The sequence below is a fragment of the Mycobacterium sp. 1482292.6 genome (assembly GCF_001672995.1).
GTDB lineage: Bacteria > Actinomycetota > Actinomycetes > Mycobacteriales > Mycobacteriaceae > Mycobacterium > Mycobacterium europaeum_A.
Genome location: NZ_LZKV01000176.1, coordinates 1 through 50,756 on the forward strand (window position 1 = coordinate 1; position 50,756 = coordinate 50,756).

Here is a 50,756-nt window from a genome sequence, read left to right on the forward strand (position 1 = left end):
CACCACACCCCGAACAGCACCGCCGCCGTCTGCCAGTGCGCGGGCAACAGGATCGCCACCCGGCTGGCCGGCCCGGCCGACGTGGCCCTCTGCACGGCGCAGCGACTGGACGAGGCCGACGAGGCGGTGGCCGGGGGTGAGGTGGCGGTGCTGTCGCTGGACCCGTTCGGCCGCCCGGCACCCGACCTGCCAATCGGGGTGACGGACTACGCCACCGCGGTGCGGGTGCACGGCGATCAGATCGTTCCCGAACCGCGACCCGGTCCGGCGCTGGGCGGGCGATCGGTCGACGAGGTGCTGGCCGATTGCCAAAGCTCGGCCGCGGCAAGGGGTTTGACGCCCGGCGACCGCGTGCTGTCCGGCGCGTCGTGGTCCGGTCCCGCCGAGCTGGTGGATCACCTGCTGGCCATCCTGGCCGTCGGCGGCTCGCTGGTGCAGGTGGCCAACGCCGACCCGGCCGCACAACAGCGCCGCATCGAGACCGAAAAGGTCACCCGGGTGCTGTAGCGGCCCGGCACCGCCCGCCAGGGCGCGGCCGATACATATTGATATCGCTATATTTCGATGTTAACGTCGTGCAAGCATGGGCTAAACGCTGAGGCGAAACAGGAGGGTTGCGGCAATGGCGGTGTACGGGCTCTTGGCGAAGGCGGCAGGCACGGTGGTCACCGGGTTGGTCGGCGTGACGGCCTACGAGGTGGTGCGCAAGGCCGTGGCCAAGGCACCGCTGCACGAGACCGCGGTCAAGGGCGCCGAACTCGGGCTGCGCGGCACCCGCAAGGCCGAGGAGGCCGCCGAGTCGGCACGGCTGCGGCTCGCCGACGTGATGGCCGAGGCCCGCGAACGCATCGGCGAGGAGGCCCCCACCCCGTCGGTCGCCGCCCCCCACGACCACGAGCACTGATTCCCTCGACATGGACCTCGCCCTAGTCCCCGACATCGCAGACGAGGCGCGAACCGAAGACCCTGCGCTGCATGTCATTTCGGATGCGGCCGGGCGCATGCGGGTGGCCGTCGGCTGGGTCCGCGCCGACACCCGGCGCGCCGTGGCGGTCGAAGAGGCCGTCGCCAAGTGCGCGGGCGTGCGGGTGGTGCACGCCTACCCGCGCACCGGATCGGTCGTCGTCTGGTATTCGCCCCGGCGCTGCGACCGGTCCTCTGTGCTGGCCGCCATCGGCGAGGCGGCGCACGTCGCCGCCGAGCTGATCCCGGCCCGCGCGCCGCATTCGGAGGAGATCCGCAACGCCGACGTGCTGCGCATGGTGATCGGCGGCGCCGCGCTGGCCCTGCTCGGGGTGCGCCGCTACATCTTTGCGCGCCCGCCACTGCTGGGCCCCAGCGGCCGGCTGTTCGCCACCGGCGTCACCGTCTTCACCGGCTACCCCTTCCTGCGGGGCGCGCTGCGCTCGTTGCGCTCCGGGCGGGCCGGAACCGACGCGCTGGTCTCGGCGGCGACCGTGGCCAGCCTTGTGCTGCGCGAGAACGTCGTCGCGCTGACCGTGCTGTGGCTGCTCAATATCGGTGAGTACCTTCAGGATCTGACGCTGCGGCGGACCCGCCGCGCCATCTCCGAACTGCTGCGCGGCAGCCAGGACACGGCGTGGATCCGGCTCGACGACGGCGGCAACGAGGTCCAGGTGCCCATCGACACCGTGCAGATCGGCGACGAGGTGGTGGTGCACGACCACGTGGCCATCCCGGTCGACGGCGAGGTGGTCGACGGCGAGGCGATCGTCAACCAGTCGGCGATCACCGGGGAGAACCTGCCGGTCAGCGTCGTGGTGGGCGCGCACGTGCACGCGGGCTCGGTGGTGGTCCGCGGACGCCTGGTGGTGCGCGCCAGCGCGGTCGGCAATCAGACCACCATCGGCCGCATCATCACCCGGGTCGAGGAGGCCCAGCACGACCGCGCGCCGATCCAGACCGTCGGCGAAAACTTCTCGCGCCGTTTCGTTCCCACCTCGTTCATCGTCTCGGCCATCACGCTGGTCGTCACCGGCGATGTGCGCCGGGCGATGACCATGCTGCTGATCGCCTGCCCGTGCGCGGTGGGGCTGGCCACCCCGACCGCGATCAGCGCGGCGATCGGCAACGGGGCGCGCCGCGGCATCCTGATCAAGGGCGGCTCGCACCTCGAGCAGGCCGGCCGGGTGGACGCGATCGTGTTCGACAAGACCGGCACGCTCACGGTCGGGCGCCCGGTGGTGACCAATATCATTGCGCTGCATAAGGATTGGCAACCCGAGCAGGTGCTGGCGTATGCGGCCAGCTCGGAGATCCACTCCCGGCACCCGCTGGCCGAGGCGGTGATCCGGTCCACCGAGGAACGCCACATCACCATCCCGCCGCACGAGGAGTGCGAGGTCCTGGTGGGGCTGGGCATGCGGACCTGGGCCGACGGCCGGACCCTGCTGCTGGGCAGCCCCGGGCTGCTGCGCGCCGAGAAGGTGCGGGTGTCCAAGAAGGCCTCGGAGTGGGTGGACCGGCTGCGCCGTCAGGCCGAAACCCCGCTGCTGCTGGCCGTCGACGGCAAGCTGGTGGGGCTGATCAGCCTGCGTGACGAGGTGCGTCCCGAGGCGTCCGAGGTGCTGAAGAAGCTGCGCGCCAACGGCATTCGCCGCATCGTCATGCTCACCGGAGATCACCCGGACATCGCCGAGGTGGTCGCGGGCGAGCTCGGGATCGACGAGTGGCGCGCCGAGGTGATGCCGGAGGACAAGCTCGCGGCGGTGCGCGACCTGCAGGACGAGGGCTACACCGTCGGCATGGTCGGCGACGGCATCAACGACGCGCCCGCGCTGGCCGCCGCCGACATCGGCATCGCGATGGGGCTGGCCGGAACCGACGTCGCCGTCGAGACCGCCGACGTGGCGCTGGCCAACGACGACCTGCACCGGCTGCTCGACGTGCGCGACCTGGGCGCCCGCGCGGTCGACGTCATCCGGGAGAACTACGGCATGTCCATCGCCGTCAACGCCGCCGGGCTGATCATCGGCGCGGGCGGGGCGCTGTCCCCGGTGCTGGCCGCGATCCTGCACAACGCCTCGTCGGTGGCGGTGGTGGCCAACAGCTCCCGGCTGATCCGCTACCGGCTGGACGCGCCGCGCGCCGCGACGAACGGCGAGCGCGCCGGTTAGGGCATCAGCAGCCGCACTCCTGGCCGCGCCAGGCGCGCAGCCCCTGCCAGAGCGCGACACCGGCGATGGCCAGCCCGACGGCCGGGTCGATCCACCACCCGCCGGACCACAGCGCCGTCATCGCGAGGCCGATCAGCACCCCGGCGGCCTGGGCGGCGCACAGGTAGTTCTGGACGCCTTCGGCCTCGGTGGCCCCCGAGCCCAGCCGGGCGCCCAACCGGTGGTTGGCCCGTCCCAGCACCGGCATCAGCACCAGCGCGAGGGCGGTCAGCCCGATGCCGATCGCCGAGGTCTCGGCGTGCCGTTCGGCGGCCAGCTCGCGGATCGACTCGGCGGCGATGTACGGCGCGGTCAACCAGAACGACACCGCCACACCGCGTTGCGCGCGCCGCTCGGCCCGCTCGGAGCAGGCGCGCGCCCCGCTGAACCGCCACACCACCATGGCGCTGGCCAGCGCCTCCGACGCGCCGCCCAGTGCCCAGCCGGTCAGGGCGACGGAGGACACCGACAACCCCTGCCACAGCCCGACGACACCCTCGACCAGCACCACCGCCAGGCTGATCCAGGCCAACCGCCGCGCCCGCGCGGCGCCGCGCCGCCAGTCGACGTCACGCGCCGCGCTGCTCCCGCACTGCTGCTCGAGGACAACCGAAGTGGTCATGGCGCGAGGCTAGCGGCGGCGCGGCGGGCCCCGCCGCCGCAACGCCCGGCCGTGATCGATCTGTGTCGCACCTCGCGACTCGCGCCGCGGCGCCGGTAGTTATTGTGGCTAACCAGTAGAGCGGAAGGGATTTCCTCGATGGCGCGCACCGACGACGACACCTGGGACCTGGCGACCAGCGTGGGAGCGACCGCCACCATGGTGGCCGCCGGGCGGGCCCGGGCCACCCGCGACGGGCTGATCGACGACCGGTTCGCCGAGCCGCTGGTGCGCGCGGTCGGCGTCGACTTCATGACCCGCTGGGCCGCCGGCGAACTGGACTCCGCCGACGTCGACGAGCCCGGCGCCCCGTGGGGCATGCAACGCATGACCGACATGCTCGCCGCCCGCACCCGATACATCGACGCCTTCTTCGCCGAGGCGGGCGCCCAGAAGGATCCAGCCATCGACCAGGTGGTCATCCTGGCCTCCGGCCTGGACGCGCGCGCCTATCGGCTGGCGTGGGCGCCGGGCACCACGGTGTTCGAGATCGACCAACCGCAGGTCCTCGAGTTCAAGGCCGCCACCATCGCCGAACTCGGCGCCCAGCCGACCGCCGAGGTGCGCGCCGTCCCCATCGACCTGCGCCACGACTGGCCGGCGGCGCTGCGCCAGGCCGGCTTCGACACCGGGCGACCCGCCGCCTGGGCGGCCGAGGGGCTGGTCGGCTTCCTGCCGCCCGAGGCCCAGGATCGCTTGCTGGACAACGTCACCGCCCTGTCCGCCGACGGCAGCCAGCTGGTGGCCGAGGTGTTCGCGAACACCGGCATCAACGGCGACGCCCTGAATGCCGCCAGCGAGAAGTGGCGACGCAACGGCCTGGACATTGCCCTGGGCGAGCTGGGCTTCCCCGGCGAGCGCAATGACGTGGCGACCTACCTGCAGCAGCGGGGCTGGCAGCCGGTCCGCACCCCGCTCAACCAGCTGCTGGCCAACGCCGGGCTGCCGCTGCAGTCGACCGACCCCGATGCGCCTTTCGCCCAGAACTACTACTGCACCGCGGTGCTGAACAAGACGGGGTAGACGATGCCGAACAGCAAGCCCGCCAAGCCACTTGACGGATTCCGCGTGCTCGACTTCACCCAGAACATCGCCGGCCCGCTGGCCGGACAGGTGCTGGCCGATCTGGGCGCCGAGGTCATCAAGATCGAGGCGCCCGTCGGTGAGGCCGCCCGGCACATCACGGCGGTGTTGCCCGGGCGCCCGCCGCTGGCCACCCTGTTCCTCCCCCACAACCGCGGCAAGAAGTCGGTGATGGCCGACCTGCGCAGCGACGAGGCCAAGGAACAGATCCTGCGACTGGTCGACACCGCGGACGTTGTGCTGGAAGGCTTTCGGCCCGGGGTGATGGAACGCCTGGGCCTGGGCCCCGACGAGCTGCAATCGCGCAATCCCAAGCTCATCTACGCGCGCCTTTCGGCCTACGGCGGCAACGGCCCGCAGGGCAGCCGACCGGGCGTCGACCTGATGGTGGCCGCCGAGTCGGGCATGACCACCGGGATGCCCACGCCCACCGGCAAACCCCAGATCATCCCGTTCCAGCTCGTCGACGCCGCCAGCGGTCACGTGCTGGCCCAGGCGGTGCTGGCCGCGCTGCTCAACCGCGAGCGCCACGGCGTCGCCGACGTGGTGCGGGTCGCCATGTACGACGTCGCGGTCAGCCTGCAGGCCAGCCAGCTGACCATCCACCTGAACAAGCCGACCGAGGCCCCCACGCCAGATGCGCCAAAGACCAAGCGGCGCAAGGGCGTTGGATTCGCCACCCAGCCGTCGGACGCGTTCAAGGCCGCCGACGGCTACCTGGTGATCAGCGCGTACGTGCCCAAGCACTGGGACAAGCTGTGCGAGATCATCGGCCGCCCCGACATGCGCGACGACGAGCGGTTCATCGACCAGCGGGCGCGGGCGCTCAACTATCCCGAACTGACCGAGGAACTCGAGAAGGCGCTGGCCGCCAAGACCGCCGACGAATGGGTGCGGCTGCTGCAGGAGGGCGGCCTGATGGCCTGCCACGCCTACACCTGGAAGCAGGTGGTGAGCACCGCGCTGTTCGCCGAGAACGAGCTGGCCCTGCCGGTCGGCGAGGGCGAAGATCGGGTCACCGTAATCCGCACTCCCGCACGCTATTCCAGCTTCGAGGCCTTGTCAGCTGGGTGGGCCACCGACCCGCCCCCGGCCCTCGGCCAGCACACCGAGGAGTATCTGGGCGCAGCGCAGCCCACGCCGTAGGCGTTCACGGCGTCAGCTTGACCACCCGGTTGTTGCCGCGGTCGGCGACGTAGACGTTCTGGTCCTTGCCGACGGTCACCGCCAGCGGAGTGTTGAGCCCGTCGAACGGCATGACCGTCCCGGTGGTCGCGCCCGGAGCGTATTTCACCACGTCGCTCTTGTCGTGCTCGGTGACGTAGACGGTTCCGCTGTTGTCCACCGCGATGCCCCAGGGCACGGACAGGTCGTGGAATGGCAACTCCGACTGGGTGTTTGACGCCGCGTCGAGCTTGACCACCCTGTTGTTGTCGGTGTCCGCGACGTAGACGTTGCCCGCCGGGTCGACGGCCACCCCGTCCGGGTTGTTCAGCCCGTTGAACGGCAGCACGGTCTGGGTCGTGGACCCCGCTGCCATTTTCACCACCCTGCCGTTGCCGCGGTCGGCGACATACACGGCGCCCTGACTGTCGACCGCGACGCCCTCCGGGTAGTTCAGGCCGGTGAACGGCAGTTCCTTCTGACTGTTGGAGCCCGCGGCCATGCTGATCACCCGGTTGTTGAAATCGGCGACGTACACCGTTCCCGCGCCGTCGACGGCCAGGCCCTGTGGCTGGTAGAGCCCGTTGAACGGCAGCACCGTCGTGGCCTGCGAATCCGCCGCCAACTTCACCACCCGGCCGTACATGCCCTGGCTGGTGACGTAGACGTTGCCGGCGCTGTCCAGCGTCACGCCGCCCGGGGAGAGACGGAAGTCAATACCGTTGAAGGGCAACACACTTTGGCCGCCGGCCTGTTTGGAGGGTCCCGACGACCCGGTGGACAGGTAGCCGACGACCGCCACCACGAATGCGACCAGCGCGACCAAAGCGATGGCGCCGACGATGATCCACTGCCTGCGTTTGTTGTCGGTCGGCGCGGCTGGGCGCCCGAAGTCCGGGGCGGGGGGATACGCGCGACCGGATGCCGTTGGGGCGGCGCGGATCAGCGACGGTCGAGGGCCGGACCGTTCGCTTTTCGCACCGCCCGCCGCCGGGGGCAGCGGGCCGGCCACGGTATCGGCGCTCGGCGACGCAGCGTACGCGCCCATTGCCGCGATCTGGCCGTCGCGCAGGATCGTGCTGGCCTTGCGCTGCTCGGCGGTGGTCAGCGCGTCGTGGGCGGCGGAGGCGAATTCGCCCGCGGTGCGATAGCGGTCCTCGGGGCGTTTGGCCATGCCCTTGGCGATCACCTGATCCAGGGCGGGCGGAAACGCGCCGGGGCGCAATTGGCTGGGCGGCGGGGCCGTCTTGGTCAGGTGCGCGGCGACCAGCCGTTCGACGGTGTCGGCCCGGTGGGGCGGCGAGCCGGTCAGGCACTCGCTCAAAACGCATGCGAGCGAATAGATGTCGACGCTATGGGTGACCTCGTCGTCGGTGAATCGTTCCGGGGCCATGTAGTAATACGTTCCGATAGCGGTCCCGACCTGGGTCAGCCCCGGATCGGTCGCGGCCCGTGCGATGCCGAAATCCGCCAGGTAGGCGAAGTCGCTGGGGGTGACCAGGATGTTGCCCGGTGTGACGTCGCGGTGCGTGACTCCGGTGGCGTGCGCGGCGTCCAGCGCGGCGGCGACCTGGCTGATGATGGCGATCGCCCGCGGCGGGGCCAACGGCCCGTCCCGATGCAACAGCGTGGCCAGATTGACGCCGTCGACGAGGCGCATGTCCACGTAAAAGCGTCCGTCGAACTCGCCGTAGTCGTGGATCGGCACCACATGCGGTTCGGTCAGCCGTCCCGCAATATCGGCCTCGCGCTGCAGCCGCGCACGGAACTCCGGGTTGCCGGAAAACTGCTGCGAGATCAGCTTCAGGGCCACCATGCGACCCTTGCGGGTGTCCTCGGCCTCGTAAACCTCGCCCATGCCGCCCTGGCGCAGTAGTCGCACCAGCCGGTAGGGCCCGAACCACGACCCGACCCGCGCGGCCGGCGCGCCATCGCTCACCGTCGAGCCTCCTTACCGTCAGGAAATCGCATTGACCGCGCTCGAGAGCTTCGCCGTGAACGAGCTGGGCAGCGGGATGGAACCGTACTGGTCCAAACCGTCCTGCCCCGGACCGATCGCCGCCTGCATGAACGCCTTCACCGCCGCGCCCGTGGCCGCGTCCGGGTACTTCGAGCAGACGATTTCATACGTCGCGAGCACGATCGGGTACGCGCCCTGCTGGGTCGGCTTGTAGAACGACGAGGTATCCAGCACCAGGTCGTTGCCCTGGCCACTGACGGTCGCCCCGGCGATCGTCTTCTCGACGGAGTCCTTGGTGATCGGCACCGCGTCCGGGCCCGCCGACGTGATGATCGACGCCATGGTCAGCTGCTTGCCCACCGCGAAGGACCACTCGTTGTAGGTGATCGACCCGTCGGTGTTCTGCAGCAGTGCGGAGGTGCCGTTGTTCCCGCTGGCGCCCTGCCCGACCCCGCCGGTGAACGCCTCGCTGGTGCCCTTGCCCCAGGCGCCGTTGGACGCGCCGTCGAGGTACTTCTGAAAGTTGGCGGTGGTGCCGGACTTGTCGCTGCGGAAGATGACCGCGATGGGCGTCGACGGCAGGTTCAGGCCCGGGTTGATGGCCTTCAGCGCCGGGTCGTCCCACTTGGTGATGGCGCCGTTGAAGATCTTCGCGACGGTGGGGCCATCCAGCTTCAGCCCGTTTACCCCGGAGAGGTGGTAGGTGACCGCGATCGGCCCGAACACGGTGGGCAGGTCCCAGGCCGGCGAGCCGCATCGCTGCGCCGCCCGGTCGTACTGACCGGTCGAGGGGTCCAGGGGGATATCGGAACCGGCGAGGTCGGTCTGGTTGTTGAGGAACTGGGTCAGGCCGGCGCCGGAGCCGTTCGCGTTGTAGTCCAGCGTGTAGCCGGGGCAGGCGCGGACGTAGGCGTAGACGAACTGTTCGATCGCGTTCTGCTGCGCGGTCGAGCCGCTGTCTTTGAGCACCTTCTTGCCGCCGCAGTCCACCGACGCCGGCTTGCCCCCGGAGCCCGACGAGTTCGAGTGGTCGCCACAGCCCGTCAGCGCCAGGGCGGTCACGGCCGCCAGGCTCAGCGCTGTGCCGTATCGAGCGAACCTCACGCAACTCCTTCGCACCTCGCGGCGGGGGACGCGGGGCATCGCCGCCGGCTACTGCCCAGGGGACAACAAAAGTTAACCAATCGTGAATATACAAACCCTTGACATCCAATAAGAGGTAACTGTGTGCCCGCTGTTCGCCGGGAGGCACGTAGCATCGAACGCTGATGAGAGGCCCAGAACCGTGTTCCTGCTGCTGATCGTGCTGGGCTGGTTGCTCGGCTGGTTATCGCGGCGCACGCCGCGCGATCAGCTCCCGTTGCCCGGGAGCCGCACCACCTGAACGAAGAACTCGTCGATCTGCCGGACGGCCTTCATGAACTGATCGAGGTCGACGGGTTTGGTGACGTAGGCGTTCGCGTGCAGCTTGTAGCTCTTGAGGATGTCCTCCTCCGCCGAGGAGGTGGTGAGCACCACGACCGGGATGCGGGCCAGGTCGGGATCCGACTTGATCTTCTCCAGCAGCTGACGGCCGTCGTACTTGGGCAGGTTCAAATCGAGCAGGATGAGGTCGGGGCGCGGGGCGTCGGCGTATTCACCCCGCCGGTAGAGGTAGTTGAGGCCTTCCTCCCCGTCGTGGGCGACGTGCAGCCGGTTCTTGAGCTTGTTGTGCTCGAACGCCTCTCGCGTGATCAGCTCGTCGCCCGGGTCGTCCTCGACGAGCAGGATGTCGATCGCTCTGCCTTCGGGTGTCGTCATTGATGCGCTCCTTCCAAAGCGACCGGGTCTTCTTCGTCGACGGGTTCGGGCATGGGCAGGGTGAATTCGAACCGGGTCCCGTCGGTGTAGGACGTGTCGATCCGGACGGTGCCGCCGTGGTGCTCGATGATCTTCTTGACCAGGGCCAGGCCAACTCCGGTGCCGGCGTACACATCCCGGCCGTGCAGCCGCTGGAAGATCACGAAGACCTTGTCGGAGAACTCCTCGGGGATGCCGATGCCGTTGTCCGCCACGCTCAGCAGCCACTGCCCGTCGTGCGTGCCGGTGCCGGGCACGCATTCGATGACGATGCGGGGGCGACGATCCTTGTGCCGGAACTTGATCGCGTTGCCGACCAGGTTCTGCCACAGCATCGTCAGCAGCATCGGATCCCCGACGATCTGCGGGAGCGGCTCCGGGCGCACGATTTCGGCGTCAGCCTCCTCGATCGCCACGGCCAGGTTGGCCAGGCCGGCATCCAGCGTCGCGTCGAGGGCCACCTCGGTTTCGGTGGTGCCCAGCCGGCCGACCCGGGAGAAGGTGAGCAGGTCGTTGATCAGCGCCTGCATGCGCTTGGCGCCATCGACCGCGAAGCCGATGTATTCGATGCCGCGCTCGTCCAGCTGGTCGCCGTAACGCTTTTCCAGCAGCTGACAGAACGACGCGACCTTGCGCAGCGGCTCCTGCAGGTCGTGGGAGGCGACGTAGGCGAACTGCTCGAGTTCGGTGTTGGATCGGCGCAATTCGGCGGCCTGCTCGTCCAGTTGCGCCTGGGCGCTTTGCGACACCGCGAGCTCCTCGACCATGCGCTTGCGCATGTTCTCCACGTCGATCGCCATGTTCCGGATGTCCCTGGGCCGCCGCGGGGGCGAGATCGTCTCGTCGAAGTTGCCCTCGGTGATCCGCCGGCAGGCCGCGGCCAGCGCCGCGATCGGCCGGGTGATCGCCGCGCGACTGAGCAACCCCAGCGCCGTGGCGGCGCCGATGATTATCAGCACCGTGGCGCCCAGCACCCAGTCGCGCCAGCCGTTGATCTCGTTGAGCTCGTCGATGGCAGCCGTCCTGGCCACCGCGAGGTGCGTGTTCTGCGTTTCGAAAAGTGCACGCAGATGATCGAATTTGACCTTGCCCATGTCGGCCGTGCGGGGGCTCACGTAGGTCGGGGTCCTGGGAGCCACGTTGGCGATCAGCGGCTCGGCATAGTTCGTCCGCCAGTCGGCGGCGGCGGCTTCCACCGCGTCCAGATCGGCCATCAGCTCCGCGCGCCCACCCACCAGACGCCGAACCTCGCTGGCCGCATCCTGTTCGGCGCGCTGCCCGTCGTAATACGGCGCGAGGAACTGCCGGTCGGCGGTGATCAGGTAGCCGCGCATGCCCGTCTCCTGGTCACGCACCGCCGACTGCAAACGCGCCGCTGCGACGCGCGCAGGCTGAATGTTCTGGGCCAACTCGCGCGACACCTCGTCGGTGCGGTGCAGTAACGCCGCGCCGACCAGCGCCCCGACCAGCACCGTGGCGCCCAAGATCCACAGCACGAGCGCCAGCCATCCCCGCACGGTGAGGTCGGTCAACCGATGCGGACGCGATGCCGTCACGGGGTCGTCCTCTCCAGCCGCAGCACGGCGATGTCATCGGTGAGGCCGCCGCGGGGCTGAGCGAGTTCCTGCGCCCCGTTGATCAGCGCGTCGACGAACTCGGGGCCGGGCCGGTTGGCGTGCCTGCGGGCCAGGGCGAGCAGGCCGTCCTCGCCGAGGCGTTGCGTGCCTTCGCCCGAATACCCCTCGTAGAGCCCGTCGGTCAGCAACAGCAGGCCCTCACCCGCGCGCAGCTCCAGCTCCTCCTGCGGCCAGTGCCCGGCCCCCAGGCCCAGCGCCGGGCCGCCCGGCGGCTCCAGCCACTGCACGGTCCCGCCGGCCTGCAGCAACATCCCGGGATGGCCGGCGCGGATGACGCTGACCCGCGGGCTGTCCGGCGAGATCTCCAGCGTGAGCACGGTCGCGAAAATGCCGGTGCCGGTGCGTTCCGAGTACAAGACCCGCTCGAGTTGGCGCATCAATTCGACGCCGTGCACACCGGCGAAGGTGAGCGCGCGAAAGGCGATGCGCAGGGCCGCGCCCAGCGCCGCCTCGTGCGGGCCGTGCCCGGCGACGTCGCCGATCAGCACGTGCACGACCCGGTCGGGCGTCTGGACGACGTCGTAGAAATCCCCACACAGCAAAGCGTCTTCGCGGCTCGGCCGGTATCGGGCGACGATGTCGACGCCCGGGTTGTCCAGCAGCAGCGGCGACGGCAGCAGCCCGCGTTCCAGCAGCGCGTTCTCCCGGGCCCGCAGCTGCGTCGCGTGCAGATCGGCGGCGATCAGCTCGGCACGCTTGCGCTCGATCGCGTAGAGCAGCGCGCGGCGCAGCATCTCCGGCTCGACCCGGCCCTTGACGAGGTAGTCCTGGGCGCCGGCGGCGACGGCCGACGCCCCGAAGTATTCGTCGTTCAGCCCGGTGAGCACCACGATCGGGACGGTCGCGTCGAGGCTGGCGATGCGGTTCAACGCGTCGATCCCGCTGGCGTCGGGCAGGTGCAGATCCAGCAGCACGCAGTCGGGCCGCGCGGACACCAGCTCGCGTTCGGCGTGCGCCATCGACTTCGCCCACACCACGCGGATGTCGGTGACCGCGTCGGTGATCAGGTCTTCCACCAGCACCGCGTCGGCACGGTCGTCCTCGACCAACAGCAACGACAACGACTGCCAACTCGCCGTCGGGGTGGCTGCAGCGCGCGTCGGTATCAATTCCCGGCCATCTGTGAACGGGCAGGGGAAGTCATGTTCTGCACAGCAGACCCCCTTGCCGCGACAAGACCCTTTGCTCCGTGACGTGGTCGGACGTGAGTCGGTGGCTGTTTACCGACCGTCGGTGTGGACTTCACGCACCGAGTGGAGATCCTAAGCGGTGCGGCTCGGCATTTCGCAAGAGCATCGCCGGAAGCCGATCAGCGCAGCAGCGCCCGTGACATCACGACGCGCTGAATCTGGTTGGTGCCCTCGTAGATCTGGGTGATCTTGGCGTCGCGCATCATCCGCTCGACGGGGAAGTCGACGGTGTAGCCGGCGCCGCCGAAGAGCTGCACCGCGTCGGTGGTGACCTCCATCGCGACGTCGGAGGCCAGGCACTTGGATGCGGCGGAGATGAAGCCCAGGTTGGATTCGCCACGCTCGGCGCGGGCGGCGGCGTGATACACCATCAGCCGCGCGGACTCGACCTTCATGGCCATGTCGGCGAGCATGAACTGCACGCCCTGGTTGTCGCTGACCGGACGGCCGAATTGCTTGCGGTCCTTGGTGTAGGCGATGGCGGCGTCCAGCGCGCCCTGGGCGATGCCGACCGCCTGGGCGCCGATGGTGGGCCGGGTGTGGTCCAGCGTCGCCAGCGCGGTCTTGAAGCCGGTACCGGGTTCGCCGATGATCCGGTCACCCGGGATGCGACAGTTCTCGAAGTACAGCTCGGTGGTCGGCGAGCCCTTGATGCCCAGTTTCTTCTCCTTGGGCCCGACCGAAAAGCCCTCGTCGTCCTTGTGCACCATGAACGACGAGATGCCGTTGGCGCCCTTGTCCGGGTCGGTCACGGCCATCACCGTGTACCAGCTCGACTTGCCGCCGTTGGTGATCCAGCACTTGGCGCCGTTGAGGATCCAGTCGTCGCCGTCGGCCTTGGCGCGGGTCCGCATCGAGGCCGCGTCGCTGCCGGCCTCGCGCTCGCTCAGCGCGTAGGACGCCATCGCGGTTCCGTCGGCGATCGACGGCAGCACCTGCTTCTTCAGCTCGTCCGAGCCGCGCAGGATCAGCCCCATCGTGCCCAGCTTGTTGACCGCCGGAATCAGCGAGGCCGAGGTGTCCACGCGGGCGACTTCCTCGATCACGATGCAGGCGGCCACCGAGTCCGCGCCCTGCCCGCCGTACTCCTCGGGCACGTGCACGGCGTTGAAACCAGAGGCGATCAGCGCCTCCAGCGCCTCCTCGGGAAACCGGGAGTTCTCGTCCACGTCGGCGGCGTGCGGGGCGATCTCCTTTTCCGCCAGCGCGCGGATCGCGGCCCGCAATTCGGTGTGCTCCTCGGGCAATTGGAACAAATCAAAGGTGGGGTTTCCGGCCCATCCAGCCATCTCGGCCTCCTAATACACTCTGCCGACATGCCCGGCTTCTCTGCGGGCGCGGCCCGCCTCGTCGCCAGGCTACTAGCCGGTAACTTTACCCTGACGCTGCTGCAGCGCCTCATCCTTGGCCCGCACGCTCTCGGCCAGCTGGTCCTGGAACTCCACGATCCGCGCCCGCAGCGCCGGGTCCGACGAACCGAGGATGCGCACGGCCAGCAGGCCCGCGTTGCGGGCTCCCCCGATGGAGACCGTGGCCACCGGGACACCGGCGGGCATCTGCACGATCGACAGCAGCGAGTCCAGGCCGTCCAGGCGCGCCAGCGGCACCGGCACGCCGATCACCGGCAGCGGCGTGGCCGACGCGACCATGCCGGGCAGGTGCGCGGCGCCCCCGGCGCCGGCAATGATCACCTCGATGCCGCGCCCGGCCGCGTCGCGCGCGTAGTCGAACATCACCTGCGGGGTGCGGTGCGCCGAGACCACCCGAACCTCGGCCGGCACGTCGAACTCGGCCAGCGCCGCCGCGGCGTCGGCCATCACCGACCAGTCGCTGTCGCTGCCCATGATCACGCCGACCCTGGCCCGATTAGTCATGTGGATCCCATCCGTCCGTCCACTGCGCGTGTGACAACCAGTGTGCCGCCAGCTCGGCGCGTTCCCGCAGCTTCGCGACGTAGTCCCGATCCGCCGGCTTGGAGCCGACGAAGTTGATGTGGCCGACCTTGCGGCCGGGTCGTTCCTGTTTGCCGTACAGGTGCACGCGGGCGTCGGGCATCCGCGCGAACAGGTGGTGCAGCCGCTCGTCGACGCTCATCCGCGGGATTTCGGGGGCGCCCAGCACGTTGGCCATCACCGTCACCGGGGCCAGGGCGTCGGTGTCGCCGAGCGGATAGTCCAGCACCGCACGCAGATGCTGCTCGAACTGGCTGGTGCGCGACCCGTCCATGGTCCAGTGCCCCGAGTTGTGCGGCCGCATCGCCAGCTCGTTGACCAGCAGCTCGCCCTCCACCGTCTCGAACAGCTCGACGGCGAGCACCCCGACCACGCCGAGCTCGCCCGCCAGCCGCAGCGCCAGCCGCTGAGCGGCGGCGGCCTGCTCGCCGGACAGCTCCGGCGCGGGCGCGATCACCTGCACGCAGATCCCGTCCCGCTGCACGGTCTCGACGACCGGCCACGCCGCACCCTGGCCGAACGGCGACCGGGCCACCAGGGCGGAGAGCTCGCGGCGCAGGTTCACCTGCTCCTCGGCCATCACCGGCACCCCATCGGCCAGGAACGCGGTCGCGATCTCGCGGGCGTGCAACGGGTCGCGCGCCATCCGCACCCCGCGCCCGTCGTAGCCGCCGCGGACCGCTTTGACGACCACCGGGCCGGCGATGCGCCGCGCGAAGGCGTCCAGTTCGTCGACGCTGCCGATCTCGGCGTAACGCGGCACCGGGACGCCGAGGGCCTCGAGGCGGCGGCGCATGACGAGCTTGTCCTGGGCGTGCATCAGGGCCTGCGGCGGCGGCGCCGACGTGCTGACCTTCGACCACGAACACGTGCCGAACGAACTGCTGGACAAGCTGGTCGCCGAGGGCATCAACGTGGCGCCGCCGCCGCAGGCCCTGATGCACGCCCAGGACAAGCTCGTCATGCGCCGCCGCCTCGAGGCCCTCGGCGTCCCGGTGCCGCGTTACGCCGAGATCGGCAGCGTCGACGAACTGGACGCCTTCGCGCGGCGCATCGCCGGCCCGGTGGTCGTCAAAGCGGTCCGCGGCGGCTACGACGGGCGCGGGGTGCGGATGGCGCGCGACCCGTTGCACGCCCGCGAGATCGCGACCGCGTTCCTGGCCGATGGGGTGCCGGTGATGGCCGAGGAGCAGGTGAACCTGCGCCGCGAGCTCTCCGCCCTGGTGGCCCGGTCGCCGTTCGGCCAGGGTGCGGCGTGGCCGGTCGTCGAGACCGTGCAGCGGGACGGGATCTGCGTGCAGGTGATCGCGCCCGCGCCGGAGCTGTCCGGCGAGCAGGCCGCCGCCGCTCAGCGGCTGGCGCTGCGGAGGGGGCGGCGCCCGGCGGGCGTGTACTCGGCACGGCCATCATGGTGTCACGGCGAAACTCCCGACGCTAAAGGCGTGTTGACCGGGGCCGACACCGAATTGTTACGTACAATTTTGCGTCGAATTTGTGTCCGTCCGTACACTGACGTGTTGTGTCCTTCGCCGAAGCCACGATTTCGCGTCTGCCTAGGGTTATGCAGCCCTATTTGCTACGCCACCACGAACTGATCAAATTCGCCATCGTCGGCGGAACCACATTTGTCATCGACTCGGCGATTTTCTACACGCTGAAGCTGACAATTCTGGAGCCCAAACCGGTGACCGCAAAGGTGATCGCCGGCATTGTCGCGGTGATCGCGTCCTACGTGCTGAACCGGGAATGGAGCTTCCGCAACCGCGGCGGCCGCGAGCGCCACCACGAGGCGCTGCTGTTCTTCGCGTTCAGCGGCGTGGGGGTGCTGCTGTCCATGGCGCCGCTGTGGTTCTCCAGCTACGTGTTGCAGCTACGCGAGCCCATGGTGTCGCTGGCGGTGGAAAACGTCGCCGACTTCATCTCGGCCTACATCATCGGCAACCTGCTGCAGATGGCGTTCCGGTTCTGGGCGTTCAGGCGCTGGGTGTTCCCCGACCAGTTCGCGCGCGACCCGGAGAAGGCGCTGGAATCCGCGCTGACCGCCGGCGGCATCGCCGAGATCTTCGAGGACGAGATCGAAAAGGACAACGTCACGCTGCTGCGCGCCTGGCGCAACCGGGCAGGCCGGCTCGGTCAGCTGGGCGATTCCTCGGAACCCAGGGTGTCGAAGACTTCGTGATACAGCAGCGCGTGTACCTCGCGCAGCCGCGGAATGTCGTAGAACTCCAACGGATCTTGTGACGCCGATTCGATGATCAGCGTCCCAGTGCGGAACATCCGCTCGGTGATGCGGTCGCGGAATTCCACGCTGTTGATCCGCGCCAGCGGGATGTCGATCCCGGTGCGGGTGGCCACCCCGTGCCGAAACATCACCCGCCGGTTGGTCACCACGAAGTGGGTGGTCAGCCAACTCAGAAACGGCCACAGCGTCAGCCAGCCCACGATCAGCAGCCAGACGCCCCAGATGACGCCGTAGATGATGTTCTTGGCGAGCTGCTCGAAGTGCGTCGAGTTGAGGTACCCCGAGCCGAACGCGGCCAGTCCGGTCACCCCGATGAGCACCAGCACCGGCCAGATCAGCCGCTTCCAGTGCGGGTGGCGGTGCACGATGACGTGTTCGCCGGCGGCCAGAACGTTATCCGGGTAGCCCATGCCCGCAGACATTAGCTGCGCGCCGCGCCGATCCGCGCGCCACTAGCGCAAATGATGGCGACCCGCCGCGCCCGGCTGCGCCGCGCTTGCGATCGCCATTAGCGCAAATGCACCACGTCACCGGCCGCGACGACGACGGTCTGCCCGCCGCTTTCCAGGCACAGCCGGCCCTGGTCGTCGATGGCGGTGGCGGTCCCGTCGACCTGTTTGCCGCCGGGCAGGTGCGCGCGCACCCGGTTGCCGAGGGTCAGGCTGCGCGCCCGGTAATCGGCGGCCAGGGCCCAGTCGGCCCCCCGCGCGGCGCGCCAGCCCACGATCCGCCGCCCCAGTTCGCGCAGCAGGGCCGACACCAGCCCGGTGCGGTCCGGCGCGGCGACCCCCAGGTCCAGCAGCGACCTGAGCATGGGGGCGCCGGGCCCGTCGATCTCCTCGGCGGACTGAGTCACGTTGAGCCCCAAGCCGATTACCACGACGGGCTTGGCCACCTCGGCCAGAATTCCGGCCAGCTTGCCTGGCGAATCCGGCGGGCCGGCCAGCACGTCGTTGGGCCACTTGAGACCGGCCTGCGCCCCGGTGCCCGCCAGCAGCGGCGTCACGGTGTCGACCACCGCCACCCCGGTGGCCAGCGGCAGCCAGCCCCATCCGGTGGTCGGGACGTCGACCACGCTGACCCCGACCGACATGGTGATCTGGGCCCGCGGCGTGGCCGACCAACCGCGGCCGTGCCGGCCGCGCCCGGCGGTCTGGTGCTCGGCGATCAGCACGGCGCCGGCGACGTCGTCGCCCGCCGCGGCGCGCGCCAGCAGGTCGGCGTTGGTGGAGCCGGTCTGCTCGACGACCTCGAGCTTGCGCCAGCCCAGCCCGGTGCCGATCAACTCGGCGCGCAACGCGCCCTCGTCCAGCGGTGCTCGAAGGCGATCTCGTTCCGTCACCGCACCCAGCCTAGAACTCAGGGCCGACGGTCGCGCATGTCCAGCACGGCCAAATGGCTGAACAGCATGCTGGTTCCGATCGGGTTGCCGCCGCCGGGATACGCCGTGCCGCTGGGCGCGGCCATGGTGTTACCCGCCGCGTAGAGGCCGGGGATCGGCGTGCCGGCCGTGTCGAGCACCCGCGCCGCGGTGTCGGTGCGCAGACCGCCCTTGGTGCCCAAATCGGAGATGCCGAAGGCGGCGGCGTGATACGGCGGGGAGTCGATGGGCACCAGCGGCGACGCGCCCGCCGAGAAGGCGCGGTCGAAGGCCTCGTCGCCGCGGCCGAAGTCCTCGTCGACACCGGCGGCGGCAAAACCGTTGAACCGCGCGACCGTCGCCGCCAACCGCTCGCCCGGCACGCCGATCTTCGCGGCGAGCTCGGTGAGGGTGTCCGCGGTGTGCCACAGGCCCGCCGCGACGTAGCGCTCGGTCTCGACGATGGAGACGTTGGCCGCCTTGACCGGCGGCACTTCGCCCTCCTTATCGTCATAGATCATCCAGTAGGGCAACGTGATCGACCCGTCGGCCAGTTGGGCGATGATCTCGCGGCCGGCCCGGTCGTAGGCCCGGGACTCGTTGACGAATCGCTCGCCGTCCTGGTTGACGAAGATGCCGCCGGTGAACCACAGCGCGAAGGCGGACCGGCCGTCGGGATGGGTCATGCCCGGCGACCACCAGGCCTGGTCGAGCAGGTCGGTGTCGGCCCCCGCCGCGATGCCGGCCTGCAGCGCCTGGCCGCGGCTTCCCGGGCCGCCCATGGTGTCTCGCGACGTTCCCGGCACCCCGTACCGGCGGCGCAGCTCCTCGTTGGCCTCGAAGCCCCCGGCGGCCAGCAGCACCCCCCGGCGGGCCCGGACCGCGCGGCGCTGCCCGGCGGTCTCGACGACGGCGCCCGTGACGCGGTCGTCGGTCACCACCAGCTCCACCAGCGCGGCGTCGCGGCGCAGCGACGCCGTCGGGTACTGGCCGATGGCCTTGAGGAACCGCGCGATCAGGGCGCGGCCCCCGACGTAGTAGTCCGACGGGGGTTCGGCGCCGAGCCGGTCGGTGTCCAGCGGCCCGCGGATCGCCTCGCGGAACTCGGGGGCGGCGGCCACCGCCAGCGGCTTGGCAGCGATGTGGCGCTGGCCGTCCAGGCGCGCCTTCGGCGCCTTGCCGTAATAGTCGGGCCAGGGCAGCGGCACGAACTTCAGGTTCGGGTCGGCTTCCAGGTATTCGATCAGCCGGGCGCCGCCGCGCACATACGTTTCCTGCAGCTCGCGCGGCGTACGGTCACCGACCACCGCGCGGTAATAGGTGAGCGCGTCCTCGATGGTGTCGTCGGTTCCCGCGCGCAGCAGCACGGGATTGCACGGGAACCACACGCCGCCCCCACCCGAATATGCGGTGGTGCCACCGAATTTCGACGTCGCCTCGACCAGCAGCACGTCGAGGCCCTCGCGCGCCGCGGTGTAGGCACCGGTCACGCCGCCTCCGCCGGAACCCGCGACCAGCACGTCACATTCGGCCGCCCAGTCGACCATCGCTACTCCTGCGCCGCCGTCAATACGGTTTGGATCGCCGGCGCCAGCCGCGCGATCAACGTGTCGCTGTCCGCTTCCGTGAGGATCCGCACTCCCACGATTCGTCGTCCGACGACGATACCGACCAACATCGACGCCGCCAGACCGGCGCGCAGCGCCGCGTCGTCGGGATCGCCCGGTCGCGAGCGGATGCCGTCGAGCAGCCGGGCCTGGATGAACTCGCGCAGCTGCTCGTTGGCCCCGGTTTTTGCCGCACCTTCCGCCACGGCTCCACGCAACATCGCCAGCAACGGTTCCGAGTCCCGCGGGTCGCCCTCCCACACATCGAAAAAGGCGCGCACCACTCGCTCGCCGAGGTGCTCGTCGGGACCTTCGAACGCGGATCCCAAGCGCGCCAATGCTTCCGGCGTGATCGACATGACCGCGCCGAACAGCTCGTCCTTCGACCGGAAGAACTGCATCACCAGCGACGCGTCGACCTCGGCGTCGGCGGCGACCCGCCTGATCGTCGTGGCGGCATAGCCGTCGGCGGCGAACCTGGCGCGAGCCGCGTCCAGGATGGCCTGCCGGGTGGTGTTCGCCCCCGGCCGGCGCCCGCGGCGCCCGGCGGCGACGGGCTTGGTGGTCATGGCGTCGGGTGAACCGGCAACTGCAGATACGAGGCGCGCGATCCCCCGGTGTGGACGACGTGCTGCCCGCTGTTGCGCGGCGCGTATTCGCGCAGTCCCGGCATCCAGGTGCCGAACAGGTTCCGCGCGCTGATGATCAGCCGCAGCTGCTCGCCGGGGTAGAACACGAGACCGATTGGCAGCAGCTCGATTTCGACCTCGACCACCTCGCCGGGCGTCAGCTTCTGCACTCGGTCGAAGCTATGCACGGGAACCTCATCGGTCGACGCAGCCTCGTCGCGATGGCGCATCGACACCCGCAAGCGGCCGTCGGAGCCCTTATACCGCAGGATCGACGCGCCCCGTTCGGTGAGGTCGTGGACTCGCGCGCTCTGATTGGGCACGGTGAACTGCTGCAGCGGCGTGCCGTAGCGGTCCAGCTTCTGGACGAAGACGAACAGGTCCATGTCGTCGGCGTCGGTCGCCTCCACCCACAGCCGCGCCTTCGGGTAGCCGACCAGCGTGGTCCGCCCGTCGAAGCGGACCAGAAACGAGACGAAATTCGGGTCGGCCTGCGCGGCGGAACCAGCCGGGTAGGCCGCGGTCGACGCCGCGGCAGGGATCTCGGTGCGCAGCGTTCGCGACGCGCCGTCCAGGTAGTACTTCGTGTAGGTGACCCCCGGCGGGGGGAACTGCTGCGCGGGCACACCGACCTGGTCGCCCCCCTCGAGGTCGAGCAGCGCGTAACGCACGCGCGGAGTCTGCTCCCAGCCGTTGTCGGCGCCCTTCAGAAAGTGGTCGAAGAACCGCCGCAGATCCTCCCTGTTCGTTTCGTCGTAGTAGTCCGGCCATTCCTGGCTGTTGTGGATGCGCAGCCACTTCTGGGACGAACCGAGGCGACGCCAGGCGCGGAACGTCCCCGCCGTGTGCAACGAGTTGGAGTAACTGGCCACGACGTACGCCGGCACGGTGACCCGCTCGACGCGCGGGATCTTGTTGCGCCACAGGTCGCTGAGCAGCGGGTAGCGCTCGGCCTCGGCGAGGATGTCCTCCTTGCGGCCCTTACCCCAGTAGCTGTTGTCCCGGAGCTGCCGGGCGAACCCGGTGTCGGGCATGCCGCCGCGCATCACCAGGTCGCGGTAGACGTCGCTGACGCCTTCCCAGGGGTTGATCGCCGCCAAGTGCGGCGGCTGCTCGGCGGCGGCGAACCACTGGGCGACCGCGAGGTAGGAGGTGCCGCTCATCGCGACCTTGCCGGTGCACCAGTCCTGGACGGCCAGCCACTCGATCAGGTCGTAGCAGTCCCGGCCCTCCTGGCGATCCCACAGGGCGCTGTCGCCGTCGCAGTCGGAGACCCCGCGAACATCCGGATTGCAGATCGCGTAGCCCTGCGCACACCAGTAAGCCGGGTCGGGGCCTTCGAACTTGTGCAACCCCGACACGATGTCGTTGGCCAGGCCGACCAGCCCGAACACCCCCATCGCCGCCGGGGCGCTGCCCTCCCCCTTGCCGTACGGGCTCCACGCCACGATCACCGGCACCTTCTCGTCGCCCGGCGGTCGCAGGATGTCGACGTACGTGGTGACGCCGTCGCGCATGGTGACCGCCACGTCCTTGTCCAGCACGATGTCGACCGGCAACTCCCGGAATGCCGGCGCGAGCCGAAAGCCGGCCGGCAGGGTGCGGGTGCCGGGATCGAACCCGCTCAGCACGCCGTACCTATCACCCGGTTGCAGCGGATGAGACGGCATGAACAGCATCTCGTCCCGGGAGTCGTCGGAAGCCACTCCTGCACCCTATGGCCCGGCGGACTAAAACTCAACGGCTGTTTATATTCGCGAATCGCCGTCGACTACTTAAGGGCTGCTTAAGGGAGACCGACAGGGCTGCCGATAACATCGCTGCCATGACGAGCGTTACCGACCACACTGCGGAACCCGCTGCCGAACACACCATCGACATCCACACCACCGCGGGCAAGCTCGCCGAGCTGCACAAGCGCCGCGAAGAGTCGCTGCACCCGGTGGGCGAAGAGGCCGTCGAGAAGGTGCACGCCAAGGGCAAGCTGACCGCCCGCGAGCGCATTCTCGCCCTGCTCGACGAGGACTCGTTCGTGGAGCTCGACGCGCTGGCGCGGCACCGCAGCAAGAACTTCGGCCTGGAGAACAACCGGCCGCTGGGCGACGGCGTGATCACCGGCTACGGCACCATCGACGGCCGCGACGTGTGCATCTTCAGCCAGGACGCCACGGTGTTCGGCGGCAGCCTCGGCGAGGTGTACGGCGAGAAGATCGTCAAGATCCAGGAGCTGGCGATCAAGACCGGCCGCCCGCTGATCGGCATCAACGACGGCGCCGGCGCGCGGATCCAGGAGGGCGTCGTCTCCCTGGGCCTGTACAGCAAGATCTTCCGCAACAACATCCTGGCGTCGGGCGTCATCCCGCAGATCTCGCTGATCATGGGCGCCGCCGCGGGTGGGCACGTCTATTCCCCCGCGCTGACCGACTTCGTCGTGATGGTCGACCAGACCAGCCAGATGTTCATCACCGGCCCCGACGTCATCAAGACCGTCACCGGCGAGGACGTCACCATGGAGGAGCTGGGCGGTGCCCACACCCACATGGCCAAGTCGGGCACGCTGCACTACGTCGCCTCCGGCGAGCAGGACGCCTTCGACTGGGTCCGCGATCTGCTGGGCTACCTGCCGCCCAACAACGCCACCGACGCGCCCCGCTACGCCGAGCCGCACCCGCCGGGCGCCATCGAGGACAACCTCACCGAGGAGGACCTCGAGCTGGACACGCTGATCCCGGACTCCCCCAACCAGCCCTACGACATGCACGAGGTGATCACCCGGATCCTCGACGACGACGAGTTCCTGGAGGTCCAGGGCGGCTACGCGCAGAACATCATCGTCGGATTCGGCCGCGTCGAAGGCCGGCCGGTCGGGATCGTGGCCAACCAGCCGACGCAGTTCGCCGGGTGCCTGGACATCAACGCCTCGGAGAAGGCCGCCCGGTTCGTGCGGACCTGCGACTGCTTCAACATCCCGATCATCATGCTGGTGGACGTCCCGGGCTTCCTGCCGGGCACCGGCCAGGAGTACAACGGCATCATCCGCCGCGGCGCCAAGCTGCTGTTCGCCTACGGCGAGGCCACGGTCCCCAAGATCACCGTCATCACCCGCAAGGCCTACGGCGGCGCCTACTGCGTGATGGGCTCCAAGGACATGGGCTGCGACGTCAACCTGGCCTGGCCGTCGGCGCAGATCGCCGTGATGGGCGCCTCGGGTGCGGTCGGGTTCGTCTACCGCAAGCAGCTTTCCGAGGCGGCCAAGGAGGGCAAGGACGTCGACGCGCTGCGCCTGCAGCTGCAGCAGGAGTACGAGGACACCCTGGTCAACCCGTACGTCGCCGCCGAGCGGGGATACGTCGACGCGGTGATCCCGCCGTCGCACACCCGCGGCTACATCGGCACCGCGCTGCGCCTGCTGGAACGCAAGATCTCCCACCTGCCCCCCAAGAAGCACGGGAACATACCGCTGTGAGCGAGACGACCGACAACGTGCAGACCGACGTGCCGGCCGACGCGGAAGCCCACGCGGCACCCCACGAGCCGCACATCCAGATCCTGCGGGGTGAGCCCACCGCCGAGGAGGTGGCCGCCCTGGTCGCGGTCCTGGGTTGCGCCGGTGGCGCGCCGGAGCCCGAACAGCCCGAGCGGACCCGTTGGGGCCTGCCGGTCGACCGGCTGCGGTTCGCGATGACGAACTATCAGCGGCTCACGTTCCAGCAGATGACCCACATGAGGCATTGACCCGCCTGGTGCTGGCGTCGGCCTCGACCGGCCGGCTCAAGGTGCTGCGCCAGGCCGGCGTCGACCCGCTAGTCGTGGTCTCCGGCGTCGACGAGGATGCCGTCGCCGCCGCGCTGGGCCCGACCGCGTCGCCCGGTGACGTGGTGTGCGCCCTGGCCGAAGCCAAGGCCCAGCGGGTGGCCGGCGGGCTGGACGGTGATGTCGCGGCCGATTGCGTTGTGGTGGGCTGTGATTCGATGCTGTCGATCGACGACCGGCTGTGCGGCAAGCCCGGGACGGCCGAGGCCGCCGCGAGCCAGTGGCGCCTGATGGCCGGCCGCTCCGGTGAGCTGCACACCGGGCACTGCCTGCTGCGGCTGCGCGACGGCGCCATCACCCACCGCGAAGTCGAATCGCGTTGCACCACAGTTCATTTCGCCACCCCGTCGGAGGCGGACCTGCGGGCCTACGTCGCGGACGGGGAACCGCGTCACGTGGCGGGCGGGTTCACCCTGGACGGCCTGGGCGGCTGGTTCGTCGACGGCATCGACGGCGACCCCTCGAACGTGATCGGCGTCAGCCTGCCGCTACTGCGGTCGCTGCTGGAGCGGGTCGGGCTGTCGGTGTCCGCGCTGTGGACGGCAGCGCCGAGCCGCTAAATCCGCAGGCCCGCTCCGCCTTCGGCGCCGAAGTACATGTCGGGCCCGAACCCTAGGGTCAAGCCATGACCACGTGGAGCGAGTTCACCGCCCAAGCCCCGCGCATCGCCGGCATCTTCACCCGTCGCCATCGAGCCAGCGGCAACCTGTGCATGCTGGCCACCCTGCGCTCCGACGGCTTCCCCCGGATCAGCCCGATGGAGCCGCGGATCTTCGAGGACGAGTTGTGGCTGCCGGGAATGCCGGCCACCACCAAGTTCCTCGATCTGGCGCGCGACCCGAGGTTTTGTCTGCACACCGCGACCGTCGACACCGAGGTGACCGACGGGGACGCGAAATTGTGGGGGCTGGCCCGCGTCGTTCCCTACGGCGCGGTGCACCGGCGCTTTGCCGAGGCGCTGTTCTCCGAAACCGGACTGGACCTGCGCGACCAGCGATTCGACCTGCTCGGCGCCGATGTCACCGGGGCATCGGCGGTCGAGGTCCGAGACGGCCACCTGGATGTCACCATCTGGAATCCCGGCGTGCCCGAGCGGGTGGTCCGCAAGCACTGACCTGCTGGCCGTTTCGGAGCTGGCGGTAGGCTCGGCAGTGTGGCATTACCCCCCGATCCAAGCCCGACATTGTCGGCCTACGCCCACCCCGAGCGCCTGGTCACCGCCGACTGGCTGTCCGCCAACCAAGGCACCCCCGGCCTGGCGATCGTCGAATCCGACGAGGACGTGCTGCTCTACGACGTCGGCCATATCCCCGGCGCGGTGAAGATCGACTGGCACACCGACCTCAACGACCCACGGGTCCGCGACTACATCGACGGCGCGCGGTTCGCGGAGTTGATGGACCGCAAGGGCATCGCCCGCGACGACACCGTGGTGATCTACGGCGACAAGAGCAACTGGTGGGCCGCCTACGCGCTGTGGGTGTTCACGCTGTTCGGCCACCCGGACGTGCGGCTGCTCAACGGCGGCCGCGACCTGTGGCTGGCCGAACGCCGGGAGACCACGCTGGACGTCCCCACCAAGACCTCCAGCGGCTATCCCGTCGTGACCCGCAACGACGGGCCCATCCGCGCCTTCAAGGACGACGTGCTGGGCATTCTCGGCAGCCAGCCGCTGATCGACGTGCGCTCGCCGGACGAGTACACCGGCAAGCGCACGCACATGCCCGAGTACCCGGAGGAAGGCGTGCTGCGCGGCGGCCACATCCCCACCGCGCGGTCGATCCCGTGGGCCAAGGCCGTCGACGAGAGCGGCCGCTTCCGCAGCCGCCAGGAACTCGAGGAGCTGTACGGGTTCATCGAGCCGGACGACAAGACCGTCGTGTACTGCCGCATCGGCGAGCGGTCCAGCCACACCTGGTTCGTGCTGACCCATCTGCTGGGCAAGCCCGGGGTGCGCAACTACGACGGATCGTGGACCGAGTGGGGCAACACCGTGCGCACGCCGATCGTGGCGGGTGAAGAGCCGGGCACCGTCGAAGTCTGATGGCGGCGCCGCGATGACCATGCCCGCTCCCCTGGCCGAGGTGGTGTCCGACTTCGCCGAAGTCGAGGGCCAGGACAAGCTGGCGCTGCTGCTGGAATTCGCCAACGAGCTGCCGGCGCTGCCGCCCGACCTGCAAGAGGCGGCCATGGAGCCGGTGCCCGAGTGCCAGACGCCGCTGTTTTTGCATGTCGACGCCAGCGACCCCGACCGGGTGCGGCTGCACTTCAGCGCGCCCGCCGAATCGCCCACCACCCGTGGGTTCGCGTCGATTCTGGCCGCCGGTCTGGACGAGCAGCCCGCCGCCGCGATTTTGGCGGTGCCCGAGGATTTTTACGCCGACCTGGGCCTGGCCGCTCTGATCAGCCCGCTGCGTTTGCGCGGGTTGTCGGCGATGTTGGCCCGCATCAAGCGCAGGCTGCGCGAGTCGTCCTGAAAAAAGGTGGGCCGCCTCGTCGGGCCCAACGGCGCGGCGCTTAGACTTCCCGAGAACTCGTTGTAAGAAATTCTCTTAGAGAAGCCCGCAGAAATACGTCTGCGGTTATGCCAAACAGGAGGCGCTGTGGCTAGTCACGCCAGCTCGAGGATCTCCAAAGTGCTCGTCGCCAACCGCGGCGAAATCGCTGTCCGGGTGATCCGCGCGGCCCGCGATGCGGGCCTGTCCAGCGTGGCGGTGTACGCCGAGCCCGACGCCGACGCGCCGCACGTGCGTCTGGCCGACGAGGCGTTCGCGTTGGGTGGTCAGACGTCGGCCGAGTCCTACCTGGACATCGGCAAGCTCCTCGACGCGGCGGCCAAGTCGGGCGCCAACGCCGTCCACCCCGGCTACGGGTTCCTCTCGGAGAACGCCGATTTCGCCCAGGCGGTGCTGGACGCGAACCTGATCTGGATCGGGCCCAGCCCGCAGTCCATCCGCGACCTCGGTGACAAGGTCACCGCCCGCCACATCGCCGCCCGCGCGCAGGCGCCGCTGGTGCCCGGCACCCCCGACCCGGTCAAGGACGCCGATGAGGTGGTGGCCTTCGCCAAGGAGTACGGCGTGCCGATCGCCATCAAGGCGGCGTTCGGCGGCGGCGGCCGCGGCATGAAGGTGGCCCGCACCATCGAAGAGATCCCCGAGCTGTTCGAGTCGGCCACCCGCGAGGCCGTCGCCGCGTTCGGCCGCGGCGAGTGCTTCGTCGAGCGCTACCTGGACAAGCCGCGCCACGTGGAGGCCCAGGTGATCGCCGACCAGCACGGCAACGTCATCGTCGCCGGCACCCGCGACTGCTCGCTGCAGCGCCGGTTCCAGAAGCTGGTGGAGGAGGCCCCCGCGCCGTTCCTGACCGACGCGCAGCGCAAGGAGATCCACGAGTCGGCGAAGCGGATCTGCAAGGAGGCGCACTACTACGGCGCCGGCACCGTCGAGTACCTGGTCGGCCAGGACGGCCTGATCTCCTTCCTGGAGGTCAACACCCGCCTGCAGGTCGAGCACCCGGTCACCGAGGAGACCGCCGGCATCGACCTGGTGCTGCAGCAGTTCAAGATCGCCAACGGCGAGAAGCTGGACCTCACCGAGGACCCGACGCCGCGCGGGCACGCCATCGAGTTCCGGATCAACGGCGAGGACGCCGGACGCGGCTTCCTGCCCGCGCCCGGCCCGGTCACCCGCTACGACATCCCGACCGGACCCGGCGTGCGGCTGGACTCGGGCGTGGAGGCCGGTTCGGTCATCGGCGGCCAGTTCGACTCGATGCTGTCCAAGTTGATCGTGTACGGCGCCACCCGCGAGGAGGCGCTCGCCCGCTCGCGGCGCGCGCTGGACGAATTCCACGTCGAGGGTCTGGCCACGGTCATCCCGTTCCACCGGGCCGTGGTGTCCGACCCGGCGTTCATCGGTGACGGCGAAAGCTTCTCGGTGCACACCCGCTGGATCGAGACCGAGTGGAACAACACCATCGAACCGTTCACCGGCGGCGAGCCTCTCGACGAAGAGGACGCCCGGCCGCGCCAAAAGGTGGTCGTGGAGGTCGGCGGCCGCCGGCTCGAGGTGTCGCTGCCCGGCGACCTGGCGCTGTCGAACGGCGGCGCCGCCGATCCGGCCGGAGTCATCCGCAAGAAGCCCAAGCCGCGCAAGCGCGGGGCGCACGCGGGTGCGGCCGCCTCCGGCGACGCGGTGACCGCGCCCATGCAGGGCACCGTGGTCAAGGTCGCGGTCGAGGAGGGCCAGGAGGTCGCCGCGGGCGATCTGGTCGTGGTGCTCGAGGCGATGAAGATGGAGAACCCGGTCACCGCGCACAAGGACGGTGTCATCACCGGACTTGCGGTCGAGCCCGGCGCCGCCATCACCCAGGGCACCGTGCTCGCCGAGATCAAATAACGCTCCCTGAGAGATTTCCCAGACACGTTGTAGGCCTTGGCCACCGCGAGTAGGGTTGCGGGCAAGGTTGAGTTCACAGCCGCCCGGGATACGTTCGTGACGTGGGTAGGCGGAATTCCCTTCATCTGGCGAATTTCCTTCGCACGGCTTACGTATCGACATAACAAATCCCCGCAGGGGATATGGAGTCAACAATGTCTGTGGCCCAATCCTGGCAACAAAGCCGCACAGCACAATTCACCGCCCGCTGGGGCCCGACGGGCACCCTGATCACGGTCGACGGTGAGCTCGATGCGGCCAACGCCGACCAACTCGCCGCCTACGTGCGGCAGAGCACCAATCGTTCGCGGCGGGTGATCCTCGACCTACGCGGCCTGAAATTCATTGGCACGGCGGGCTTTTCCGCCCTGCACCGGATCAACGTCGCGTGCTCGGCCGCCCAGGTGTCCTGGGCCATGGCACCCAGCCCGGCGGTGGCGAGGTTGTTGCGGGTCTGCGACCCCGACGCCACGCTGCCGGTGACGACGCCGCGGGCCGAGCCGCTGCTGGAGCCGCTCCGCGTTGACGACGAAGACGAAGAGCCCCGGGCGCTACTGCAACTGGTCCCGGAGCCGCGTTAGCGACTTCGCCAGCAGGCGCGACACGTGCATCTGGGAGATGCCGACCCGCTCGGCGATCTGGGTCTGTGTCATCGACTCGAAGAACCGCAGCACCAACACCGTTCGCTCCCGCTCGGGCAGCGCCTCGAGCAGGGGTCGTAGCGATTCCTGGTCCTCGATGCGGTCCAGTCCGGTGTCGACGTCACCCAGGGTGTCCGCGATGGCGCGGGCTTCCTCTTCCTCGCTGCCGCCGCCGCTGTCGATCGACAACGTGTTGTAGGAGCTTCCGGCCACCAGGCCCTCGACCACCTCTTCGCGGTCCATTTCGAGCTCGGCGGCGAGTTCGGTCGCCGTCGGCGCCCGGCCCAGCCGCTGCGACAGGTCGGCGGTGGCGGTGCCCAGGCGCAGGTGCAGTTCCTTGAGCCGCCGCGGGACCTTGACCGACCAGCTGTTGTCGCGGAAGTGGCGGCGGACCTCGCCCATGATCGTCGGCACCGCGAAGGACACGAAGTCCGACCCGGCCTCGACGTCGAAGCGGACGACGGCGTTGACCAATCCGACGCGCGCCACCTGGACCAGGTCGTCGCGCGGTTCGCCGCGACCCTCGAAGCGGCGCGCGATGTGGTCGGCCAGCGGCAGGCAGCGCTCGACGATCTTGTCCCGTTGACGTTGGAATTCCATGGAGTCGGGCGTGATGTTGGCCAACTCACGGAACATGTCCGGAACATCGGCGTATTCGTTCGGACGTGAAACCGAACCGCCGGCAGCTCGCGCTGTCACCTGCTGGAGGCCGCCCGTCGCGCCGTCAGCGTGATGCCGAAAACACTGCCGGTTTCATTGGGTTCGCGACCGTCATGGAAAGTCTGGACGTCGTCGGCCAACGACGTCAGCACGTGCCAACTGAAGCTGCCGGGCGCCACCACGTCGTGGGTGTCACATGCCGCGGAGGCTTCCACCACCAATTGGTCGTCTTGCGGGTCGACCACGACGATCAGGGTCGCGTCGGGAGTGGCCGAACGAATCAACCGGGTGCACACTTCGTCGACCGCGAGCCGCAGGTCCGCCACCGCGTCGAAATCCAGGTCCTCGAAGGTGCCGATAGCACCGACCAGGGTGCGCAGCATCGCGAGGTTCTCCAGTCGCGCAGCAACGTGGAGCTCGACGGCGCGGTGGCCGCGCGGACGCTTGTTAGCGTGCAATCCAGCATCGTTCATATGGTCTCCCGGCAATGTTTGACTGACACTACTACTGCTTCGCAGCCCACCGTGGACCTCGCGCTCGAGCCGGTTAGTCATGATCGCCGCCGGGTATTCGGCCCGATGTGCGTGGGCCTGACACGACAGACACAGACGCGACGCGCCGGTACACGCGCGTCGCGGTGATCGCCGGGGTCACGCTGGTCGTCTTGCTCCTGGTCGCAGTGGGCATTTATGTCGGTGTGTTCGTGATGTTGTCCCCCATGATGGGGTGACCACGCAAACGCAACCGTTCCGGCACTCATCATGGTGCAGACCTGATACCCACAAGTCCGCGGCCGTAACCGCCGATTCGGCTTTCATGCGATATTTCACACAGCGCGGCGTCCGGGCAGGTCACCGGCGAAAAAGGCGGCCGAGTCGGTGCCGGATCGGCGGCCCTAGCTGGCCGGCCACTGCCGGTGCACCTCGGGATGTTCGGTGTACCAGCGATCGGCGATCCGGCGAATCCTGCGGTGCTCCACCGCCAGCCAGGCCAGCCCCAGCACCGTGGCGATGACCGCGACGACGCCCGCGGTCATGCCCTCGTGGTGATGTCCGCTGCCGAAGGCCGCCAGACTGCCGCAAGCCCCGATCACGCCCGCGACGACTAAGAGGTAGCCAGGCCAGTGCAAGACGTCGATCAGCGACTCGCCGGCGAGCGGTCGCGTGGTCCTCAGATGGTCGACGGGGTCATGGTAGGTGTCTCCCATAGCTGCTCCTCACCGCACCATCAACGTTAGATCGCGGGAGAACAAACCTAAAGAGCCAGTACCGGCCCTGCGATCGGAGCGACACCCATGGCGACCATCAGCGCCATCGCCGTCAGCAAGAACCAGCCCGCGCCGTGCCAACCCCACCAGGTCCCCTCGGCCTTCCACACCCGATAAGTGCGCACGAACGCCCAGACCCCGGCGACCAGGGCGATGAGCGGGCCGCCGAACGCCAACAGGGTGCGCTGGGGCGGACCGCATGCCACGGTGTCCACATTCACCCCCGGGCAAGTACTCACCCACACCGCCGCGATCAATAGGAAGCCGACGGCAGCGAGCGTGGCCAGCACGGTGAACCGGACGGCGGCCAGCACCTCGCCGTCCTCCTGTCCCAGGCGATCACCACCTGATCGCGCATCCGCTTTCTGCATCGTTGTCACCTCCCCTTCGGGGCCTCACGCTTATCTTTTATTCGTTCGCCGCGTCGCATTGGTTACCGCGCTAGCTTCTGGGCAGCAGTCGCGCGCTGGTAGCAGCGGAAGGCGCAGGGGTTCAAATACCCCGCGGCAAACCGGGGTAAACCGGCTCGGCGTGAGGTCAACTCGCTAATTCAGGGTCCGCAGCGCGGCGCGGATGGCGCGGATCGCGGCGTCGATCTCCGCGCGCGAGACGGTCAGCGCCGGACGGAACCGGACACCGTCGTCGCCCGAGGGCAGCACGATCACCGCGCGCCGCCACAACAGGCGGATCAATTCGTCGCGGTCGGCGGCGCTGGGCAGGCTGAACGCGCACATCAGGCCGCGCCCCCGGGGGTCGAGCACGACGCCGGGAAATTCCTCGGCGAGCTCGTCGAGGCGGTCGCGCAGGTGGGCGCCGTGCTCGGCGGCGTGGGTGAACAGGTCGTCGGCCTCGATCACCTCCAGGATGCGGCGGGCGCGCACCATGTCGGCCAGGTTGCCGCCCCATGTCGAGTTCAGCCGCGACGGGACCGCGAAGACGTTTTCGGCGACCTCGTGAACCCGGCGGCCCGCCATGATCCCGCACACCTGGGTCTTCTTCCCGAACGCCACCACGTCGGGCGGCACGCCCAATTGCTGGTAGGCCCACGGCGTTCCGGTCAGGCCGCAGCCGGTCTGCACCTCGTCGAAGATCAGCAGGGCGTCGTGGGAGTCGCACAGCTCGCGCATGGCCGCGAAGAACTCGGGCCGGAAGTGACGGTCGCCGCCCTCGCCCTGGATGGGCTCGGCCACGAAGCATGCGATGTCGTGCGGGTGTGCTTCGAAGGCCGCCCGGGCCTGGCGCAGCGACTCGGCTTCGAGCGCCGCCATGGCCGCCCCGTCCAGGCCGGGCCGGAGGAACGGGGCATCGATGCGCGGCCAGTCGAACTTGGGGAAGCGGGCGACCGTTGCCGGCTTGGTGTTGGTCAGCGACAGCGTGTATCCGCTGCGACCGTGGAAGGCGCCGCGCAGGTGCAGCACCCGGGTGCCCAGCCCGGGATCGATCCCGCGGGCTTCGTTGAGCCGGCTCTTCCAGTCGAACGCCACCTTGAGCGCGTTCTCCACCGCCAGCGCGCCGCCGTCGACGAAGAACAGGTGCGGCAGGGCCGGATCGCCCAGCACCCGGGCGAACGTCTGCACGAAGCCGGCCATCGCGACCGAGTACACGTCGGAGTTGCTCGGCTTGTTCAGCGCGGCCTGGGTCAGCTCGGCGCGAAACTGCTCGTCGCCGGCCAGCGCGGGGTGGTTCATGCCCAGCGCCGACGACGCGAAGAAGGTGAACATGTCCAGGTAGCGCCGCCCGTCGCGGGCGTCGTACAGGTAGGAGCCCGCGGAGCGGGCCAGGTCGAGCACGAAGTCGAAGCCATCCACCTGAATGCTGCGCGCCAGCACCTCGTGCACCCGTTCGGGCTCGGTGCGCCGGCCGGTGAAGCGGTCCAGGGTGGCGGTCATGGCGCTCATGGTAGCCGATTTTTACGGAATCATGAGGGATGCGCCGTATATTTTATGGTATTCGTTGCCTATCGGTGTAAAAAGTATTCAATATGATGGTGCTTCGCGTCCTGACGTTCGCGGTGGTCCGGATCCGCTGCAGCAGGTCTTCCAGCGCCCGGGCGGACTCGACACGCACCAGCAGGACGTAGCTCTCCTCGCCGGCCACCGAGTGACACGATTCGATCTCCTCGATGTGTTCGAGGCGGGCGGGCGCATCATCGGGTTGAGAGGGATCCAAGGGAGTGATGGCCACGAACGCCGACAGCAGGTGCCCGACCGCCTCCGGGTCGATGCGCGCCGAGTATCCCGCGATCACCCCCCGCGCCTCGAGCCTGCGCACCCGCGACTGCACCGCCGAGACCGACAACCGGGCGCTGGCGGCCAGCTCCGCCAGCGTCGCGCGGCCGTCGGCGACCAACTCGCGCACCAGAATCCGGTCGACCTCGTCGAGCGTCTCACTCATGGCCGGAGACTATCGCAGGACCGCGCCGCCGTGACCCGCCCGAAATGGCTGGCAGCCTGGCAGCTCCGGGAGCGGTTCGCCGCGGGCCTGTCGGCGATGTACGCCGCCGAGGTGCCGGCATACGGCACCCTGGTCGAGGTCAGCGAGCAGGTCAACGCCGATTACGCGGCGGGCCATGCCGATGCCGAACGCTTCGGCTCGCTGCGGCGGGTCACCGCCGAGCGGCACGGCGCCATCCGGGTGGGCGGTCCGGCCGAACTGGTCGCCGTCGCCGACCTTTTCGCCGCGTTCGGCATGCTGCCGGTCGGCTACTACGACCTGCGGCGCGCCGCGTCCCCGGTCCCGGTGGTGTCGACCGCCTTCCGGCCGGTCGACCCAGAAGAGCTGTCCCGCAACCCCTTCCGGGTGTTCACCTCGATGCTGGCCACCCGCGACGCGCGCTACTTCGACGGCGACCTGCGCCGCCGCGTCGACGCCTTCGTGACCCGGCGCCGGCTGTTCGACCCCGCGCTGCTGGCCCAAGCGCGGGTCATCGCCGCCGCGGGCGGCTGCGACGCCGACCAGGCGCCGGGGTTCGTCGCGGCGGCCGTGGCGGCGTTCGCGTTGTCCGACGAACCGATCGAGCGGTCCTGGTACGACGAACTCGCCCGGGTCTCGGGCGTGGCCGCCGACATCGCCGGCGTCGGCACCACCCACATCAACCACCTCACGCCGCGGGTGCTCGACATCGACGAGTTGTACCGGCGGATGACCCGGCGCGGCATCACCATGATCGACGCGATCCAGGGCCCGCCCCGCACCGACGGCCCCGCGGTGCTGTTGCGCCAGACCTCGTTTCGCGCCCTGGCCGAACCCCGCCGCTTCCGCGACGACGGCCGCATCAGCACCGGGACGCTGCGGGTGCGCTTCGGCGAAGTGGAGGCGCGCGGCGTCGCGCTGACGCCGAAGGGCCGGCGACGCTACGACGCCGCGATGGGCGCTGCCGACCCGGCTGCGGTGTGGGCGCAGTACTTCCCGGGCACCGACGCGGAGATGGCCGCCGACGGGCTGGCCTATTACCGCGGCGGCGACCCGTCGGCGCCGATCGTCTACGAGGACTTCCTGCCCGCGTCGGCGGCGGGCATCTTCCGGTCGAACCTGGATGCCGACGCGGGCTTTGAAAACGGTGCCGCCCCCGACGATTCCGGCTACGACGCCGCCTGGCTGGCCGGGGCCATCGGCCGCGAGATCTACGACCCGTATGCCCTCTACGAAGCGCTCTCCCAGGAGGCACTCTGATGAATCTGCCGACCGCTGACCAACTGCGCGCCCGGGCGCGTGAGGCCCTGCGCGCGATGGGCGCCGATGTCGCGCTCGGCGAGCCGGACGGCCACGGGATGCCGGCCAGCACCCCGATCACCGGCGAGGTGTTGTTCACCATCGCGCCCACCACACCCGAGCGGGCCGAGCGGACGATCAGCGAAGCGGCCCAGGCGTTCTCGGTGTGGCGCGGCACACCGGCCCCGGTACGCGGCGCGCTGGTGGCCCGCCTCGGCGAGCTGCTGACCGCGCACCGCGGCGAGCTGGCCACCCTGGTGACCCTCGAGGTCGGCAAGATCACCTCCGAGGCCGCCGGCGAGGTGCAGGAGATGATCGACATCTGCCAGTTCGCGGTCGGCCTGTCGCGCCAGCTCTACGGCCGCACCATCGCCTCGGAACGCCCCGGCCACCGGCTGCTGGAGACCTGGCACCCGCTCGGTGTCGTCGGCGTGATCACCGCGTTCAACTTCCCGGTCGCGGTTTGGGCCTGGAACGCCGCGCTGGCCCTGGTGTGCGGGGACCCGGTGGTGTGGAAGCCCTCGGAGCTGACGCCGTTGACGGCGCTGGCCACCCAGTCGTTGATCGCCCGGGCCGCGGCCGACGTCGGCGCCCCGCCTGCGGTGAGCTCGCTGGTGCTAGGCGACCGCGACCTCGGCGAGCTGCTGGTGGACGACCCGCGCGTCGCGCTGGTGTCGGCGACCGGTTCGGTCCGGATGGGCCGGGCCGTCGGTCCCCGCGTCGCCGCGCGGTTCGGCCGGGTGCTGCTGGAGTTGGGCGGCAACAACGCCGCCATCGTGACGCCGTCGGCCGACCTGGACCTTGCGGTGCGCGCGGTGGTGTTCGCGGCCGCCGGCACCGCGGGGCAGCGCTGCACCACCCTGCGCCGGCTGATCGTCCACCGCTCGGTGGCCGACGAGGTGGTCGCGCGCGTCGCGTCCGCCTTCGGGCAGCTGCGCATCGGTGACCCGTCGGCGCCGGACACGCTGGTCGGACCGCTGATTCACGAGACCGCCTACCGCGACATGGTGGGGGCGCTCGAACAGGCGCGCGCCGACGGCGGCGAGGTGATCGGCGGCGAGCGCACCCATCCCGAGGCCCCCGAACACCCGAGTTCCTACTACGTCGCGCCGGCGCTGGTGCGGATGCCCGCGCAGACCGCCATCGTGGCCACCGAAACGTTCGCGCCCATCCTCTACGTGCTGACCTACGACGAGCTCGACGACGCGATCGCCCTCAACAACGCGGTGCCGCAGGGCCTTTCGTCGGCCATTTTCACCACCGACCTACGCGAGGCCGAGCGCTTCCTGGCCGAATCCGACTGCGGAATCGCCAATGTCAACATCGGCACGTCCGGCGCGGAGATCGGCGGCGCGTTCGGCGGAGAGAAGGAAACCGGCGGCGGACGCGAATCCGGCACCGATTCGTGGCAGGCCTACATGCGCCAAAGTACCAATACCGTCAATTATTCCGGCGAGTTACCGCTGGCCCAGGGCGTGAAGTTCGGATGAATCCAAAGTGGCCGGGGTCTCATGTCGTATGAGTACTATCTGACACATGCCGACTGCCCGCAGGCGCTTATCCCCCGAGGATCGACGCGCTGAGCTGCTCGCTTTAGGGGCAGAGGTCTTTGGGAAGCGGCCCTACGACGAGGTCCGCATCGACGAGATCGCGGAACGCGCCGGGGTGTCGCGGGCCCTGATGTATCACTACTTCCCCGACAAACGGGCATTCTTCGCGGCGGTGGTCAAGGACGAGGCCGACCGCCTGTACGAGAACACCAACATGGACGACGCCACCGGCCTGACCATGTACGAAGAGGTCCGCACCGGCGTCATGGCCTACATGGCCTACCACGAGCAGAACCCCGAGGCGGCGTGGGCCGCCTACGTCGGCCTGGGCCGGTCCGACCCGGTTCTGCTGGGCGTCGACGATGAAGCCAAGAACCGTCAGCTCGAGCACATCATGAGCCGGATCAGCGACCTGGTGGCCAAGACCCCCGCGGGGAAGCTGGAACCCGACGTCGAGCGGGACCTGCGGGTGATCTGCCACGGCTGGCTGGCGTTCACCTTCGAGTTGTGCCGGCAGCGCATCATCGACCCCACCACGAATGCCGATCGCCTCGCCGACGCGTGCGCGCACTCGCTGTTCGACGCCATCGCCCGGGTCCCCGAGATCCCCGAGGAACTGTCCCACGCGATGGCGACCGCTCGGATCGAGCCGCGCTAGCCGACGCCTTGTCGGTGCCCGTTGGCACCATGGACGGGTGAGCACTCGCGCCGACTCCGGGCCGCCCGGCCGCCCCGACCCGTTGGGCCGGTTCAGCGCCATCACCCGCGAGTGGTTCACCAGCACCTTCGACGCACCCACCACCGCGCAGGCCGACGCGTGGAACGCGATCGCCGACGGCCACAACACACTGGTGATCGCCCCGACCGGATCGGGTAAGACGCTGGCGGCGTTCCTGTGGGCGCTGGACAGCCTCGCCGCCTCGGCCGAGCGTCCGCCCGGCACCCGGGTCCTCTACGTCTCCCCGCTCAAGGCGCTGGCCGTCGACGTCGAGCGCAACCTGCGCACCCCCCTGGCCGGGCTCACCCGCATCGCCGAAAGCCGGGGCCTGCCCGCCCCCGACATCAGCGTCGGGGTCCGTTCCGGCGACACCCCGCCCGCCACCCGCCGCCAGCTGATCAACCGCCCGCCCGACGTGCTGATCACCACGCCCGAGTCGCTGTTCTTGATGCTCACCTCGGCCGCCCGCGAGACGCTGGCCGGCGTCCAGACCGTGATCGTCGACGAGATCCACGCCATCGCCGCCGGCAAGCGCGGCGCGCACCTGGCGGTGTCGCTGGAGCGCCTCCAGGATTTGACACAAGCGCTGCGCGAGGACAAGCCCGCCCAGCGCATCGGGTTGTCGGCCACGGTCCGCCCGCCCGAGGAGCTCGCCCGGTTCCTGTCCGGGCAGGCGCCGACAACCGTAGTGGCCCCGCCGTCGGCCAAGACGGTCGAGCTCAGCGTGCAGGTGCCGGTGCCGGACATGGCCAACCTGGCGAACAACACCATCTGGCCCGACGTGGAGAACCGCCTGGTCGACCTGATCGAATCGCACAATTCGACCATCGTGTTCGCCAACTCGCGGCGACTGGCCGAGCGGCTTACCGCCCGCCTCAACGAGATTCACGCCGAGCGCAGCGGCGTCGAACTCGCCACGGACGCCAACCCGAAGGTGGCCGGGGGCGCCCCGGCGCACATCATGGGCAGCGGCCAGACCTACGGCGCCGACCCGATACTGGCGCGCGCCCACCACGGCTCGGTCAGCAAGGAACAACGCGCCCTGGTCGAGGAGGACCTCAAGCGCGGGCTGCTCAAGGCTGTGGTGGCCACCTCCAGCCTGGAGCTGGGCATCGACATGGGCGCGGTCGATCTGGTGATCCAGGTGGAGGCGCCCCCGTCGGTGGCCAGCGGCCTGCAGCGCATCGGCCGGGCCGGCCACCAGGTCGGCGAGGTCTCGCAGGGGGTGCTGTTCCCCAAGCACCGGACCGACCTGATCGGCTGTGCGGTCAGCGTGCAGCGCATGCTGACCGGCCAGATCGAGACCATGCGGGTGCCCGCCAATCCGCTGGACATCCTGGCGCAGCAGACCGTCGCGGCGGCGGCGCTGGAACCGCTGGACGCCGATCGGTGGTTCGACACCGTCCGGCGGGCCGCCCCGTTCGCGACGCTGCCGCGCAGCGTCTACGAGGCCACCCTTGACCTGTTGAGCGGCAAGTACCCGTCCACCGAATTCGCCGAGCTGCGACCGCGATTGGTCTACGACCGCGACACCGGCACGCTGACCGCCCGGCCCGGCGCACAGCGGCTGGCCGTGACGTCGGGCGGCGCCATCCCCGATCGCGGGCTGTTCACGGTGTACCTGGCCTCCGAAGCCGAAAAGCCTTCGCGGGTGGGCGAACTCGAAGAGGAAATGGTCTACGAGTCGCGTCCCGGCGACGTCATCTCCCTGGGCGCCACCAGCTGGCGGATCACCGAGATCACCCACGACCGGGTGCTGGTGATCCCCGCCCCCGGCCAGCCCGCCCGGCTGCCGTTCTGGCGCGGCGACGGCCTGGGCCGCCCGGCCGAGCTGGGCGCCGCGCTCGGCGCCTTCACCGGCGAGCTGGCCGGCCTCAAGCGCGCGGCCTTCGACACCCGCTGCGCCGAGCTGGGTTTCGACGCGTATGCCACCGACAACCTGTGGGGCCTGCTCGAGGAGCAGCGCGGCGCCGCCGGGGTGGTGCCGACCGACACCACGCTGCTGGTCGAGCGGTTCCGCGACGAGCTGGGCGACTGGCGGGTGATCCTGCACTCGCCGTACGGGCTGCCGGTGAACGGGCCGCTGGCGCTGGCGGTGGCCCGCCGGCTGCGCGAGCGCTACGGCATCGACGAGAAGCCCACCGCGTCGGACGACGGCGTCGTGGTGCGGCTGCCCGACACCATTTCGGATTTCGCGTCGGAGGCCGGGACCGAAACCCCGCCCGGCGCCGACCTTTTCGTCTTCGACGCCGAGGAGATCGACCCGATCGTCACCGCCGAGGTGGGCGGCTCGGCGCTGTTCGCGTCGCGGTTCCGCGAGTGCGCGGCGCGCGCCCTGCTGTTGCCGCGCCGGCATCCCGGGCGCCGCTCGCCGCTGTGGCAACAGCGCCAGCGCGCCGCCCAGTTACTGGAGGTGGCCCGCAAATACCCCGACTTCCCGGTGGTGCTGGAGACCATCCGCGAATGCCTGCAGGACGTCTACGACGTTCCCGCCCTGACCCGGCTGATGACCGGCATCGCGCAGCGGCGGGTGCGGGTGCTCGAGGTCGAGACGCAACGGCCGTCGCCGTTCGCGGCGTCGCTGCTGTTCGGCTATGTCGGCGCGTTCATGTACGAGGGCGACAGCCCGCTGGCCGAGCGCCGGGCGGCCGCGCTGTCACTGGACAGCACGCTGCTGGCCGAGCTGTTGGGCCGGGTGGAGCTGCGTGACCTGCTCGACCCCGAGATCATCGCCGCCACCGGCCGCCAGCTCCAGCACCTCGCGCCGGACCGGGCCGCCCGCGACGCCGAGGCGGTGGCGGACCTGCTGCGGCTGCTGGGCCCGCTGACCGAGGACGAGGTGGCCGCCCGCGCCGGCGGCGCCGACGTGGGAGGTTGGCTGGAGGGGCTACGCGCGGCCCGGCGCGCGCTGACGGTGTCGTTCGCCGGCCGCAGCTGGTGGGTGGCCATCGAGGACATCGGCCGACTGCGCGACGGCATCGGCATCGCGGTCCCCCTCGGCGTGCCGGCCGCCTTCACCGAGGAGGTGGCCGACCCGCTGGGTGAACTGCTGGGCCGCTACGCGCGCACCCACACCCCGTTCACCACGGCCGAGGCCGCCACCCGGTTCGGGCTGGGGCTGCGGGTGACCGCCGACATCCTGGGCCGGCTGGCCGGTGACGGCCGGCTGGTGCGCGGTGACTTCGTCGCCGCGGCCGAGGCGGACGGGGCGCCCGTGGCCGGCGGCGAACAATGGTGCGACGCCGAGGTGCTGCGCATCCTACGGCGGCGGTCCCTGGCGGCGCTGCGTGCCCAGGTCGAGCCGGTCAGCACCGCCGCCTACGGCCGGTTCCTGCCGGCCTGGCATCGCGTGGGCTCCGCCGAATCATCGCGCTCGCCAAGCCATTCCGGGTTGGACGGCCTGATGTCGGTGATCGATCAGCTGGCCGGTGTGCGGATGCCCGCCTCGGCGGTCGAGCCGCTGGTGCTGGCGCCCCGGGTCCGCGACTACTCCCCCGCGCTGCTCGACGAGCTGCTCGCCACCGGCGAGGTCACCTGGTCGGGGGCCGGGTCGATTTCGACCGGCGACGGCTGGATCGCGTTGCACCCCAGCGAATCCGCGCCGCTGACCCTGGCCGGGCCGGCGGACATCGAGCTGGGCGACGCCCACCGCGCCGTCCTGGACACGCTGGCCCCGGGCGGCGCCTATTTCTTCCGCCAGCTCACCCAGAGCGGGTTCGGCGAGTCCGAGCTCAAAGCCGCGTTGTGGGAACTGATCTGGGCCGGCTGGATCACCGGCGACACGTTCGCCCCGGTGCGCGCCCTGCTCGGTGGCACCGGAAGCCGCAAGCGCTCGGCACCCGCGCACCGGTCGCACCGGCCGCCGCGGCTGAGCCGCTACAGCGTCGCGCATCCCCACTCCCGGCCCGCCGACCCGACCGTGGCCGGCCGGTGGTCGATCCTGCCGGCCCCGGAGCCGGACTCCACGCTGCGCGCCCACTACCAGGCCGAGCTCCTGCTGGGCCGCCACGGCGTGCTGACCCGCGGCGCGGTGGCCGCCGAGGGCGTGCCCGGCGGGTTCGCCACGCTGTACAAGGTGCTGAGCACCTTCGAGGACGCGGGCCGCTGCCAGCGCGGCTACTTCATCGAGTCGCTGGGCGGGGCGCAGTTCGCGGTCGCGTCGACCGTCGACCGGCTGCGCGCCTACTCCGACGGGGTCGACCCGGAACGGCCCGAGTACCGGGCGGTCGCGCTGGCCGCCGCGGACCCGGCCAACCCCTACGGCGCCGCGCTGCCGTGGCCGGGCGCCCGCGGCGAGGGGGCCCGCCCGGGCCGCAAGGCCGGCGCGCTGGTGGTGCTGGTCGACGGCGAGCTGGCCTGGTTCCTCGAGCGCGGCGGCCGGTCGCTGCTCACCTTCACCGACGACCCGGCCGCCCAGCACGCCGCGGCCACCGCGCTGGCCGACCTGGTCGCCTCCCGCCGCGTCGCGTCGATCCTGGTCGAACGCATCGACGGCGCGCCGGCATTGCAGCCAAACGCGGGCGGGCCCGGCCCGGCCGACGCCCTGTCCGACGCCGGATTCGCCCGCACGCCGCGCGGGATGCGGCTGCGCTGACATGCCCGAGGGTGACACCGTCTGGCACACCGCCGCCGTGCTGCGCGAGCATTTGGTCGGCGGCACGCTGACCCGCTGCGACATCCGGGTGCCGCGGTTCGCCACCGTCGATCTCACCGGGCAGGTGGTCGACGAGGTGCTCAGCCGCGGCAAGCACCTGTTCATCCGGGTGGGGCCGGCCAGCATTCACTCGCACCTGAAAATGGACGGCAGCTGGCGGGTCGGCAAGCGCGCGCAGCGCGTCGACCACCGGGCGCGCATCATCCTGGAAACCGCCACCGCCCGGGCGGTCGGCGTCGACCTGGGGGTGCTGGAGGTCCTGGAACGCGACCGCGACGGCGACGCCGTCGCGCACCTGGGCCCCGACCTGCTGGGCGAAGATTGGGATCCGGCCCTGGCCGCGGCCAATCTGACCGCGGACCCGGACCGGCCGATCGCCGAGGCGCTGCTGGACCAGCGGGTGCTGGCCGGGGTCGGCAACGTGTACAGCAACGAATTGTGTTTCCTCACCGGGCATCTGCCCACCGCGCCGGTGCGTGACATCGCCGATCCCCGCCGGCTGGTCTCGCGCGCCCGGGACATGTTGTGGCTCAACAGGTTCCGCTGGAACCGGTGCACCACAGGCGACACCCGGGCGGGCCGGCAGCTATGGGTCTACGGGCGATCGGGCCAGCCCTGCCGCCGCTGCGGCACCGCGGTCGAGTTCGACGTCGCGACGGAACGGGTGACCTACTGGTGCCCGTCGTGCCAGCGCTGAGGCGCTAGTCGCGATGGCGGCGACCCCCGGCGCCCGGCTTCGCCGCGCTTGCGATCACAGCTAGTCGCGGGCGTGCGCGAGGAAGAACTGGGCGATGGCCTCGGACCCGTCCAGCGCGCGGGTGGTGGGGCCGATGACGGCCGCCGGCAGGTACTGCTTGCCGCCCGGCCAGGTGTGCCCGCCGCGGTCGATCTTGTAGAACACCACCTCGGTGTTGGCCGCGCACCCGGTGGACTCGTAGCGGTGCACGACGGTGCCGTCGCGGACATCGGGCAGCGCCTCCATGGCCGGATCGCCCTGGCAGCCGTCGGCCGAACGCCACTTGTCCACCATGGTGTCCGCCGAGATGGAATGGCTCAGCCCGCCGCGCCCGCGCACCGCCCCACCCTTGAAGGGCACCAGCGGGTCGGCCGTGCCGTGGGCCTCCCAGACCGCCACCGGCTGTGACGGGTTGCAAGCCACCCCGACGCCCAGGGTGCCGGCCACCGGGGCGACCGCGGCGAAGACGTCGGCCCGGTCGCACGCCAGCCGGTTGCTCATGAAGCCGCCGTTGGACATCCCGGTGACGAACACGTGCCCGGGCGCGACGCCGTAGTCGTGCTGCACCTTGGTCACCAGCCCGACCAGAAATGCCACATCGTTGATGTGGTGGCGATCGGCGGGCGAGGCGCCGCGCCCGTCGGCCCAGCTCTTGTCGTAACCGTCGGGGTAAACCACCAGCAGGTTGTGGGCGTCAGCAACGGTGTCGAAGCCCGTCAGGGCGCGCTGCGAGATCCCGCTACCACCGCCGCCGTGCAAACTGAGCACCAGCCCGACGGGGTCGCCCGCCGGCACGTGCAACATGTAGGTTCGGTCCATGCCGCCGGATCGAAAGGTGCCCGGAATGTCTCGAGCGCTCGCCGCCGACACGTGCCGCACGCCGCAGCCGACCACGCATATCGCCACCACAGCGAGCCACAGCCACCGCCCGTATGCCATGTCGTCAGATCACCGGCAGCGCGCCGGCGCGGGCTCGCCGGTAACGCGCGTCCGACGCGGGAGCAAACCCTTGTGTGGCACACACCGCATTATCGGCGATCCCGCACCCGGCGGCACCGCGACATGCAAGCATTCGAACTAGCCCCGCCTTCAGCAAGCGACGGCACTTCTGTTCCACGGGAGTATCAGAAATGACGACCACCCAGATACGCAAGCCCGTCCGGGCGCGCTCGATCCTGGCGATCGGCGTCGCGCCGGTGGCCGGGCTGCTCGGCGTGCTGGCCGCATCCACGACCGCGAACGCCACGTCTGCCGATGACGCATTTCTAGCCGCGCTGAAAGCCAAGGGCATCAACTACGAGTCGCCCGACACCGCGGTCAACTCCGGGCACACCGTGTGCCACGAACTCGACATGGGCCAGACACCGGAACAGGTCGCCAACAACGTGTTGTCCAGCAGCACCCTGGACAGCTACCACGCCGGCTATTTCGTCGGGGTCAGCATCAAGGCGTATTGCCCCAAGTACGCGGATTCGGCCGCTTCTTCCGGATCCTGAAATTTACCGCCGGTTGACAGGTTCGTGATGCAACCGCGAAAAAATTTCAGGTATCGCAAAACGAAGAAGCTCAGGGCCGAACATGATTCCCAAACTTTTGCTCGGTGTGGCGGGCGTTGCAATCGCGCTCGGCGCATCCGGCTGGGCCACGGCCTCGGCGGCCATCGACCCCAACCCCTTCAGCCATCTCAGTTGTGCCTGCCAGGATTCGGATCCGCCGGGCAGCCCGGCCCTGCGGGACAACATCAATCAGGGCCTGCACCAAGGCATTTCGGCGCCGTCCGTGGTGGAGTAGCCCCGGTTTCCTACAGCCAATCGCGCCGCTTGAACATCACGTAGAGCACCACCATCAAAACGAGTATCACGCCGGTGCTGGCCGCGAATCCGGCATGGGTGCCGAAGCCGGGGTAGGGCACGTTCTGTCCGTAGAAGCCGGTGATGGCCGTCGGCACGGCGATGATGGCCGCCCATCCCGTCAGCTTCTTCATGACCGTGTTCAATCGGGCGTCCTGTAGCGACAGATTGGTCTCGAAAATGGTGGTGACCATGTCGCGCAACGACTCCGTCCATTCCGAGACCCGCAGCACGTGGTCGTACAGGTCGGCGTACAGCGGGTCCAATTGCCGATCGGATCCGTCCGAAATGCGGTGGTGCTGTATGGCATTGACGACCTCGCGCATGGGCAGGGCCACCCGCCGCAGGTTCACCAGGTCCCTGCGCAGCCGGAACGTGCGGCGCTGGAAGACGCCCTTGCGGGGTCTGCCGTCGAACAGTTCGTCCTCGATGGCCTCGATGGAGTCGTCCAGGGCTTCGACCGCCGTGAAGTGGCTGTCGACCACCACGTCGAGCAGCCCGTGCACCAACGCGCCGACGCCGTAGCGTTGGCCGCCGATCTCCTGCCACCGGCGGGTCACCTGGGCCATGTCGAAGTCGGGCGTCAGCCGCACGGTGATCAGCCCCTGCGGCAGCACGAATCCCGAGATGCGTTGCATCGACAGCATCCGCTCAGGCGTATCGACGGAAGCGGTTGCGACGTCGACGGCGTAGACCGTGAAGAAGGTGTGGCTTTCATAGGCGGTGACCTTGACCCGCTCGGCCGCGGCGACCGCGTCCTCGACCGCCCAGTGGTTCAGCCCGAGTTCGTCGGCCAGCCCGCACAGGGTGTCGTGGTCCGGTTCGCACAGGTCGGCCCACACCAGGGTGTCGGGTTCGGTGAGGTAGTCCGAGATCTTGTCGAACTCGAAGCCGTCCTGCGCCTTGCCGCCGCGCCACACCTGGCCGACAACATTCGAAGCGATCTGCACCCCGACATCTTCTCAACCGTTGTTCACGATCGGTAAACCCGCCAGCCACTCACCCGCGCCGCGGCCGCCGACTGGCCGTGCTGATCTTGTGCGATGGAGCGATCAAACCGGTTGCAACTCAAGCCTTATCGGGCCGTGTCCGAGCACGTCGACGGCGCCTGGTGGCCGCGGTCGACGACCCTGGTCGACGAGCTGCCGGGCCTGGCGGCCTCGCTGTCCGACCGGCTGGGGCGGATCGTCATGGTGGGGTATCACCGCAACGGCTGGCACGACACGCCGGCGCTGGCGCAAATCGACGGGCACGCAATCGAATTGCTCGGCTTCACCAGCGACGAGCCGACCAGCGTCATCGTGATGGGCGACAGCGGCCGCCACCTCACGCTGCATGTCATCCGGCCCGACACCGAGGAGGACGCCGCCCGCCGGGAACTCGACGCGGTGCGCGCCCCCGCCGCCGCGGTGTCGAGGCGCGTCCCGGCCGCGGTGGGCCGGTCGGTGGGGGACGTGGCCGAGAAGCTGGCCCGCCACGAGGGGCTCGGCGACGAACGGCGCACCGCTCAGATCAGGCGCTGGTGCGACGAGACGGCGCAACGGTTCATCGACGCACCGGTGCAGACCTTCGTCCCCATCCTGGTCGAGCACATCGTCCGCAACCGCATGATGGAGTCGCGCAGCCGGCGCTATCCGGCCGACGGCGGCCTGTGCATCACGGTGCCCGGAAGCTCGGCGCCGTACTCGATATCGTCGTAGTCGCGTCCCTTGCGCCGCCGGCCGCTCGCCGCGCCGCGGGCCGGGCGCATCGGGGCCATCGGGAGCATGGGCGTCTGACCCGGCCCGGCCGGCAGCGGGGAGGCCGCCGACACCAGTTGCACCGGCGCCGAAGACCCCAGCATGCCTACCGTCGCGGGCGGCATGGTCAGGTTGCCGAGCGAGATGCCGATGCCCAGCGTCGCGCGCGGCGCCATCGACGATCCGACGGCACTGACCAGGCTCGCGTCGGCCGCCGACAAGTCGGCCGTTGCCTCGGACAGGCCGCCGAAGACGTCGGCGGCGACGCCGCCCTGCAGCGCCTGGGCGGTGTTGACCTGGGCGAGGTAGGCGAGCAGGTTGACCGGGAATCCGCCGGCGATGAACTGCCATCCCCAGACGCTGAAGTACCTGAACCAGCCCGAGTCCGGATCCAGGCCGAAGGCGCTGGAGGCCGCGAGATCTTCGCTGGCCCCGGAGATGTCGGCGGCCGTCATGATCCCGGAGTCGGTCGTCGTCGTGGCGGGCACCAGCGTGGTTTGGATCGTCACGCCCGCCGGATTGGTGACCGGCGGCGGCGGTGTGAAGGTCGGCGGCTGCACGGCGCTCGCCGAGGTGGCGGCGTAGCGGATCATCGCCGCCGAGTTGTTCACCCACATGGCCTGATATTCGGCCTCGGTTTCGGCGATGGCCGGGTAGTTGACCCCGAAGAAGTTGGTGGCCAACAACATTGCAAGCCGCGCCCGGTTGGCGGCGACCAGCGAGGGATGCACCACCGTCCAGTGCGTCAACTCGAACGCCGTGGTCATCACCTGCACCGAGGTGGCGACCTGCTGGCACTGCTGGGCGGTGACACGCAACCAGTCGAGGTAGGGTTCGAGCGCCTGGGCCATCGCCAGGGCGGACGGGCCGTGCCACGTCGTCATCAGCTCCGACAACTCCGCCGTGTAGCTGGTGGCGGATTGCTCGAGCTCGGCGCTGAGCTCCTGCCAGACGGCGGCGGCTTCGATCCATGACCAAGCACCGGGTCCAGAGTGGATCAGCGCCGAAGTGACCTCCGGCGGCAGTATCCCGAAATCCATGAACCTTTACCTTGGGGAAGAACGTGGTTGGGGCGAACGCGCTGCGTCGGCCCGTCTGGTAATCGCAGAGTGAGTGACGGCGGGATACCGTGGCGTCCTGCTGCTGGTCGCCGTCGACCTGCCCGGTGGCGGTGTACGGCGTCCGCAGTCGCGGGGCGCCATCGTCAGGGTCATCCCGCCGATGGGTTTCGAGGCATCACTTTGCCTTTGACCTCCTGGCCGAGGGCAACGTCCTCGTACTTCTGCTGTTTGCGTTTTCGCCAGCCGGTGCCCGCCGAGGCCGCCGTCGGCGGCACCATCATCGGCATCAGCGGGAATCCGGATTCCGCCGCGGGCAGCGGCGAGGCCGCGGACGCGAGCTGCACCCCGGTCTGGGTCCCCGGCAACAGCCCCACCACGGCGGGGGGCGCGGTCAGCTTGCCCAGCGACACCCCGACGCCCATCGCGCCGGTCGGCGCCATTGCCGCGCCGACGTCCTTGACGGCGCTGGACAGGCTCGCGGTCGCCGCGCCCAGGCCCTCGGACAGGCCGGTGCCGATGTCGCCGCCCACGCTCTGCAGCGCGCTGGCCGACGAGTTCTGCGCCAGGTAGCTGAGCATGTTGATGGGGAAGCCGGACGAGATGAACTGGTTGCCCCAGGTGCTCCAGTAGCCGAACCACCCGCTGTTCGGGTCGCCGTCGCTGCCGAAGATGCCGCCGAGCGACGAGTCCGCGCCCAACAGGCTTTGGCTCACGTTGCCGGCGTCCAAGAGCTGGGCTTGGGTCACCGCTTCCTCTTGGTTGGCGGTGCCGTCCGGGCTGGTGTCGGGAAGGGGCGAACTGAACTTCGACAGCTGCGTGGTCGCCTGCGAGGACGACGCCTGGTAGCGGCTCATCGCCGCCGAGTTGTTCGCCCACATGGTCTGGTATTCGTTCTCGGTCTCGGCGATGGCGGCCGTGTTGGTGCCGAACCGGTTGGTGGCCAGCAGCTGCGCCAGTCGTGTCCGGTTAGCGGTGACCACCGCCGGAGGCACTATCGACGCGCGGGCGGCGGTGAACGCCGACGCGGCGGCCTCGGCCGAGGTGGCCAGCTGCGCGGATTGCTGCGCGGTCTCGCGCAGCCAGAGCAGGTAGGGCTGGACGGACTGCAGCATCGCCGTCGCCGACGGCCCGTCCCAGGACTCGATCAGCGACGACAGCGTCGAGGCATAGGTGGAGACCGAATTCTCCAGCTCGACGGCCACACGTTGCCACGCTCCGGCGGCCTCGATCAGCGAGCCCGCGCCCGGCCCGGTGTGGATGAGCGTCGAGGTGACCTCGGGGGGTGCAAAAAGATCCATCACGTCTCACAATGCCCACGCTGAGAACACCTCAGCAAATTTGCGTTGACCGGGCCGCGAAGAACCCTGAAACTCTGCACGTCGAAGCCCGTCACCTGCGGTCGGTACCTCCCAGTTCGACTGCCCGGTGTTAGGACACCCTATACCCAAAGCTGAGGGCGATTTGACATTTGCTGGCCAGGGGCACTACTCGAAAACGGCCGCCTCACTACACGGTCACCGAGGCGCCGCGGTTCACCGCGACGATCCGGTCCCCCAAGCCGCGGTGCTGCATCTCGCGGGTGAAGTCGGCCAGCGGCGACGCGAAGACGCCGTAATCGTCGAAGTGCACCGGGATGGCCTTCGGTAGGGCCAGCATCGCGACGAGCTCGGCGCCCTGGCGGCCGTCCATGGTCACGGTCAGCCCGAACGGCAGCCGCCCGCCGGCCGGCAGCCGGGTGCCGCCGAGGTGCAGCATGCCCGCGTCGATCGGGTCGAACCGGGCGGGGATCTCCTTGAGTTCCTCGATCAGCAGGGTGTCCCCGGAGATGTAGAGCCGGCGGCGGGGCGCTGCAGGGCCTTCCCCGAACTCCACCATGGTGCCCATCACCGGCGGGAGTAGGCGCTGGCTCCATCCCGGCGCGTGACGCCCGGGCAGCGACGTGAGGGTCAGCGTGGTGCCGCCTTTGGTCATCGTGTGCTGCTGCCAGGTCCGCAGGCCGCGCGCCTGGGCGAACCCGCGCCTGTGCAGCCGTTGGGCGGCGTGCGGGGTGGTGACGACGGGCAAACCGTGGTCGAGGCCCCGCTGCGACACCCTGTCCCAGTGATCGCCGTGCATGTGTGACAGCACGATCGCGTCGATCGGCGGGAGCTCGTCGATGCGCAACGCCGGCTCCTTGAGCCGCTTGGACACCAGCCCGTGGCCAAGGTAGGCGCGTTGCCCCCGGTGCAGAAAGTTGGGATCGGTCAGCAGCGTCAGCCCACCCGCCGAGATGAGGGTGGTGGCGTTGCCGACATAAGTGACGGTGATGTCCATAGCCGCTGGCTACCCCGTCCCGCGCCGTCCATGCCGCTAGAAGGGCGGCGGGTCGTCGGCGCTCGGCGGAGCGGGCCCGTAATTTTCGGACCCGGTCGCTCTTTCGGGCATGGTCGGGGTTTGGGCCCGCCGGGCCAGCCGGCTGTCGCGGTTGTGATGGCGTTCGGTGGCCACGCGCGCGGCGCGGTCCTGGGCGCGGGTGCGGCGGCGTTTGGGCATCATCGCCGTGCGCTCGGCGCAGTAGTCGCGGGGCAGGTCGGCTTCGGTGACCGATATCGCGCCGGTGGGCGCGCATAGCTGGGGGAACAGCAGCGCGCTGCCTGGCGTGGTGACATGGATGCGTCCGGCCGGCGAGGTCAGGATCAGGGTGCCGTCGGGCAGCTGCTGTTCCTGCCAGCCCCAGAAGGTTTTCACCAGATGATGGGTGCGGCACAGCGCCTTGAGGTTCGAGGCGTGCGTCGGCCCGCCGTCGGCGTAGGGGATCGTATGGTCGAGGTCGCAGTTCACCGCGGGCTGATCACAGCCGGGCCAACGACACGTCAAATCCCGACACCGCACAAAATCGGCCAGCGCCTTGGACGGCACATAACCCGGCTCCGGCGGCGCATCACCGGGATGAACCAGCGGCACCAGCGTGGCCGAGCCGGCCAGCTCGGCGACCAGCTCCGGTGAGATCAGGCCCTCGGCGCCCAGCTCGCAGGCCGGCGCCAAGCCGCAACCATCCAGGGCGGCCCGCTCGGCGACCACATGAATCACCACCGGGCCCGCGGGCCGTTTGCCGGCCACACAGTCGGCGCGCCCGCAGCGACAGCCCAGCCGGTCCGCCCCGCCCGCCAGCGCTCCCAGCGCATCGGCGCGGCGCTGCGCGCGGGTGCGCGGGTCGTGCTCACACACCGTGGCCGCCAACGCGTTCAGGCGCCGGTCCAGCGCATGGGCGTCCGGGGCGAGCAGGGTGCCCTCCAGATGCGCCAACCCCTCCCCCATGTCGGCGACCCACACCTCACGCCCGGCCGCGCGCTCCTTGCGGCGCCGCACCGCATCCGCATCAGCGCGAGCCACCACCTTGTCCACCTGCGCGGCCAGCCGGCCCTGGCTCAGTGACGG

48 protein-coding genes and 1 pseudogene are annotated in these 50,756 nt (G+C 69.9%); 23 read left to right on the forward strand and 26 right to left on the reverse strand.

The features are described from left to right. The 3 genes from A5624_RS17235 to ctpC form a co-directional block, all read left to right on the forward strand. Positions 1-507 (forward strand): TIGR03089 family protein (locus A5624_RS17235; RefSeq protein WP_255400046.1); only part of this gene is annotated, 507 nt, incomplete at its 5' end. A gap of 115 nt (positions 508-622) precedes the next feature. Beyond that, positions 623-904, forward strand: a complete 282-nt coding sequence (locus A5624_RS17240) for a DUF1490 family protein (protein ID WP_066868504.1) — start codon at positions 623-625, stop codon at positions 902-904. Between the two features lie 10 nt (positions 905-914). Further along, positions 915-3,137, forward strand: coding sequence for a manganese-exporting P-type ATPase CtpC (gene ctpC / locus A5624_RS17245; RefSeq protein ID WP_066868505.1), 2,223 nt, complete (start codon positions 915-917; stop codon positions 3,135-3,137). A gap of 4 nt (positions 3,138-3,141) precedes the next feature. Here ctpC and A5624_RS17250 read toward each other — a convergent pair whose 3' ends face one another. Next, the gene (locus A5624_RS17250) at positions 3,142-3,798 is read right to left on the reverse strand and encodes a cation transporter (RefSeq protein WP_066868506.1); all 657 of its coding nucleotides are present in this window, start codon (positions 3,796-3,798) and stop codon (positions 3,142-3,144) included. A gap of 138 nt (positions 3,799-3,936) precedes the next feature. Here A5624_RS17250 and A5624_RS17255 point away from each other — a divergent pair, with 138 nt between their 5' ends. Together A5624_RS17255 and A5624_RS17260 are read left to right on the forward strand one after the other, a co-directional pair. Then, on the forward strand, positions 3,937-4,860 hold the full coding sequence (locus A5624_RS17255; RefSeq protein ID WP_066868507.1) for a class I SAM-dependent methyltransferase: 924 nt from the start codon (positions 3,937-3,939) through the stop codon (positions 4,858-4,860). A gap of 3 nt (positions 4,861-4,863) precedes the next feature. Continuing rightward, positions 4,864-6,066, forward strand: coding sequence for a CoA transferase (locus A5624_RS17260; protein ID WP_066868508.1), 1,203 nt, complete (start codon positions 4,864-4,866; stop codon positions 6,064-6,066). 4 nt (positions 6,067-6,070) lie between these two features. Here A5624_RS17260 and A5624_RS17265 read toward each other — a convergent pair whose 3' ends face one another. From A5624_RS17265 to A5624_RS17300, 8 genes and pseudogenes are all read right to left on the reverse strand, one after another. Continuing rightward, positions 6,071-8,023 (reverse strand): serine/threonine-protein kinase PknD, encoded by a 1,953-nt coding sequence (locus A5624_RS17265; protein ID WP_066868511.1) that lies wholly within the window; start codon positions 8,021-8,023, stop codon positions 6,071-6,073. Between the two features lie 18 nt (positions 8,024-8,041). Continuing rightward, positions 8,042-9,148 (reverse strand): phosphate ABC transporter substrate-binding protein PstS, encoded by a 1,107-nt coding sequence (gene pstS, locus A5624_RS17270; protein WP_066868513.1) that lies wholly within the window; start codon positions 9,146-9,148, stop codon positions 8,042-8,044. Between the two features lie 246 nt (positions 9,149-9,394). Next, positions 9,395-9,844 carry a response regulator gene (locus tag A5624_RS17275; RefSeq protein ID WP_066868516.1) on the reverse strand — a complete coding sequence of 150 codons (450 nt, stop codon included), beginning with the start codon at positions 9,842-9,844 and terminating at the stop codon, positions 9,395-9,397. Next, positions 9,841-11,439, reverse strand: a complete 1,599-nt coding sequence (locus A5624_RS17280; RefSeq protein ID WP_066868517.1) for a CHASE3 domain-containing protein — start codon at positions 11,437-11,439, stop codon at positions 9,841-9,843. Before A5624_RS17280 ends, A5624_RS17275 begins: the two co-directional genes overlap by 4 nt. Then, positions 11,436-12,581, reverse strand: coding sequence for a PP2C family protein-serine/threonine phosphatase (locus A5624_RS17285; RefSeq protein ID WP_156748833.1), 1,146 nt, complete (start codon positions 12,579-12,581; stop codon positions 11,436-11,438). The genes A5624_RS17280 and A5624_RS17285 overlap by 4 nt, the downstream gene beginning before the upstream one ends. A 248-nt stretch (positions 12,582-12,829) precedes the next feature. Further along, entirely contained in the window at positions 12,830-13,999 is a 1,170-nt protein-coding gene (locus A5624_RS17290; RefSeq protein WP_066868521.1) for an acyl-CoA dehydrogenase, read from the reverse strand. 72 nt (positions 14,000-14,071) lie between these two features. Continuing rightward, positions 14,072-14,584, reverse strand: coding sequence for a 5-(carboxyamino)imidazole ribonucleotide mutase (gene purE, locus A5624_RS17295; RefSeq protein ID WP_066868523.1), 513 nt, complete (start codon positions 14,582-14,584; stop codon positions 14,072-14,074). After that, positions 14,577-15,651: pseudogene (locus A5624_RS17300) on the reverse strand (5-(carboxyamino)imidazole ribonucleotide synthase); the annotation flags it as partial. The pseudogene A5624_RS17300 and the gene purE, both read right to left, overlap by 8 nt. On the opposite strand from A5624_RS17300, the gene A5624_RS29110 reads away from it, so the two are divergent. Together A5624_RS29110 and A5624_RS17310 are read left to right on the forward strand one after the other, a co-directional pair. Then, the gene (locus A5624_RS29110) at positions 15,625-16,257 is read left to right on the forward strand and encodes an ATP-grasp domain-containing protein (protein WP_232002272.1); all 633 of its coding nucleotides are present in this window, start codon (positions 15,625-15,627) and stop codon (positions 16,255-16,257) included. The pseudogene A5624_RS17300 and the gene A5624_RS29110 overlap by 27 nt on opposite strands. After that, entirely contained in the window at positions 16,182-16,841 is a 660-nt protein-coding gene (locus A5624_RS17310) for a GtrA family protein (protein ID WP_066868524.1), read from the forward strand. The genes A5624_RS29110 and A5624_RS17310 overlap by 76 nt, the downstream gene beginning before the upstream one ends. Here the strand turns inward: A5624_RS17310 and A5624_RS17315 are convergent. The 5 genes from A5624_RS17315 to A5624_RS17335 form a co-directional block, all read right to left on the reverse strand. Next, complete coding sequence (locus tag A5624_RS17315; RefSeq protein WP_066868525.1) at positions 16,796-17,314, reverse strand: PH domain-containing protein; 519 nt, start codon at positions 17,312-17,314, stop codon at positions 16,796-16,798. The genes A5624_RS17310 and A5624_RS17315 overlap by 46 nt on opposite strands. A gap of 98 nt (positions 17,315-17,412) precedes the next feature. After that, on the reverse strand, positions 17,413-18,246 hold the full coding sequence (locus A5624_RS17320; RefSeq protein WP_066868527.1) for a biotin--[acetyl-CoA-carboxylase] ligase: 834 nt from the start codon (positions 18,244-18,246) through the stop codon (positions 17,413-17,415). A gap of 17 nt (positions 18,247-18,263) precedes the next feature. Next, positions 18,264-19,811, reverse strand: a complete 1,548-nt coding sequence (locus A5624_RS17325) for an FAD-binding protein (RefSeq protein WP_066868529.1) — start codon at positions 19,809-19,811, stop codon at positions 18,264-18,266. Between the two features lie 2 nt (positions 19,812-19,813). After that, complete coding sequence (locus tag A5624_RS17330; protein WP_066868531.1) at positions 19,814-20,440, reverse strand: TetR/AcrR family transcriptional regulator; 627 nt, start codon at positions 20,438-20,440, stop codon at positions 19,814-19,816. Then, on the reverse strand, positions 20,437-22,206 hold the full coding sequence (locus A5624_RS17335) for a CocE/NonD family hydrolase (protein WP_197518978.1): 1,770 nt from the start codon (positions 22,204-22,206) through the stop codon (positions 20,437-20,439). The genes A5624_RS17330 and A5624_RS17335 overlap by 4 nt, the downstream gene beginning before the upstream one ends. A 119-nt stretch (positions 22,207-22,325) precedes the next feature. Here A5624_RS17335 and A5624_RS17340 point away from each other — a divergent pair, with 119 nt between their 5' ends. From A5624_RS17340 to A5624_RS17375, 8 genes are all read left to right on the forward strand, one after another. Beyond that, on the forward strand, positions 22,326-23,966 hold the full coding sequence (locus A5624_RS17340) for an acyl-CoA carboxylase subunit beta (protein WP_066868533.1): 1,641 nt from the start codon (positions 22,326-22,328) through the stop codon (positions 23,964-23,966). A 17-nt stretch (positions 23,967-23,983) separates the two neighbouring features. Then, positions 23,984-24,235: an acyl-CoA carboxylase subunit epsilon gene (locus A5624_RS17345; RefSeq protein WP_066868588.1), complete on the forward strand. Its 252-nt coding sequence runs from the start codon at positions 23,984-23,986 to the stop codon at positions 24,233-24,235. Next, the gene (locus A5624_RS17350) at positions 24,232-24,873 is read left to right on the forward strand and encodes a nucleoside triphosphate pyrophosphatase (RefSeq protein WP_066868535.1); all 642 of its coding nucleotides are present in this window, start codon (positions 24,232-24,234) and stop codon (positions 24,871-24,873) included. Before A5624_RS17345 ends, A5624_RS17350 begins: the two co-directional genes overlap by 4 nt. Positions 24,874-24,938: 65 nt before the next feature. Continuing rightward, positions 24,939-25,427 carry a pyridoxamine 5'-phosphate oxidase family protein gene (locus tag A5624_RS17355; protein ID WP_066868537.1) on the forward strand — a complete coding sequence of 163 codons (489 nt, stop codon included), beginning with the start codon at positions 24,939-24,941 and terminating at the stop codon, positions 25,425-25,427. A gap of 39 nt (positions 25,428-25,466) precedes the next feature. Then, positions 25,467-26,357 carry a sulfurtransferase gene (locus A5624_RS17360; protein ID WP_066868538.1) on the forward strand — a complete coding sequence of 297 codons (891 nt, stop codon included), beginning with the start codon at positions 25,467-25,469 and terminating at the stop codon, positions 26,355-26,357. Between the two features lie 13 nt (positions 26,358-26,370). Then, the gene (locus tag A5624_RS17365) at positions 26,371-26,790 is read left to right on the forward strand and encodes a SufE family protein (RefSeq protein ID WP_066868540.1); all 420 of its coding nucleotides are present in this window, start codon (positions 26,371-26,373) and stop codon (positions 26,788-26,790) included. A gap of 126 nt (positions 26,791-26,916) precedes the next feature. After that, positions 26,917-28,713 (forward strand): acetyl/propionyl/methylcrotonyl-CoA carboxylase subunit alpha, encoded by a 1,797-nt coding sequence (locus A5624_RS17370; protein WP_066868542.1) that lies wholly within the window; start codon positions 26,917-26,919, stop codon positions 28,711-28,713. A 182-nt stretch (positions 28,714-28,895) separates the two neighbouring features. Further along, positions 28,896-29,333, forward strand: coding sequence for an STAS domain-containing protein (locus A5624_RS17375; protein ID WP_066868545.1), 438 nt, complete (start codon positions 28,896-28,898; stop codon positions 29,331-29,333). On the opposite strand, the gene A5624_RS17380 is transcribed toward A5624_RS17375, so the two are convergent. The 6 genes from A5624_RS17380 to A5624_RS17405 all read right to left on the reverse strand — a co-directional run bounded on the left by A5624_RS17380 (position 29,304) and on the right by A5624_RS17405 (position 33,714). Then, the gene (locus tag A5624_RS17380; protein WP_066868547.1) at positions 29,304-30,092 is read right to left on the reverse strand and encodes an RNA polymerase sigma factor SigF; all 789 of its coding nucleotides are present in this window, start codon (positions 30,090-30,092) and stop codon (positions 29,304-29,306) included. The genes A5624_RS17375 and A5624_RS17380 overlap by 30 nt on opposite strands. Next, entirely contained in the window at positions 30,089-30,526 is a 438-nt protein-coding gene (locus tag A5624_RS17385) for an ATP-binding protein (RefSeq protein WP_007773234.1), read from the reverse strand. The genes A5624_RS17380 and A5624_RS17385 overlap by 4 nt, the downstream gene beginning before the upstream one ends. A 422-nt stretch (positions 30,527-30,948) precedes the next feature. Then, complete coding sequence (gene usfY / locus A5624_RS17390) at positions 30,949-31,260, reverse strand: protein UsfY (protein WP_066868549.1); 312 nt, start codon at positions 31,258-31,260, stop codon at positions 30,949-30,951. Between the two features lie 47 nt (positions 31,261-31,307). Further along, the gene (locus tag A5624_RS17395) at positions 31,308-31,691 is read right to left on the reverse strand and encodes a hypothetical protein (protein ID WP_066868551.1); all 384 of its coding nucleotides are present in this window, start codon (positions 31,689-31,691) and stop codon (positions 31,308-31,310) included. 174 nt (positions 31,692-31,865) lie between these two features. Continuing rightward, entirely contained in the window at positions 31,866-33,209 is a 1,344-nt protein-coding gene (gene lat, locus A5624_RS17400) for an L-lysine 6-transaminase (RefSeq protein WP_066868589.1), read from the reverse strand. Between the two features lie 52 nt (positions 33,210-33,261). After that, complete coding sequence (locus A5624_RS17405) at positions 33,262-33,714, reverse strand: Lrp/AsnC family transcriptional regulator (protein ID WP_066868553.1); 453 nt, start codon at positions 33,712-33,714, stop codon at positions 33,262-33,264. Positions 33,715-33,744: 30 nt separating this feature from the next. Between A5624_RS17405 and A5624_RS17410 the strand changes: the two genes are divergently transcribed. The 5 genes from A5624_RS17410 to nei2 are packed head-to-tail and all read left to right on the forward strand — an operon-like array spanning position 33,745 to position 42,650. Further along, complete coding sequence (locus tag A5624_RS17410; protein WP_066868555.1) at positions 33,745-34,992, forward strand: VOC family protein; 1,248 nt, start codon at positions 33,745-33,747, stop codon at positions 34,990-34,992. Beyond that, positions 34,992-36,521 carry an aldehyde dehydrogenase family protein gene (locus tag A5624_RS17415; protein WP_066868557.1) on the forward strand — a complete coding sequence of 510 codons (1,530 nt, stop codon included), beginning with the start codon at positions 34,992-34,994 and terminating at the stop codon, positions 36,519-36,521. The genes A5624_RS17410 and A5624_RS17415 overlap by 1 nt, the downstream gene beginning before the upstream one ends. 46 nt (positions 36,522-36,567) lie before the next feature. Beyond that, a complete protein-coding gene (locus A5624_RS17420; protein ID WP_066868563.1) occupies positions 36,568-37,239 on the forward strand; it encodes a TetR/AcrR family transcriptional regulator in 672 nt (223 codons plus the stop codon). 37 nt (positions 37,240-37,276) lie between these two features. Next, positions 37,277-41,893: an ATP-dependent helicase gene (locus tag A5624_RS17425; RefSeq protein ID WP_066868564.1), complete on the forward strand. Its 4,617-nt coding sequence runs from the start codon at positions 37,277-37,279 to the stop codon at positions 41,891-41,893. Between the two features lies 1 nt (position 41,894). Beyond that, positions 41,895-42,650: an endonuclease VIII Nei2 gene (gene nei2, locus A5624_RS17430; RefSeq protein ID WP_066868565.1), complete on the forward strand. Its 756-nt coding sequence runs from the start codon at positions 41,895-41,897 to the stop codon at positions 42,648-42,650. 60 nt (positions 42,651-42,710) lie between these two features. On the opposite strand, the gene A5624_RS17435 is transcribed toward nei2, so the two are convergent. Next, entirely contained in the window at positions 42,711-43,628 is a 918-nt protein-coding gene (locus A5624_RS17435) for a PHB depolymerase family esterase (RefSeq protein ID WP_066868566.1), read from the reverse strand. Positions 43,629-43,819: 191 nt separating this feature from the next. On the opposite strand from A5624_RS17435, the gene A5624_RS17440 reads away from it, so the two are divergent. Together A5624_RS17440 and A5624_RS17445 are read left to right on the forward strand one after the other, a co-directional pair. Continuing rightward, entirely contained in the window at positions 43,820-44,185 is a 366-nt protein-coding gene (locus A5624_RS17440; RefSeq protein WP_066868567.1) for a DUF732 domain-containing protein, read from the forward strand. Between the two features lie 82 nt (positions 44,186-44,267). Then, entirely contained in the window at positions 44,268-44,480 is a 213-nt protein-coding gene (locus A5624_RS17445) for a hypothetical protein (protein ID WP_066868568.1), read from the forward strand. A gap of 10 nt (positions 44,481-44,490) precedes the next feature. Here A5624_RS17445 and A5624_RS17450 read toward each other — a convergent pair whose 3' ends face one another. Beyond that, positions 44,491-45,489 carry a magnesium transporter CorA family protein gene (locus A5624_RS17450; RefSeq protein ID WP_066868573.1) on the reverse strand — a complete coding sequence of 333 codons (999 nt, stop codon included), beginning with the start codon at positions 45,487-45,489 and terminating at the stop codon, positions 44,491-44,493. Positions 45,490-45,582: 93 nt separating this feature from the next. Between A5624_RS17450 and A5624_RS17455 the strand changes: the two genes are divergently transcribed. Beyond that, positions 45,583-46,239: a DUF5994 family protein gene (locus tag A5624_RS17455; RefSeq protein WP_082990595.1), complete on the forward strand. Its 657-nt coding sequence runs from the start codon at positions 45,583-45,585 to the stop codon at positions 46,237-46,239. On the opposite strand, the gene A5624_RS17460 is transcribed toward A5624_RS17455, so the two are convergent. The 4 genes from A5624_RS17460 to A5624_RS17475 all read right to left on the reverse strand — a co-directional run. Continuing rightward, positions 46,170-47,318, reverse strand: coding sequence for a PPE family protein (locus A5624_RS17460; RefSeq protein WP_066868577.1), 1,149 nt, complete (start codon positions 47,316-47,318; stop codon positions 46,170-46,172). The two genes, A5624_RS17455 and A5624_RS17460, sit on opposite strands and share 70 nt — an antisense overlap. A gap of 170 nt (positions 47,319-47,488) precedes the next feature. Further along, entirely contained in the window at positions 47,489-48,637 is a 1,149-nt protein-coding gene (locus tag A5624_RS17465) for a PPE family protein (protein ID WP_066868582.1), read from the reverse strand. A 208-nt stretch (positions 48,638-48,845) separates the two neighbouring features. Beyond that, positions 48,846-49,652, reverse strand: coding sequence for an MBL fold metallo-hydrolase (locus tag A5624_RS17470; protein ID WP_066868584.1), 807 nt, complete (start codon positions 49,650-49,652; stop codon positions 48,846-48,848). A 36-nt stretch (positions 49,653-49,688) separates the two neighbouring features. After that, on the reverse strand, positions 49,689-50,756 hold a 1,068-nt coding region (locus A5624_RS17475; protein ID WP_066868591.1), incomplete at its 5' end, for an HNH endonuclease signature motif containing protein.

What these genes read in the sequence shown, in the direction of transcription:
- A5624_RS17405 (WP_066868553.1), bottom strand. Translation starts at nt 33,714, where the DNA reads ATGAGTGAGACGCTCGACGAGGTCGACCGGATTCTGGTGCGCGAGTTG.
- A5624_RS17340 (WP_066868533.1), top strand. Translation starts at nt 22,326, where the DNA reads ATGACGAGCGTTACCGACCACACTGCGGAACCCGCTGCCGAACACACC.
- A5624_RS17290 (WP_066868521.1), bottom strand. Translation starts at nt 13,999, where the DNA reads ATGGCTGGATGGGCCGGAAACCCCACCTTTGATTTGTTCCAATTGCCC.
- A5624_RS17365 (WP_066868540.1), top strand. Translation starts at nt 26,371, where the DNA reads ATGACCATGCCCGCTCCCCTGGCCGAGGTGGTGTCCGACTTCGCCGAA.
- A5624_RS17440 (WP_066868567.1), top strand. Translation starts at nt 43,820, where the DNA reads ATGACGACCACCCAGATACGCAAGCCCGTCCGGGCGCGCTCGATCCTG.
- A5624_RS17395 (WP_066868551.1), bottom strand. Translation starts at nt 31,691, where the DNA reads ATGCAGAAAGCGGATGCGCGATCAGGTGGTGATCGCCTGGGACAGGAG.
- A5624_RS17415 (WP_066868557.1), top strand. Translation starts at nt 34,992, where the DNA reads ATGAATCTGCCGACCGCTGACCAACTGCGCGCCCGGGCGCGTGAGGCC.
- A5624_RS17445 (WP_066868568.1), top strand. Translation starts at nt 44,268, where the DNA reads ATGATTCCCAAACTTTTGCTCGGTGTGGCGGGCGTTGCAATCGCGCTC.
- A5624_RS17460 (WP_066868577.1), bottom strand. Translation starts at nt 47,318, where the DNA reads ATGGATTTCGGGATACTGCCGCCGGAGGTCACTTCGGCGCTGATCCAC.
- A5624_RS17355 (WP_066868537.1), top strand. Translation starts at nt 24,939, where the DNA reads ATGACCACGTGGAGCGAGTTCACCGCCCAAGCCCCGCGCATCGCCGGC.
- A5624_RS17260 (WP_066868508.1), top strand. Translation starts at nt 4,864, where the DNA reads ATGCCGAACAGCAAGCCCGCCAAGCCACTTGACGGATTCCGCGTGCTC.
- A5624_RS17255 (WP_066868507.1), top strand. Translation starts at nt 3,937, where the DNA reads ATGGCGCGCACCGACGACGACACCTGGGACCTGGCGACCAGCGTGGGA.
- A5624_RS17375 (WP_066868545.1), top strand. Translation starts at nt 28,896, where the DNA reads ATGGAGTCAACAATGTCTGTGGCCCAATCCTGGCAACAAAGCCGCACA.
- A5624_RS17435 (WP_066868566.1), bottom strand. Translation starts at nt 43,628, where the DNA reads ATGGCATACGGGCGGTGGCTGTGGCTCGCTGTGGTGGCGATATGCGTG.
- A5624_RS17420 (WP_066868563.1), top strand. Translation starts at nt 36,568, where the DNA reads ATGCCGACTGCCCGCAGGCGCTTATCCCCCGAGGATCGACGCGCTGAG.
- nei2 (WP_066868565.1), top strand. Translation starts at nt 41,895, where the DNA reads ATGCCCGAGGGTGACACCGTCTGGCACACCGCCGCCGTGCTGCGCGAG.
- lat (WP_066868589.1), bottom strand. Translation starts at nt 33,209, where the DNA reads ATGACCGCCACCCTGGACCGCTTCACCGGCCGGCGCACCGAGCCCGAA.
- A5624_RS17275 (WP_066868516.1), bottom strand. Translation starts at nt 9,844, where the DNA reads ATGACGACACCCGAAGGCAGAGCGATCGACATCCTGCTCGTCGAGGAC.
- A5624_RS17455 (WP_082990595.1), top strand. Translation starts at nt 45,583, where the DNA reads ATGGAGCGATCAAACCGGTTGCAACTCAAGCCTTATCGGGCCGTGTCC.
- A5624_RS17385 (WP_007773234.1), bottom strand. Translation starts at nt 30,526, where the DNA reads ATGAACGATGCTGGATTGCACGCTAACAAGCGTCCGCGCGGCCACCGC.
- A5624_RS17330 (WP_066868531.1), bottom strand. Translation starts at nt 20,440, where the DNA reads ATGACCACCAAGCCCGTCGCCGCCGGGCGCCGCGGGCGCCGGCCGGGG.
- A5624_RS17465 (WP_066868582.1), bottom strand. Translation starts at nt 48,637, where the DNA reads ATGGATCTTTTTGCACCCCCCGAGGTCACCTCGACGCTCATCCACACC.
- A5624_RS17325 (WP_066868529.1), bottom strand. Translation starts at nt 19,811, where the DNA reads ATGGTCGACTGGGCGGCCGAATGTGACGTGCTGGTCGCGGGTTCCGGC.
- A5624_RS17240 (WP_066868504.1), top strand. Translation starts at nt 623, where the DNA reads ATGGCGGTGTACGGGCTCTTGGCGAAGGCGGCAGGCACGGTGGTCACC.
- purE (WP_066868523.1), bottom strand. Translation starts at nt 14,584, where the DNA reads ATGACTAATCGGGCCAGGGTCGGCGTGATCATGGGCAGCGACAGCGAC.
- A5624_RS17470 (WP_066868584.1), bottom strand. Translation starts at nt 49,652, where the DNA reads ATGGACATCACCGTCACTTATGTCGGCAACGCCACCACCCTCATCTCG.
- A5624_RS17315 (WP_066868525.1), bottom strand. Translation starts at nt 17,314, where the DNA reads ATGGGCTACCCGGATAACGTTCTGGCCGCCGGCGAACACGTCATCGTG.
- A5624_RS17250 (WP_066868506.1), bottom strand. Translation starts at nt 3,798, where the DNA reads ATGACCACTTCGGTTGTCCTCGAGCAGCAGTGCGGGAGCAGCGCGGCG.
- ctpC (WP_066868505.1), top strand. Translation starts at nt 915, where the DNA reads ATGGACCTCGCCCTAGTCCCCGACATCGCAGACGAGGCGCGAACCGAA.
- A5624_RS29110 (WP_232002272.1), top strand. Translation starts at nt 15,625, where the DNA reads ATGCGCCGCCGCCTCGAGGCCCTCGGCGTCCCGGTGCCGCGTTACGCC.
- usfY (WP_066868549.1), bottom strand. Translation starts at nt 31,260, where the DNA reads ATGGGAGACACCTACCATGACCCCGTCGACCATCTGAGGACCACGCGA.